Origin of the sequence: Sphaerisporangium corydalis, assembly GCF_025506355.1 — a bacterium.
Taxonomy (GTDB): domain Bacteria; phylum Actinomycetota; class Actinomycetes; order Streptosporangiales; family Streptosporangiaceae; genus Sphaerisporangium; species Sphaerisporangium corydalis.
In genome coordinates, this window is sequence record NZ_JANZYP010000017.1 from 56,984 (window position 1) to 112,262 (window position 55,279).

The 55,279-nt window shown below is 73.2% G+C and carries 51 protein-coding genes (2 of these 51 cut by a window edge); 17 read left to right on the plus strand and 34 right to left on the minus strand.

Translation table 11 applies throughout. The features are described 5' to 3' along the window. Together NYZ98_RS14695 and NYZ98_RS14700 are read right to left on the minus strand one after the other, a co-directional pair. Positions 1 to 56, minus strand: the beginning of a protein-coding gene (locus NYZ98_RS14695) for a carbohydrate ABC transporter permease (protein ID WP_262843392.1). The gene continues 826 nt to the left of window position 1, outside the view; only the first 56 of its 882 coding nucleotides appear in the window; the start codon lies at positions 54 to 56; the stop codon falls past the left edge of the window. A 2-nt stretch (positions 57 to 58) separates the two neighbouring features. Beyond that, complete coding sequence (locus tag NYZ98_RS14700; protein ID WP_262843316.1) at positions 59 to 1,375, minus strand: ABC transporter substrate-binding protein; 1,317 nt, start codon at positions 1,373 to 1,375, stop codon at positions 59 to 61. Between the two features lie 208 nt (positions 1,376 to 1,583). Between NYZ98_RS14700 and NYZ98_RS14705 the strand changes: the two genes are divergently transcribed. Together NYZ98_RS14705 and NYZ98_RS14710 are read left to right on the plus strand one after the other, a co-directional pair. Further along, a complete protein-coding gene (locus tag NYZ98_RS14705; RefSeq protein WP_262843317.1) occupies positions 1,584 to 3,614 on the plus strand; it encodes a beta-galactosidase in 2,031 nt (676 codons plus the stop codon). A gap of 81 nt (positions 3,615 to 3,695) precedes the next feature. After that, the gene (locus NYZ98_RS14710) at positions 3,696 to 4,793 is read left to right on the plus strand and encodes a glycoside hydrolase family 53 protein (RefSeq protein WP_262843318.1); all 1,098 of its coding nucleotides are present in this window, start codon (positions 3,696 to 3,698) and stop codon (positions 4,791 to 4,793) included. Between the two features lie 55 nt (positions 4,794 to 4,848). Here NYZ98_RS14710 and NYZ98_RS14715 read toward each other — a convergent pair whose 3' ends face one another. Genes NYZ98_RS14715 through metX form a run of 3 tightly spaced genes read right to left on the minus strand, consistent with a single transcriptional unit; the run spans position 4,849 to position 7,932 of the window. Beyond that, positions 4,849 to 5,331 (minus strand): CoA-binding protein, encoded by a 483-nt coding sequence (locus NYZ98_RS14715; RefSeq protein WP_262843319.1) that lies wholly within the window; start codon positions 5,329 to 5,331, stop codon positions 4,849 to 4,851. Between the two features lie 4 nt (positions 5,332 to 5,335). Beyond that, on the minus strand, positions 5,336 to 6,664 hold the full coding sequence (locus NYZ98_RS14720; RefSeq protein ID WP_262843320.1) for an O-acetylhomoserine aminocarboxypropyltransferase/cysteine synthase family protein: 1,329 nt from the start codon (positions 6,662 to 6,664) through the stop codon (positions 5,336 to 5,338). Positions 6,665 to 6,708: 44 nt separating this feature from the next. Then, entirely contained in the window at positions 6,709 to 7,932 is a 1,224-nt protein-coding gene (gene metX / locus NYZ98_RS14725; protein ID WP_262843321.1) for a homoserine O-acetyltransferase MetX, read from the minus strand. Between the two features lie 86 nt (positions 7,933 to 8,018). Here metX and NYZ98_RS14730 point away from each other — a divergent pair, with 86 nt between their 5' ends. Together NYZ98_RS14730 and NYZ98_RS14735 are read left to right on the plus strand one after the other, a co-directional pair. Further along, positions 8,019 to 8,567: an OsmC family protein gene (locus NYZ98_RS14730; RefSeq protein WP_262843322.1), complete on the plus strand. Its 549-nt coding sequence runs from the start codon at positions 8,019 to 8,021 to the stop codon at positions 8,565 to 8,567. Between the two features lie 37 nt (positions 8,568 to 8,604). Further along, a complete protein-coding gene (locus tag NYZ98_RS14735; protein WP_262843393.1) occupies positions 8,605 to 9,819 on the plus strand; it encodes an NAD(P)-binding domain-containing protein in 1,215 nt (404 codons plus the stop codon). 21 nt (positions 9,820 to 9,840) lie between these two features. Here NYZ98_RS14735 and NYZ98_RS14740 read toward each other — a convergent pair whose 3' ends face one another. The 10 genes from NYZ98_RS14740 to NYZ98_RS14785 form a co-directional block, all read right to left on the minus strand. Beyond that, entirely contained in the window at positions 9,841 to 10,968 is a 1,128-nt protein-coding gene (locus NYZ98_RS14740; RefSeq protein ID WP_262843323.1) for an FAD-dependent oxidoreductase, read from the minus strand. A gap of 134 nt (positions 10,969 to 11,102) precedes the next feature. Continuing rightward, positions 11,103 to 12,452 (minus strand): sensor histidine kinase, encoded by a 1,350-nt coding sequence (locus tag NYZ98_RS14745; protein ID WP_262843324.1) that lies wholly within the window; start codon positions 12,450 to 12,452, stop codon positions 11,103 to 11,105. Next, positions 12,449 to 13,120: a response regulator transcription factor gene (locus NYZ98_RS14750; protein ID WP_316249567.1), complete on the minus strand. Its 672-nt coding sequence runs from the start codon at positions 13,118 to 13,120 to the stop codon at positions 12,449 to 12,451. The genes NYZ98_RS14745 and NYZ98_RS14750 overlap by 4 nt, the downstream gene beginning before the upstream one ends. A gap of 52 nt (positions 13,121 to 13,172) precedes the next feature. Next, complete coding sequence (locus tag NYZ98_RS14755) at positions 13,173 to 13,760, minus strand: hypothetical protein (RefSeq protein WP_262843326.1); 588 nt, start codon at positions 13,758 to 13,760, stop codon at positions 13,173 to 13,175. A gap of 102 nt (positions 13,761 to 13,862) precedes the next feature. After that, complete coding sequence (locus NYZ98_RS14760; protein ID WP_262843327.1) at positions 13,863 to 14,456, minus strand: hypothetical protein; 594 nt, start codon at positions 14,454 to 14,456, stop codon at positions 13,863 to 13,865. A 218-nt stretch (positions 14,457 to 14,674) separates the two neighbouring features. Further along, positions 14,675 to 15,310 (minus strand): response regulator, encoded by a 636-nt coding sequence (locus NYZ98_RS14765; RefSeq protein WP_262843394.1) that lies wholly within the window; start codon positions 15,308 to 15,310, stop codon positions 14,675 to 14,677. 140 nt (positions 15,311 to 15,450) lie between these two features. Then, on the minus strand, positions 15,451 to 16,644 hold the full coding sequence (locus NYZ98_RS14770) for a sensor histidine kinase (protein ID WP_262843328.1): 1,194 nt from the start codon (positions 16,642 to 16,644) through the stop codon (positions 15,451 to 15,453). 16 nt (positions 16,645 to 16,660) lie between these two features. Then, complete coding sequence (locus NYZ98_RS14775) at positions 16,661 to 17,104, minus strand: response regulator (RefSeq protein ID WP_262843329.1); 444 nt, start codon at positions 17,102 to 17,104, stop codon at positions 16,661 to 16,663. Continuing rightward, on the minus strand, positions 17,101 to 18,747 hold the full coding sequence (locus NYZ98_RS14780; RefSeq protein WP_262843330.1) for a sensor histidine kinase: 1,647 nt from the start codon (positions 18,745 to 18,747) through the stop codon (positions 17,101 to 17,103). Before NYZ98_RS14780 ends, NYZ98_RS14775 begins: the two co-directional genes overlap by 4 nt. 162 nt (positions 18,748 to 18,909) lie before the next feature. Continuing rightward, a complete protein-coding gene (locus NYZ98_RS14785; RefSeq protein ID WP_262843331.1) occupies positions 18,910 to 19,083 on the minus strand; it encodes a hypothetical protein in 174 nt (57 codons plus the stop codon). 86 nt (positions 19,084 to 19,169) lie between these two features. On the opposite strand from NYZ98_RS14785, the gene NYZ98_RS14790 reads away from it, so the two are divergent. From NYZ98_RS14790 to NYZ98_RS14800, 3 genes are read left to right on the plus strand one after another with little or no spacing between them, the layout of a single operon-like run. Continuing rightward, on the plus strand, positions 19,170 to 19,931 hold the full coding sequence (locus NYZ98_RS14790; protein ID WP_262843332.1) for an ABC transporter ATP-binding protein: 762 nt from the start codon (positions 19,170 to 19,172) through the stop codon (positions 19,929 to 19,931). Beyond that, positions 19,928 to 21,499, plus strand: a complete 1,572-nt coding sequence (locus tag NYZ98_RS14795) for a DUF1349 domain-containing protein (RefSeq protein WP_262843333.1) — start codon at positions 19,928 to 19,930, stop codon at positions 21,497 to 21,499. The genes NYZ98_RS14790 and NYZ98_RS14795 overlap by 4 nt, the downstream gene beginning before the upstream one ends. Continuing rightward, entirely contained in the window at positions 21,496 to 22,278 is a 783-nt protein-coding gene (locus tag NYZ98_RS14800) for an ABC transporter permease (protein WP_262843334.1), read from the plus strand. The genes NYZ98_RS14795 and NYZ98_RS14800 overlap by 4 nt, the downstream gene beginning before the upstream one ends. 25 nt (positions 22,279 to 22,303) lie before the next feature. Here the strand turns inward: NYZ98_RS14800 and NYZ98_RS14805 are convergent, their stop codons facing one another. After that, a complete protein-coding gene (locus NYZ98_RS14805) occupies positions 22,304 to 23,362 on the minus strand; it encodes a sensor histidine kinase (protein ID WP_262843335.1) in 1,059 nt (352 codons plus the stop codon). Continuing rightward, the gene (locus NYZ98_RS14810) at positions 23,362 to 24,024 is read right to left on the minus strand and encodes a response regulator transcription factor (protein WP_262843336.1); all 663 of its coding nucleotides are present in this window, start codon (positions 24,022 to 24,024) and stop codon (positions 23,362 to 23,364) included. Before NYZ98_RS14810 ends, NYZ98_RS14805 begins: the two co-directional genes overlap by 1 nt. Positions 24,025 to 24,188: 164 nt before the next feature. On the opposite strand from NYZ98_RS14810, the gene NYZ98_RS14815 reads away from it, so the two are divergent. Then, a complete protein-coding gene (locus tag NYZ98_RS14815) occupies positions 24,189 to 24,662 on the plus strand; it encodes a hemerythrin domain-containing protein (RefSeq protein WP_262843337.1) in 474 nt (157 codons plus the stop codon). A 68-nt stretch (positions 24,663 to 24,730) separates the two neighbouring features. Here the strand turns inward: NYZ98_RS14815 and NYZ98_RS14820 are convergent, their stop codons facing one another. From NYZ98_RS14820 to NYZ98_RS14830, 3 genes are read right to left on the minus strand one after another with little or no spacing between them, the layout of a single operon-like run. Next, on the minus strand, positions 24,731 to 26,107 hold the full coding sequence (locus NYZ98_RS14820; RefSeq protein ID WP_262843338.1) for a purine-cytosine permease family protein: 1,377 nt from the start codon (positions 26,105 to 26,107) through the stop codon (positions 24,731 to 24,733). Beyond that, the gene (locus tag NYZ98_RS14825; RefSeq protein WP_262843339.1) at positions 26,104 to 27,060 is read right to left on the minus strand and encodes an isopenicillin N synthase family dioxygenase; all 957 of its coding nucleotides are present in this window, start codon (positions 27,058 to 27,060) and stop codon (positions 26,104 to 26,106) included. The genes NYZ98_RS14820 and NYZ98_RS14825 overlap by 4 nt, the downstream gene beginning before the upstream one ends. Further along, positions 27,057 to 27,518, minus strand: a complete 462-nt coding sequence (locus NYZ98_RS14830; RefSeq protein ID WP_262843340.1) for a nucleoside deaminase — start codon at positions 27,516 to 27,518, stop codon at positions 27,057 to 27,059. Before NYZ98_RS14830 ends, NYZ98_RS14825 begins: the two co-directional genes overlap by 4 nt. A gap of 92 nt (positions 27,519 to 27,610) precedes the next feature. On the opposite strand from NYZ98_RS14830, the gene NYZ98_RS14835 reads away from it, so the two are divergent. Further along, the gene (locus NYZ98_RS14835; RefSeq protein ID WP_262843341.1) at positions 27,611 to 29,116 is read left to right on the plus strand and encodes a PucR family transcriptional regulator; all 1,506 of its coding nucleotides are present in this window, start codon (positions 27,611 to 27,613) and stop codon (positions 29,114 to 29,116) included. Between the two features lies 1 nt (position 29,117). Here NYZ98_RS14835 and NYZ98_RS14840 read toward each other — a convergent pair whose 3' ends face one another. The 6 genes from NYZ98_RS14840 to NYZ98_RS14865 form a co-directional block, all read right to left on the minus strand. After that, positions 29,118 to 31,532: an RICIN domain-containing protein gene (locus NYZ98_RS14840; protein WP_262843342.1), complete on the minus strand. Its 2,415-nt coding sequence runs from the start codon at positions 31,530 to 31,532 to the stop codon at positions 29,118 to 29,120. Between the two features lie 306 nt (positions 31,533 to 31,838). Next, on the minus strand, positions 31,839 to 34,145 hold the full coding sequence (locus NYZ98_RS14845; RefSeq protein ID WP_262843343.1) for a hypothetical protein: 2,307 nt from the start codon (positions 34,143 to 34,145) through the stop codon (positions 31,839 to 31,841). Beyond that, positions 34,142 to 35,869: an ABC transporter permease subunit gene (locus NYZ98_RS14850; protein WP_262843344.1), complete on the minus strand. Its 1,728-nt coding sequence runs from the start codon at positions 35,867 to 35,869 to the stop codon at positions 34,142 to 34,144. Before NYZ98_RS14850 ends, NYZ98_RS14845 begins: the two co-directional genes overlap by 4 nt. Further along, positions 35,866 to 37,089 (minus strand): hypothetical protein, encoded by a 1,224-nt coding sequence (locus NYZ98_RS14855; protein ID WP_262843345.1) that lies wholly within the window; start codon positions 37,087 to 37,089, stop codon positions 35,866 to 35,868. Before NYZ98_RS14855 ends, NYZ98_RS14850 begins: the two co-directional genes overlap by 4 nt. Then, positions 37,079 to 37,723 carry an ATP-binding cassette domain-containing protein gene (locus NYZ98_RS14860; protein WP_262843346.1) on the minus strand — a complete coding sequence of 215 codons (645 nt, stop codon included), beginning with the start codon at positions 37,721 to 37,723 and terminating at the stop codon, positions 37,079 to 37,081. Before NYZ98_RS14860 ends, NYZ98_RS14855 begins: the two co-directional genes overlap by 11 nt. 192 nt (positions 37,724 to 37,915) lie before the next feature. After that, complete coding sequence (locus NYZ98_RS14865) at positions 37,916 to 38,551, minus strand: 3'-5' exonuclease (RefSeq protein ID WP_262843347.1); 636 nt, start codon at positions 38,549 to 38,551, stop codon at positions 37,916 to 37,918. Between the two features lie 327 nt (positions 38,552 to 38,878). On the opposite strand from NYZ98_RS14865, the gene NYZ98_RS14870 reads away from it, so the two are divergent. From NYZ98_RS14870 to NYZ98_RS14885, 4 genes are all read left to right on the plus strand, one after another. Then, positions 38,879 to 39,493 carry an ArsR/SmtB family transcription factor gene (locus NYZ98_RS14870; protein ID WP_262843348.1) on the plus strand — a complete coding sequence of 205 codons (615 nt, stop codon included), beginning with the start codon at positions 38,879 to 38,881 and terminating at the stop codon, positions 39,491 to 39,493. A gap of 5 nt (positions 39,494 to 39,498) precedes the next feature. Beyond that, the gene (locus NYZ98_RS14875) at positions 39,499 to 40,239 is read left to right on the plus strand and encodes an SRPBCC family protein (protein ID WP_262843349.1); all 741 of its coding nucleotides are present in this window, start codon (positions 39,499 to 39,501) and stop codon (positions 40,237 to 40,239) included. Between the two features lie 110 nt (positions 40,240 to 40,349). After that, complete coding sequence (locus tag NYZ98_RS14880; RefSeq protein WP_262843350.1) at positions 40,350 to 40,703, plus strand: hypothetical protein; 354 nt, start codon at positions 40,350 to 40,352, stop codon at positions 40,701 to 40,703. A gap of 401 nt (positions 40,704 to 41,104) precedes the next feature. After that, positions 41,105 to 41,302 (plus strand): hypothetical protein, encoded by a 198-nt coding sequence (locus NYZ98_RS14885; protein ID WP_262843351.1) that lies wholly within the window; start codon positions 41,105 to 41,107, stop codon positions 41,300 to 41,302. A 279-nt stretch (positions 41,303 to 41,581) separates the two neighbouring features. On the opposite strand, the gene NYZ98_RS14890 is transcribed toward NYZ98_RS14885, so the two are convergent. Beyond that, positions 41,582 to 41,746, minus strand: coding sequence for a hypothetical protein (locus NYZ98_RS14890; protein WP_262843352.1), 165 nt, complete (start codon positions 41,744 to 41,746; stop codon positions 41,582 to 41,584). Between the two features lie 289 nt (positions 41,747 to 42,035). On the opposite strand from NYZ98_RS14890, the gene NYZ98_RS14895 reads away from it, so the two are divergent. Beyond that, complete coding sequence (locus NYZ98_RS14895) at positions 42,036 to 42,842, plus strand: SAM-dependent methyltransferase (protein WP_262843353.1); 807 nt, start codon at positions 42,036 to 42,038, stop codon at positions 42,840 to 42,842. A gap of 22 nt (positions 42,843 to 42,864) precedes the next feature. On the opposite strand, the gene NYZ98_RS14900 is transcribed toward NYZ98_RS14895, so the two are convergent. Further along, positions 42,865 to 43,968, minus strand: a complete 1,104-nt coding sequence (locus NYZ98_RS14900; protein ID WP_262843354.1) for a WD40/YVTN/BNR-like repeat-containing protein — start codon at positions 43,966 to 43,968, stop codon at positions 42,865 to 42,867. A gap of 171 nt (positions 43,969 to 44,139) precedes the next feature. After that, positions 44,140 to 44,646, minus strand: coding sequence for a lytic polysaccharide monooxygenase auxiliary activity family 9 protein (locus NYZ98_RS14905; protein WP_262843355.1), 507 nt, complete (start codon positions 44,644 to 44,646; stop codon positions 44,140 to 44,142). Positions 44,647 to 44,988: 342 nt separating this feature from the next. Between NYZ98_RS14905 and kstD the strand changes: the two genes are divergently transcribed. Continuing rightward, on the plus strand, positions 44,989 to 46,803 hold the full coding sequence (kstD, locus tag NYZ98_RS14910; protein ID WP_262843356.1) for a 3-oxosteroid 1-dehydrogenase: 1,815 nt from the start codon (positions 44,989 to 44,991) through the stop codon (positions 46,801 to 46,803). 55 nt (positions 46,804 to 46,858) lie between these two features. Here kstD and NYZ98_RS14915 read toward each other — a convergent pair whose 3' ends face one another. After that, positions 46,859 to 48,574, minus strand: a complete 1,716-nt coding sequence (locus NYZ98_RS14915) for a dihydroxy-acid dehydratase (RefSeq protein WP_262843357.1) — start codon at positions 48,572 to 48,574, stop codon at positions 46,859 to 46,861. 166 nt (positions 48,575 to 48,740) lie between these two features. On the opposite strand from NYZ98_RS14915, the gene NYZ98_RS14920 reads away from it, so the two are divergent. Next, positions 48,741 to 49,748, plus strand: coding sequence for a zinc-dependent alcohol dehydrogenase (locus NYZ98_RS14920; protein ID WP_262843358.1), 1,008 nt, complete (start codon positions 48,741 to 48,743; stop codon positions 49,746 to 49,748). A 111-nt stretch (positions 49,749 to 49,859) separates the two neighbouring features. Here the strand turns inward: NYZ98_RS14920 and NYZ98_RS14925 are convergent, their stop codons facing one another. Next, positions 49,860 to 52,310, minus strand: coding sequence for a M14 family metallopeptidase (locus NYZ98_RS14925; protein WP_262843359.1), 2,451 nt, complete (start codon positions 52,308 to 52,310; stop codon positions 49,860 to 49,862). A 323-nt stretch (positions 52,311 to 52,633) separates the two neighbouring features. On the opposite strand from NYZ98_RS14925, the gene NYZ98_RS14930 reads away from it, so the two are divergent. Further along, a complete protein-coding gene (locus NYZ98_RS14930; protein WP_262843360.1) occupies positions 52,634 to 52,915 on the plus strand; it encodes a WhiB family transcriptional regulator in 282 nt (93 codons plus the stop codon). Positions 52,916 to 52,934: 19 nt separating this feature from the next. On the opposite strand, the gene NYZ98_RS14935 is transcribed toward NYZ98_RS14930, so the two are convergent. The 3 genes in view from NYZ98_RS14935 to ngcE are tightly spaced (at most 48 nt apart) and all read right to left on the minus strand, a layout consistent with a single transcriptional unit that may run on beyond the window. Further along, on the minus strand, positions 52,935 to 53,855 hold the full coding sequence (locus tag NYZ98_RS14935; protein WP_262843361.1) for a carbohydrate ABC transporter permease: 921 nt from the start codon (positions 53,853 to 53,855) through the stop codon (positions 52,935 to 52,937). 43 nt (positions 53,856 to 53,898) lie between these two features. After that, positions 53,899 to 54,855, minus strand: a complete 957-nt coding sequence (locus NYZ98_RS14940; protein WP_262843362.1) for a carbohydrate ABC transporter permease — start codon at positions 54,853 to 54,855, stop codon at positions 53,899 to 53,901. A gap of 48 nt (positions 54,856 to 54,903) precedes the next feature. Then, positions 54,904 to 55,279: the 3' portion of an N-acetylglucosamine/diacetylchitobiose ABC transporter substrate-binding protein gene (gene ngcE / locus NYZ98_RS14945; RefSeq protein ID WP_262843363.1), read on the minus strand. The gene runs 1,049 nt beyond the window's last position; 376 of the gene's 1,425 nt are visible here — the last part of the coding sequence; its start codon lies off the right edge, out of view; its stop codon occupies positions 54,904 to 54,906.

Genomic DNA, 55,279 nt, shown 5'->3' on the forward strand with positions numbered 1-55,279 from the left:
GCCGGGGCGAGGAACACGTAGGGCACGGCGCGGGGGCGGGAGACGCGTTCGGGCATGGTCACTGCGCCAGGGTGAAGCCGGACTTGCGCATGTCCGCGATCGTGACGTCCTGCATGGTCCGGACGGCGGCCGTGAAGTCGGACTTGGTGGCGACGGCCTTGTCGAACGCGTCCTTGTAGGCGTTGTAGGTCACGTTGACGTCCGGGCCGAAGGTGAAGCCCCGGGCGGTGGCGCCGATCGCGGCCGCCTGCTGCCAGAAGTCGGGCTGGTTGGCGAAGTAGTCGGGCGTGGTGGTGAGCAGCGCGCCGCCCTTGGTGGAGGCGGGGTAGATCGCGCCCTCCTTGATCAGCGCCGTGAGGGCCTCGGGGTCGGTGTTCAGCCAGTCGGCGAACTCGGCGGCGGCCGCCTTGTTCGGCGACTTCGCGGCGACGGCGGTGGAGGAGCCGCCCCAGAACCCGCTGAGACTCTCACCGGCGTTCCACTGCGGCAGTGGGGCGACGGCCCATTTGCCCTTGCCCTTCGGCGCGTTGCTGGACAGCACGCCCGGCCCCCACACGGCCGACGGCCAGGTGAGGAGCGTGCCGTCGTTGAGGGCCTTGTTCCACTCCGGGGTGAAGTACGGCATCGAGTCGATGACGCCCTCCTTCACCAGGCCGCCCCAGTAGCCGGCGACCTTGCCGGTGGCCGCGTCGTCGATGGCGACCTTCCAGGCGTCGCCGCTGATCGACCACCACTGGGCGCCCGCCTGCTGGGCGAGCCCGGTGAACCAGCCCGGGTCCTTGCTGGAGAACGTGCCGAGGAAGACCTTGGGGTCCTTCTTGCGCACGGTCCTGGCCGCCTGGGCGTACTCCTCCCAGGTCTTCGGGACCTCGATGCCGTACTTCTCGAACAGGTCCCGCCGGTAGTAGAGCATCATCGGCCCGCTGTCCTGGGGGACCGCGTAGACGGCGTCGGTGCCGAGGGTGACCAGTCCCCAGATCCCCTCGCCGAACTCGCCCTTGACCTTCGCCGTCTCCGCCTTGATGTCGGCCACGGCGTCGGCGGCGACGAAGGAGGGCAGCATCTGGTACTCGGCCTGGACCAGGTCCGGCGGGTTGCCCGCCTTGGCGGCGGTCAGGAACTTGGCCGCCGCGTCGTCGCCGCCCGCCTGCTTGCTCACCGTCACCTGGATGCCGGGATGGGCCTGGTTCCACACCGCGGCGATCTTGTCCATGTTCGGGACCCAGCTCCAGTACGTCAGCTTGACCGGCGCCGCGGGCGCCGCGCTGCTGCCGGCGGCGGGCGAGGACGGCTCGGCCGAGCCGCCCGAGCAGGCCGTGAGGAGTGTGGTGGCGAGGATCGCCGCAGCCGTCGCTGCTAACCGATTGGTGCGCATGTGTTCCTCCAGGCGGATGGCGAGGGGACGCCAGAGGCGGTGAGCTTCTGGGAACGCTCACAGAGTGGGAGAAGCGCCCAGTGGCGTCAATGACCGTTACGCGGTTGTTAACGTGCCGCATCCATCAGGGAAGCCATTCAGCACCTTCTCGGGCGGACGCCTGTGCGTTACTGTGCACGTTCACAGAAGTCTTTCCGAAGGGGGAGCTGTGCCCGGATACCCCGTCCTGCCCGAGGGTCTCGCGTACGGCGGGGACTACAACCCCGAGCAGTGGCCGGAGGAGGTGTGGCGGGAGGACGTCCGGCTGATGCGCGAGGCCGGCGTGAACCTGGTCACCGTCGGCGTCTTCAACTGGGGGCTGATCGAGCCGGCGGAGGGCGAGTACGACTTCTCCAGGCTCGACCGGATCCTCGACCTGCTCCACTCGGCGGGCGTGCGCGTCGACCTGGCCACCCCGACCTCCTCACCGCCCGTGTGGTTCCGGCACCGCTACCCCGCCGGCCGCCTGGTGGACCACGAGGGCCGCGTGCTCGGCGGGGGGTCACGCCACAGCTTCTGCCCCAGTTCGCCGGACTACGCCGTGGCGTCGGAGCGGATCGTCACGGCCCTGGCCGCCCGGTACGGCGGCCACCCCGCCCTGGCCATGTGGCACGTGCACAACGAGTACGGCTGGGCCAACGCGCACTGCTACTGCCCGGTCTCGGCGGCGGCGTTCCGCGCGTGGCTGGAGCACCGGTACGGCGGGATCGACGCGCTCAACACCGCCTGGGGCACCACCTTCTGGGGGCTGACCTACGGCTCGTTCGAGGAGATCGAGCCGCCCGCGACGGCGCCGCCCGGCCTGCTCAACGGGCTGCGGCTCGACTTCATGCGCTTCTCCGTCGACGCGCACATCGCCTGCTTCCGCAGGGAACGCGAGGTGATCCGGCGGCACGGCGACCTGCCCGTCACCACCAATTTCATGATCCCGAACTGCAAGCCGATGGACTACTGGCGCTGGGCGCCGGAGGTCGACGTGGTCGCCAACGACCACTACCTGGACTCCGAGCGGGCCGACCCGCACATCGGGCTGGCGCTGGCCGCCGACCTGACCCGCTCGGTCGCCGGAGGCCGCCCGTGGATGCTGATCGAGCACTCCACCGGCGCGGTCAACTGGCAGCCGCGCAACCTCGCCAAGCGGCCGGGGGAGATGCGCCGCAACAGCCTGGCCCACGTGGCGCGCGGGTCGGACTCGGTGCTGTTCTTCCAGTGGCGCGCCTCGCGCTACGGCGCCGAGAAGTTCCACTCCGCCATGGTCCCCCAGGCCGGCACCGACTCCCGGATCTGGCGGGAGGTCGTGGAGCTGGGCGCCGACCTGCGCAGGCTGGCGCCGGCCCGAGGGTCGCGGGTCGAGGCCGAGGTGGCCGTCGTGTGGGACTGGGAGTCGTACTGGGCGCTCGAACTGGAGTGGCGCCCCTCGGCCGACCTGCGGTTCCGTGAGCGGGTGGAGGCCTTCTACGAGGCGCTGTGGCGCGAGCACGTCACCGTCGACTTCGCGCATCCCTCGGCGGACCTGTCCCCGTACAAGCTGGTCGTCCTGCCCAGCGCCTACCTGCTCAGCGAGGCGTCGGCCAAGAACCTGCACCGCTACGTCCAGGCCGGCGGCCACCTGCTCGTGTCGTACTTCTCCGGCATCGTCGACGAGAACGACACCATCCACGCTGGCCCCTACCCCGGAGCGCTGCGCGAGGTGCTCGGCCTCTCGGTCGAGGAGTTCCACCCGCTGCGCGAGCACGAGACGGTCACCTTCCGCCCGCCGGGCACGCCCCCGGACCAGGCGCGGCCACGGCCCACCGGCCGCGTGTGGTCCGAGCGCGTACGTCTGGCGGGGGCACGGGCCCTGTACGACTTCGCCGACGGGCCCGACGCCGGGCACCCCGCGATCACCCGGCACGACCTCGGCGCGGGCACCGCGTGGTACGTCGCCACCGCCCTGGACCCGCGCGGCGAGGGCGCCGCGCACGCGCCCGGCCTGCGCGGGCTGGTCGCCCTGGCCCTGGACCACGCGGGCGTGTCCCGGCCCCGCGACCTGCCCGACACCCTGGAGGTCGTCCGGCGCGGCGACCACCTCTTCCTGATCAACCACGCGGACGAGCCGGCGACGGTCGGCGGGGTGACCGGCACGGGGGTGCTCGACGGCGCCGCCTACGCGGGGTCGGCGACGGTGCCCGCCGGAGGGGTCACCGTCATCCGCACATGAGCTCCCTCGGCGCCGCCGTCACGCGCGGCGCCGAGGGGAAACCGGGGGCCGTCCGCAACTCCTCTCCTGACCGGAGGAACCATGAAGAAGATCCTGGCGGCGCTTCTCCTGTGCGCCGCCGCGGTACTCCCCGCGGGACCGACGGCGCACGCCGCGTCCGCCGCATCGCTGACCATGCTGGGCGCCGACGTCTCCACGGCGCAGCGCGCCCTGGACCTGGGCGCCAGGTACTACGACGCGAGCGGCGCCCAGCGGGACCCGCTGGACATCCTCAAGGGCATCGGCGTCAACTACATCCGCCTGCGCGTCTGGAACAACCCGGCCAGCGGCTACAACAACCGGGCCAAGGTCCTGGCCTACGCGAGGACGGTGAAGGCCAAGGGCCTGAAGCTGCTGGTCGACTTCCACTACTCCGACACCTGGGCGGACCCCGGCAAGCAGTTCAAGCCGGCCGCCTGGTCCAGTCACGGCATCGGCCAGTTGCAGACCGACGTCTACAACTACACCTACGACGTGTGCTCCAGCCTAAAGGCGCAGGGCACCACGCCCGACAGCGTGCAGATCGGCAACGAGATCAACGTCGGCATGCTGTGGAACGACGGCAAGGTCGTCAACAACGACTTCACCAACCTGAGCCTGCTGCTCAAGGCCGGGTACAACGCCACCAAGGCCTGCAACGGCGGCACCCAGGTGATGATCCACACCGCCGACGCGGACAGCGACGCCAACGCCCGCTGGTTCTACGACGGCATCAGGGCCAAAGGCGTGTCCTGGGACATCACCGGCCTGTCGTACTACTGCATGTGGCACGGCACGCTGTCCAACCTGTCCAGCGTGATCGCCGACGTGCGGTCCCGCTACGGCAAGCCGGTCGTCCTCGCCGAGACGGCCTACCCGTTCACCTCCGCCAACGCCGACTCCACCGGCAACTCGATCACCACGGGCTGCTCGGGATACCCTCTCACCTGGCAGGGGCAGGGCGCGGAGTTCACCGCGGTGCAGAACACCGCGAGGAGCGCCGGGGCCGTCGGCGTCTTCTACTGGGAGCCCACCTGGTACGCGGTGCCCGGCAACGGCTGGGACCCCGCGAACATCGGCGGCAGCGGCGACGGCTGGGACAACATGGCCGTCTTCGACTGGACCGGCCATCTCAACCCCAACGTCAGATGGACCCCCTGACCCGGCGGTGATCCGGTGGCGGGGAGGCGCGACGCCTCCCCGCCACCGGCGGGCGTTACTGGAGCCCGGCGCGGACCGAGGTGATGCGCTGGGTGTTGAAGCCGAGCCAGTGCATGCGGCCCACGTAGCGCGCGTGCTCGACCTTGATGCAGCGGTCCATGATCACCGTCACGCCGCCGTCCTCCGCGATGCGCGCGCCCTCCTCGTTGATCACGCCGAACTGGCACCACAGGGCGCCGGCGCCGATCGCCACCGCGTCCCGCGCGATCCCCGGCAGCGCGTCCGGCGCGCGGAAGACGTTCACCACGTCCACCGGCACGGTCACGTCCAGCAGGCTCGCGTAGCTCGTCTCCCCGAGAATCCGCTCCTCGCGGGGGTTCACCGGGATCACGCGGTAGCCACGCCGCTTGAGGTAGTAGCCGACGAAGTGGCTGGCTCGCAGGTCGTTGCCCGACAGGCCCACGATCGCGACGGTCCGCGCGGTGTGGAGCACGCGCTGGATCGCCGACGGGTCCTGGTAGCGCCCGAGATCGGTCATGCCCTCACTCCCTCTTCCCCGCCGTCGCGGCGACGTGCGCGAAACCCTGCTCCAGGTCCCAGATCAGGTCCTCGACCGATTCGGTGCCGACCGACAGCCGCACCGTCCCGGGCGCGATGCCGGCCCCCCGCAGCTCGTCGTCGCCGAGCTGGCGGTGCGTCGTGCTGGCGGGGTGGATGATCAGGCTCTTGGCGTCGCCGACGTTCGCCAGGTGGGACCAGAGCGTCACGCCGCGGATGAGGTCCTGCCCGCCCGCCCGGCCGCCGGCGCAGTCGAACGAGAACACCGCGCCCGCGCCGAGCGGCAGGTACTTGTCCACCAGCGCCCGGTACTTGCTCCCCGGCAGGCCAGGGTGGGTGACGTTCGCCGCCAGCTCGTGGGACTCCAGGAACGCCGCGACGGCGCGCGCGTTGGCGACGTGCCGGTCCATCCGCAGCGACAGTGTCTCCAGCCCCTGCAGGAACAGGAACGCGTTGAGCGGGGCGAGCGCCGCGCCGAGATCGCGCAGGGTCTCGGCGCGCAGCTTCATCAGGTAGCCGTAGGTCCCGAACGTCTCGTGGAACTGCAGGCCGTGGTAGGCGGGCGACGGGTCAGCGATCACGGGGAACCGCCCGTTGGACCAGTTGAACGTGCCGGCCTCGACGACGACGCCGCCGATGCTCGTGCCGTGGCCGCCGATGAACTTGGTCGCCGAGTGGATCACGATGTCGGCGCCCCACTCGATCGGGCGGCACAGGTACGGCGTCGCGAAGGTGTTGTCCACGATCAGCGGCAGCTCGTGCTCGTGGGCGATGGCCGCCACGGTCTCGATGTCCAGCACGTTCCCGGCGGGGTTGCCGATCGTCTCGCCGAAGAAGGCCTTGGTCGTGGGGCGGACGGCCTGCCGCCACGCCTCGGGGTCGTCGGGGTCGACCCAGGTCAGCTCGACGCTCATCTTGCCCAGGAGGTGCTTGAGCTGGTTCACCGTCCCGCCGTACAGGGCCGAGGACGACACGATGTGGTCGCCGGGCCGCAGCAGCGTGAACAGCGCGGCCGCCTGCGCGGCGATCCCGCTGGCGAACGCCACCGCGCCGCAGCCGCCCTCCAGGTTCGCCACCCGCTCCTCGAACACCGCGACGGTCGGGTTCATGATGCGCGAGTAGGTGTTCCCGTACTCCTGCAGGTTGAAGTACGCCGCCGCCGACTCCGGGTCCTCGAACACGTAGCTGGTCGTCTGGAAGATCGGCACCGCGCGGGCGCCGGTGTTCGGGTCGGGCCGCTGCCCGGCGTGCAGCTGCCGGGTCTCGAACCCGAACGCGCGGGCCTCCTCGGCGCGGGGGAACTGGTCGCTCACCACAGTCTCTTCCTCGTCACGGTCACCCGGGTCGTTCCTCGGCATCACCCGCCGGCCCCGCCCTCGGCCAGGAACCGGCGGATGATGGGCGTCTGGCGCGCTTCCTCGAGCAGGAAGCAGTCATGGCCGTACGGTGCCTCGATCACCTGGAACTCTACCGGCTTGCCGAGGGCGCGAAGCGCGTCCTCGACCTCCTTGGACGCCGACGGCGGGTACAGCCAGTCGGAGCTGAACGCGATCAGCAGCGTCCGCGCCGCGACCCCTTCCAGCGCCCGTTCGAGCGATCCGCCGCCGTGCTGCCGCGCGAGATCGAAGTAGGTCAGCGCCCGGGAGGTGAACAGGTAGGTGTTGGGGTCGAAGCGCTTGACGAAGGAGTCGGCCTGGTGGCGCAGGTAGCTCTCGATCTCGAACTCGGGTTCGGTGATCGTGTACCGGACGTCGTCGGCGAACTGCAGCCTGCGGCCGAACCTGTCGTCCAGCGCCGGCGCGGACAGGTAGGTGACGTGGCCGACCATCCGCGCCACGCCCATGCCGGCGAGGGGCGCGCGGCCCGTGCCGTAGTAGTCGCCGCCCTGCCAGGCGGGATCGTCCATGATCGCGTTGCGCGCGATCGCGTTCCAGGCCACGCCCTGCGGGTGCAGGGCGTGCGTGCTGGCGATCACCACGATGGAGTCGACCTGGTCGGGGAACAGCACCGCCCACTGCAACGCCTGCATCCCGCCGAGCGAGCCGCCGGCCACCGCCGCGAGCCGCTCGATGCCGAGGACGGAAAGGAACGCCCGCTCGGTGCGCACCATGTCGGCGACGGTGATGACGGGGAAGTCCGACCCGTACGGCTCGCCGGTCGCCGGGTCGGTGGACGAGGGCCCGGTGGTCCCGCGGCAGCCGCCCAGCAGGTTGGTGGAGACGACGAAGAACCGGTCGGTGTCGAACGCTTTGCCGGGGCCGATCATCCCGTCCCACCAGCCGAGCCCCTTGCCGGCCGTGCCGTCGCGGTCCTCGGCCCCGAACCCGTCGCGCGTGCTGTCCGGGACCGGCGCCGTGGAGAGGCCGGCCGCGTGGGCGTCGCCGCTGAGCGCGTGGCACACCAGGATGACGTTGTCGCGCGCGGGGGACAGGGTGCCGTAGGTCTCGTACGCCACGCGGACAGGGTGCAGCGTCCGTCCGCAGTCGAGCCGTACGGGTCCGGGCAGGTCGAGGTACCGCGTCTCGACCCTGCCGACCGAACCGGCCCGGGGCGTCGAGGGCGGCACCTTAGGCGTAATCACGCCTAGTCATAATCCTCCTGGCCACGATATTGTCAAGAATTCCGATGGGAAATATGGGAATCAGGGCGAAAGGGGCATCACACGACATGACCACGATCGACAACGGAGTCAACGTCCAGGCACTGCTCGACGCGCGCGAGGTGCTCAAGGGCGCGCCCGAGGCGGCCAAGTTCACCTGGCGGGCGTCCTCCAAGTGGCAGAACGGCGTCCACAGCACGACGTCGATCCAGAACTTCTTCGGCCTCGGCCAGGAGCAGAGCCACAAGAGCGAGACGGTGTTCACCGCCGACCACCCCGAGGTCTTCGCGGCGGAGGACAACGGGATCACGCCGATCGAGTACCTCCTGGTCGGCCTGGCGAGCTGCCTGACGGCGGGCGTGGCCTCCGTCGCGCAGAACCGCGGCATCCAGCTCCGCTCGGTGGAGTCGACGGTCGAGGGCAACCACGACATCCGGGGCATCCTCGGCGCCGACAGCGACGTGCGCAACGGCTTCAACGACATCAAGGTCACGTTCACCATCGACGCGGACGCCTCCAAGGAGGACATCGAGGCGCTGGTGGCCCAGTCCCAGAAGCGCTCCGCCGTGTTCGACGCCCTCACCAACCCCACGAACGTCACCGTCGACGTCGCCTGAGGGACGCCGAGCCATCGAACACGCCACCACCGTCGTCATCGGCGCGGGGCACGCCGGCCTCGCCGCCAGCCACTTCCTGCGCGACCGGTCGATCGACCACGTCGTGCTCGAACGCGGTGAGGTGGCGAACTCCTGGCGGCGCGAACGCTGGGACTCCCTGCGGCTGCTCACCCCCAACTGGCAGAGCCGCCTGCCCGGCCACCACTACCAGGGCCCGGACCCCGACGGGTACATGACGATGGGCGAAGTGGTCGAGTTCATCGAGCGCTTCGCCACCGTCTCGGGCGCCCCCGTGCGGACCGGTACGAACGTCACCTCGGTGCGGCGCGCCGGCGACGGGTACCAGGTGACGACGAGCAGCGGCGCGATCTCCTGCCGTTCGGTGGTGATCGCGAGCGGCGCCTGCAACCGGCCGGTGGTGCCGCCGTTCGCCGGCGCGGTGCCGTCGTCGGTCACGCAGATCACGCCCTTCGACTACCGAGGCCCCGACCGGCTCCCCGAGGGCGGCGTGCTCGTCGTCGGAGCCTCGGCGACCGGTGTGCAGCTGGCGGCCGAGCTGCGGCGGTCGGGACGGCCGGTGATCCTCTCGGTGGGGGAGCACGTGCGGCTGCCGCGCCTGTACCGAGGGCGCGACGTGCTGTGGTGGATGGACGCGTCGGGGGTGTGGGACCAGCGCCACGACGAGGTCGACGACCTGGCGCGGGCCCGGCGGCTCCCCTCGCCGCAACTGGCCGGGACCCCCGGGCGCGGGACTCTCGACCTCAACGTGCTCGCCGCGATGGGCGTCGAGCTCGTAGGCCGCTGGGCGGCGGTGAGCGACGGCCGCGCGCTGTTCTCCGGCGGTCTGCGCAACGTGTTCTCGCTCGCGGACCTCAAGATGGGGCGCCTGCTGGACACGTTCGACGAATGGGCACGGGCCCACGGGCGCGACGCCGACGTCGGCCCTCCCGAGCGTTTCGCGCCGACGCGGGTGCCCGAGCCGGCGCGGTGGCGGCTCGACCTGTCGAGCGGCGAGATCCGCACGATCGTGTGGGCGACGGGATTCCGGCCCGACTACGGGTGGCTGGAGGTGCCCGTGGTCGACGAGAAGGGCCGGCTGCGCCACGAGGGCGGTGTGGTGGGCGGCCCGGGGCTGTATGCGCTGGGGCTGCCGGTGCTGCGGCGGCGCAAGTCCACGTTCATCCACGGCGTCGAGGACGACGCGCGCGAGGTGGTCGGCCACCTCGCCCGGCACCTGCCCGTCCGCCGGTAGATCCTTTCCGCCGCCCACCGGTCAGGCCACGACGGGCGGGCGGTCCAGCGCGAAGCGCGCGTCGGGCCGCTCACCGGTGAGGGCGAGGCCCGCGAGGATCCGCCCGACCGCCGGGACGAACTTGAACCCGTGCCCGGAGAAGCCCGCCGCCACCACGACGGGGCCGACCCGGTCCAGGACGAAGTCCGAGGTCGGGGTCGTGGTGTAGGTGCAGCTGATCGGGGTGAAGGCGTCCGCGTCGACGCCGGGCAGCCACGCGCGGGCGTACTCTCGCAAGGCGCGCCCTTGGGCCGGCTCCGGCAGGAAGTCGCGCTCGTCGGGGTCGACCACCGGGCCCGTGCCGTGGAACCCCGCCTTGACCCCCTCGCCGGGCGTCCCGAGGCCGTAGACGCCGCTCGGGTACCCCGCGGCCGCCAGCGACGCGTCGTCGAGATGGTGCACGAAGCTGGGCCACGCCGCCTCGCCCAGCGGGGCGAAGTACGCCGGCTGCTCCTGGGTGACGCGCAGCGGCGGCAGCGGCACCAGCCCGCCGAGCAGCTTGCCCGCCCACGCCCCGGCCGCGACCACGACCCGTTTCGCGTGGTAGACGTCCTCCCCGGCCCGCACCTCCACGGCGTCGTCACCCCGCACCACGATCGCGGTGACCGGTGTCCGGTGCCGGACGACGGCGCCCAGCCGGGCCGCCTGGGCCTGGAGCGCCGACACGGCGTCGTCGGCGTGCAGCCGCCCGCCCGCCGGGTGGAAGAGCACCCTGCCGTCGTACCGCAGGCCGGGCCAGCGCTCGGCGGCCTCCTCGGGGGCCAGCCACTCACCGGGCGCGCCCGCCGCCTCGACCGCCTCGGCCAGCAGGCCGAGGTCCGCCGTCCGCCCGTGGTCGACCCCGCCGGTGACGGTGAGCAGGGAGACGCCCGAGGCGTCCTCCAGCTCCCGCCACGACCGCTCCGCCTCCTGGGCGAGCCCGATGTAGACGGGCTCGGTGTAGGAGACGCGGAAGATCCGGGACGCCCCGTGCGAGGCTCCGCGCACGTGCCCCTCCTCGAACCGCTCCAGCAGCACCACCTCGGCCCCGCCACCGGCCAGCCGCCACGCCGCCGCCGACCCCATCCCCCCGCCGCCCACGACGACGACGTCCACCTCGTGCCTGGCCATCCACGACCCCTTCCGGTTTCCCGCCGCGCCCCCGGCCGGCTCCGGCTCCTGCCGCGCACGGGCGAGGACACCAGACAAGGTACGCGGCGTCCCGGAGGCGCCGGCGGGAGGGGCGGCGGCCGAGGAGGGCCGCGCTAGAGATCGGCGAGGTCGGCGCACGCCGGCAGTACCAGCCGCAGGTGCGCGCCCGTGCTGCGCGGCACGGCCTCGGCCGTGCCGCCGTGGGCCTCGGCGACCTGCCGGACGATGGCCAGGCCCAGGCCGGAGCCGGGGTGCGCGCGGGCCGCGGGGGATCGGTAGAAGCGGTCGAAGACGAAGGCGAGGTCGCCGTCGGGGATGCCGGGGCCGGTGTCCGCGACGTCCAGGGTGCCCCCCTCGACGCCGATGTGGATCCGGCCGCCGGGCGGGCTCCACTTCACGGCGTTGTCGACGAGGTTGGCGACGGCGCGTTCCAGGGCGTCGGGGTCGCCGTGCACCAGGGTGGGGGCGCACGTCAGCTCGAACCCGATCAGCGGCGCCCGGCGGGCCGCGCGGGCCGCGACGCGCTCGGCGACCAGGTCGAGGCGGACGTCCTCGGTGTGGAACGCGGCCTCGCCGTAGCGGGCCAGGTCGACCAGGTCGTTGACCAGTGTCCTGAGCTCCCCGGCCTGGCCGAGCGCCTCCTCGGCCAGAAGCGGGGCCTGGGCGTCGGCCGGGTTCTCCGCCAGCAGTTCGAGGTTCACCGTCAGGCTGGTCAGCGGGGTGCGCAGCTCGTGCGAGGCGTCGGCCACCAGGCGGCGCTGGGCGCCGACCGACCCGTCCAGGGCGGCGGTCATCGCGGCGAACGCCGAGCCGAGCCGGCCGATCTCGTCCCGGCCGTCGGCGGGGATCGGGATGGCCAGGTCACCGGTCCTGCGGATCAGTTCGACGGTCTCGGTGAGCCGGTGCACCGGGCGCAGGACCCGGCGCGCCGCAAGGCGGGAGGCCAGCGCCGCCAGGAGCCCGGCGGCCACCGTCGAGCCGGCGAGCAGCCAGGCGAGCCCGGCCAGCGTGGGCGCGGGGTCGGATCGCGGGATGGCCGTGCGCACGAGCGCGCCCGGTGACCCGGGGAACTGGGCGGTGTAGACGCGGTAGGCGACGCCGCCGTAGTCCGCGTCACGGAAGTAGGAGCCCTCGGTGCCCTCCGCCACGGCGACGTCGCGGGGGGTGAGGTCGACGAACTCCGGCGACGGCCCGATCCGGACCGGGTCCGGCACGATCTGCAACTGGGTGTTGCCGATCGCCAGCGGGACGGCCGGGAAGTCCGGCTTCGCGCCGGCCTCCATGTACTTGGTCTTGATCGCCGCGGCCACGGTGGGCGCCCGGCCGGCGGCCACGACCAGGGCGCCGTCCATCTGGCCGCGGAGGTTGGCGTCCACGGCCGGGTACAGGACCGCCGACACCAGCACCAGGGCGCCCGCGACCACCGAGCCACCGGCGATGGCCAGCCGGGTGCGCAGGTTCACGGCTCCTCGCGAAGGACGTAGCCGAGGCCGCGCACCGTCTGGATCAGCCGGTCGCCGCCGCCGGCCTCGAGCTTGCCCCGCAGGTAGCTGACGTAGACCCACAGCGCGTTCGACTCCGGGCCGAAGTCGTACCCCCAGACGGACTCGAAGATCTGGGTCCGGCTCAGCACCCGGCGGGGGTTGCGCAGGAACAGCTCCAGCAGCGACAGCTCGGTCTTGGTCAGTTCCAGGCGCCGGCCGGCCCGCCCGGCCCTGCGGCCGCTCAGGTCCAGCTCGACGTCGGCGAAGCGCAGCACCTCGGCCCCCGCTCCGCTGCGCCGGAGCAGGGCCCGCAACCGGGCACGCAGCTCGTCCAGGGCGAAGGGCTTGGCCAGGTAGTCGTCGGCCCCCGCGTCGAGCCCGGCGACCCGGTCGGTGACCAGGTCGCGGGCCGTGAGCATCAGGATCGGCGTGTCGTGCCCGCCCGAACGCAGCGTCCGGCACACCTCGAGCCCGTTCGGCTCGGGCATGAGGACGTCCAGGACCACCGCGTCCGGGCGGAACACGCCGTGCTCGGTGAGGGCGGACACGCCGTCGGGTGCCGACGACACGTCGTAGCCGTCCCGTCGCAACGCGTGTTCCAGGGACCGCCGCACGGCCGGGTCGTCGTCCACCACAAGTATCCGCATGCCCGCCATCCTCACCTCCGGACCGGAAAGCCGCCGTTAAGCGCTACCGCCGTCAGCCCTTGCCGGCCGGCGGCCCCACCGGGGCATCCTCGCCGGTCGGCGCACTGCGCGGGCCGTCGGTGCCGTCCTCGCCGGGCGGTGCGCTCGGCGGGCCTTCGGTGCTTCCGCCGTCCTTGCCGGCCGGTGAGCACTGCGGGCCGTCCGCGCCCTCACCGCCCCGCAGGACCTCGTTCCGCTTCCGCTCGATGTCCCTTTTCACCTTCTCGTCGCCGGCCGGGCCGGGCCTGCCGATCAGCGGTCCCATGGCCTTCTGGACCTGCGGGGCCGGTAGCCCCAGCTCGGCCGCGATGGCCGCGACGACGGCGTCCGGCCTGACGTCGTCCGAGCCGGCCAGCGACGTCTTGGCCGCGACGATGGCGGCGGTGAGCCGGTCGAGCGTCACCCCGAGCTTCGCGGCGGCCTCGGCCAGGCCGGCGTCCGCGGACTCCTTGGGCTTCCCGTCCACCTTGACCGTCACGGAGTCGGGCTTCACAGGCCCGGGCTGCGGCGTCGGGCCGGACGCCGCCGCCGCCGTCGTACCGGTCGCGGCCAGCGCGGCGAGCGTCGCGGTGGCCACGACCAGCCGTGTGCGTTTCCTCATCGTGATGCCTTTCGTCCTGGAGTGCACCGGACGAGCCGGCGCCGTGAGGACGATACGACCATCGTGGCCTCTGGCCTGGTTTCAGCGTCCTTTAGAGGTTCCTTAGAGCGGCTTCGCGGCCGGAGAGTCTTCGGGCGGCTTCCCGGCCGGGGGGTCCTCGGGCGGGCGCTCGCGTTTCGGGAACAGGGTGTACGACAGGGGCCAGAGCACCGCGACCAGCGGGACCTTGGCCAGGCCGCCCATGAAGGCGCCCAGCTCGCCGGTCCGGGAGGGGTCGCCCACGAGGGCGATCAGGCCGAACAGCAGGGCGCAGCAGATGCCGTACGCGAGGACGATCCGCAGCCAGACCTTCCACTCGTACCTGGCCCTGGCCCGGCCGCCGGACGGGGGACGCCACGGCGGAGGGCCGCCCGCGAACCGGTGGGCGAACCGGGCGTCCGCCCAGGCGACCGTGCCACGGCCGAAGACGACCGAGTAGGCGAGGTAGGCGGCGGCGAGCCCGTGCTGCGTGGTCGCCACCGCGCCGCCGCGCATGTCGGCCACCGATGCGGCCAGCAGGACCACGTCCAGCAGCGGGACGGCCGCCAGCAGCGCCATACCGAGCCGCCGGCGTCCCAGCAGGTAGCGCGTGGTGAACCCGAGGGCCAGCAGGACCCAGAACCCGATCTCGCAGCCGATGATGATCGCCAGAACCATGGGCTCCAGCGTCGCCGAGCACGGCGTCCGACACATCGTCGGCGGTGACGAACCCGCCTACATCCTTGTATGTACGCGCCGCCCCGGTACCGGCCCGTCCATCGCCCGGTGAGGGGTCACACCGAGGTCCCTCCGCCGCCCGGCCGAGGGTCTGCCGAGGCCCATTCGCTTGCCCGGCGGAGGGTAACGCGAGGCCTGCCAGGGTCCGGCACCGGAGGTCAGGGGTCGTGCGGGAGCCGCTGGGCGAGGATGGCGGCCTGGACGCGGCTGCGCAGCCCGAGCTTGTTCAAAAGCCGGCTGACGTGGGTCTTCGTCGTGGCCTCTGCCATGTCCAGCGCGACGGCGATCTCCGCGTTCGACATGCCCTGCCCGATGCGGGCGAGCACCTCACGCTCGCGCGGGGTCAGGTCGGCCACGTGCCGGGGGCCGTGAGGCGGCGCGGTCGCGCCGAAGGCCGAGATCAGCCGCCGGGTCACCTCGGGCGCGATGAGCCCGTCGCCGCGCGCCACCACGCGCAGCGCGCCGACCAGCGTCGCGGCGTCGGCGCTCTTGAGCAGGAACCCGGCCGCCCCGGCGCGCAGCGCCCCGAAGACGTACTCGTCGAGGTCGAACGTGGTGAGGATCAGCACGTCCGTGATCTTGCTGAGGTCGCGGGTCGCGGAGATCCCGTCGAGCCTCGGCATCCGGATGTCCATCAGCACCACGTCCGGGAGCAGGTCACGGGCCATCGCGACGGCCTGCTCCCCGTCGGCGGCCTGGCCGACGACCTCGAGGTCCTCCTGGCCGTCCAGGATGAGGACGATCCCGGCACGGACCGCCGCGTGGTCGTCGGCGACCAGCACCCGGATGGTCACCGCCCCGCCCCGGCCGTCACCATACGTCCCGTCCGTCACCAGGTCGCTCTGGCCGTCATCAGGCCTTCCTCGGTCGTCGACCAGGTCGCCCCGGTCGTCATCAGGCGCTCTTCGGCCGTCAACCAGGTCTTCCTCGGTCGTCACACGGCCTCCTTGGTGGGCAGCTCGGCGCGGACGCGCCAGCCGTCCTCGTAGGGCCCCGCCTCGAAGGCGCCGCCGACCAGGGCCGCGCGCTCCCGCATGCCGATGAGCCCGGTCCCCGCGCCGGGCAGCCCCGGGTGCCGCTCGTCGGTCCCCGGGCCGGTGATCCCGTGGCCGGTGCCGGTGTGTCCGGGATGCCGGGCTTCCCCTCCGCCGAGGGGGTTGTCCACGGTGACGCGGAGCGACCCCGGCCGGTAGCCGATCTCCACCCGCGCCTCCTCGCCGCCGTGCTTGAGCGCGTTGGTCAGCGACTCCTGCACGATGCGGTACCCGGCCAGGTCCACCGAGGCCGGCAGGTCACGCGCCTCGCCGTCCACCCGCAGCCGTACCCGCAGCCCCGCCTCCCGCGCCCGCTCGGCCAGATCGCCGATCTCGGCGACCCGCCGCCGGATCGCCTCCGGCTCGTCGCCGTCCTGCCGGAGTAACCCGATCATGGCCCGCATCTCGCTCATGCCGTCCACGCTGTTCTCCCTGATCGACTCCAGCACGGTGCGGACCACCCGCGCGTCCAGGTCGTCCCGTGACAGGACGGCGGTGGACTGGACGGCGATCGCGCTGAAGTGGTTGGCGATCATGTCGTGCAGTTCCCGCGCCATCCGGCTCCGCTCGGCCTGCACCGCGGCCGCCCGGTCGAGCTCGGCCAGCCGTGCCACCTGCTCGGCCCGTGCGCGTTCCGACGACGCCTGGTCCTCAAGCTGCCGCATGAACAGGGCGGTGAGCACGGGGGTGACCCCGACCAGCCCGGCCTGGACCATGAGCGGGGCCGTGGCCGTGACGTGCCCGGCGACGGCGCCCACGACGCCCGCCAGGACCGCGCCGGCCGAGGTGACGACGAGCATCCACCGGCCCAGGGCCCGCGGCCCGTACCGCACGCCCGCGTAGATGTTGTCCGTGACGACCAGGACGGTGCCCAGCGACGGCCCCATGGCGAAGTCGCCGGCCAGGGCCACGGCCCCGAGCCCGAGGGAGAGCAACGGCCGGCTCCGCCGCACCGCGACGCCCGCGCACGACACCAGCAGCGGCCCGGCGAACAACGGCGCCCCGGCCCACCGATGCTGATAGGCCCCCGCCGCGAGCAGCAGGCCCCCCACACCCAGGCACGCCACGGCCCACAGCGCGTCGTCCCGCCTCATGGGAGCGGCCGGGTCGTCAGCGTCTGCGGGGGAGTTTGACGACGGTGATGAAGAAGTCGTCGATCTGGCGGATGGCGGCGATGAACTGTTCCAGGTCGACGGGCTTGGTGACGTAGGCGTTGGCGTGCAGTTTGTAGCTGCGCAGGATGTCCTCCTCTGCGGCCGAGGTGGTGAGGACCACGACGGGGATGGTGTCGAGGTCGGGGTCGGACTTGATGCGCTCCAGGACCTGGCGGCCGTCGTACTTGGGCAGGTTCAGGTCCAGCAGGATCAGGTCCGGGCGCGGGGCTTCGGTGTGCTCGCCGCGCCGGTAGAGGAAGTCCAGCGCCTCCAGGCCGTCGCGGACGACATGGAGGTTGTTGCCGATCTTGTTGTCCGCGAACGCCTCGCGGGTGATCAGCTCGTCGCCGGGATCGTCCTCGACGAGCAGGACTTCGGCGGGCTGGACGGAGGCGCTCATACTGATGATCCTTCCGGGAGGGCGATCTCGCCTGGTTCGGTGCCGCCGGCCTCGGTCAGGGCGGGCAGGGTGAAGTGGAAGCGCGTGCCGCCGGTGTGGCCGGGGTCGAGCCAGATGCGCCCGCCGTGATGCTCGACGATCTTCTTGCACAGGGCCAGGCCGATGCCCGTGCCGGTGTAGGCCTCGCGGGTGTGCAGCCGCTGGAAGATGACGAAGATCTTGTCGCTGAACTCCGGGAGGATGCCGATGCCGTTGTCGGTGACGCTCAGGCACCACATGTCGCCGTCCTCCGCGCGCCGGCAGCCGACGTGGATCAGCGGGGCCCGGTCGGGGTGCCGGAACTTGACGGCGTTGCCGAGCAGGTTCTGCCACAGCATCACCAGCAACGTCGGATCCCCCATGACCACGGGCAGGTCCTCGGGCAGCTCGACGCGGGCGTCCGCCTCCTCGATGGCCGAGCCCAGGTTGGTGATCGCCTTGTCCGCGGCCTGCCGCAGGGAGAACGGCTTGCTGGTGTCGTAGAGCCGGCCCACCCGCGAGAACGTCAGCAGGTCGTTGATGAGGACCTGCATGCGCTTGGCGCCGTCGACGGCGAAGGTGATGTACTTGACCCCCCGGTCGTCGAGCTGGTCACCGTAGCGCTTCTCGATGAGCTGGCAGAACGTGGCGATCTTCCGCAGCGGCTCCTGCAGGTCATGGGAGGCCACGTAGGCGAACTGTTCCAGCTCGGAGTTGGAGCGGCGCAGCTCGATGGTCTGCGCGTCCAGGTCGGCGGTCTGGCGGCGCAGGATGTCCTGCTGCCGCCGCGCGGCCTGCAGGTCGGCGACGATGCGCCGCCGCATGGTCTCCACGTCGCGCGCCACCTCGCTGATGTCGGCCGGGCCGCGGGCGGGGATCTGCAGATCGTGGTTCCCCGACGCCACCGCGCGCGAGGCCGCGCGCAGGGCGTTCAACGGCCGGGTGACGGCACGCCGCAGCATCAGCGCCACCGCGATGCCGCTGACCAGCAGCAGTGCCAGCATCGCGCCGAAGGTCGCGTCGCGCGTGGCCTGCACGCGGCTCAGCTCGGCGCGGGCCCGCTCCCTGGCCGAGCTGAAGTGGTCGTTCTCGATGGTGAACAGCGCGCGGATGTGGTCGAAGGCCTGCTTGCCCGCCGCCACCCGATCCTCGGTCACGGGCGTTCCGGCCTTGGTGGCGGCGATGAGCGGCTCGGCGTACAGGCGCCGCCACTGGTCGCCCGCCGCGCGCACCGCGGCCAGGTCGGCGACCAGTTGCGCCTGGTCGCCCACCAGGGCGGTGACCCGCCCGGCCCGGGTACGCTCCTCCGCCAGCCCGTCGGTGTACGGCTGCAGGAACTGCGGGTTCTTGGTCAGCAGGTAGCCGCGGACGCCGGTCTCCTGGTTGACCAGGGCGGCTTGGACGTAGGCCGCCTCCAGCCGGGCCGGCGAGACGCGGTCGGCCAGGTGGTCGGTCAGCGTCGTGGTGCGGTGCAGGAGCGAGGCGCCGACCATCGCGCAGACGATCACCAGGACCGCGATCACCGATAGCAGCAGCACGAACCACGCCTGCACCGTCAGCCGGTACCAGCCTCCGGGGGATCCCTCGGAAGCGGCGGGACCGGGCACCGGGGCGGGGGTGGTCATCGTTCCTCATTCCACGCTGGCACGCTCGACGGGCCGCTCCCCGGCGCGGGCGACGGGGGCGGTAGAAGGATAGTCCTCATCGCCACCCCTGATGGCGCGGTGGACCTCTGGCCGCCCTGACGTGCCGCCCGGACGGGCGCTCGTGGCGCGGGACCGGCGCCGTTACGGCGATCCGGTGGGCGCCGGTGACGCCCCCGGCGGGTACCCGGCACGCTGGTTCACGCCCCCGGTGGAGAGCGCGGCGGCCAGGAGGAGCGCGACCGCCCCGGCGATCACGAGGGCGGCGATCAGGAGGGTCCGGTGCTTGCCGGCGGGGGGCCGGTCGGAGTGGGTCATGGGGGGAGTGTCGCCGCCGCCGGGTGCCGGCGCGGTGCCGGTCGCCGACACCGTGCCGACACCCGGCGCGGGATAGAACGATCCGCATGACCGACGCGTGTGTTGTAGTCAACGGCCTGCGGAAACGCTTCGGGCCGACCATCGCCCTGGACGGGATGTCGTTCGGCGTCCGGCCGGGGCTGGTCACGGGGTTCGCCGGCCCCAACGGTGCCGGCAAGTCGACCACGATGCGGGTGATCCTCGGCCTCGACGCCGCGGACGAGGGCACCGCGCTGATCGGCGGACGCCCCTACCGGGACCTGCGCCGCCCGCTGTGCCAGGTCGGGTCGCTGCTGGACGCCTCCGCGCTCCAGCCGGGCCGCACCGCCCGCGACCACCTGATGTGGCTGGCCCGCTCCCAGGGCCTGGGCGCCCGCCGCGTCGACGCGGTGATCGAGCAGGTGGGGTTGCGTACGGCGGCCCGGCGCCGGGCCGGTGGCCTGTCCCTGGGCATGCGGCAGCGGCTGGGGATCGCCGCCGCCCTGCTGGGCGACCCGCCGGTGCTGATCATGGACGAGCCGTTCAACGGCATGGACCCCGAGGGCATCATCTGGATCCGCGCGCTGCTGCGGTCGCTGGCGGCCGAGGGCCGCGCCGTGCTGGTGTCCAGCCACCTGATGAGCGAGTTGCAGGACACCGCCGACCACGTCGTGGTGGCCGGCCGCGGCAGGGTCATCGCCGACGCGAGCGTGGCACGGCTGCTCGAAACCGCGTCCGGCCGCCGGGCGACGCTGGAGGAGGCGTACCTGGAGCTCACCCGCGACGCGGCCGGGTTCCGCGCCGCCGGGGCGCCGGAGGCGGCGCTGTGACGGTGACGGCCCCGTACCGCCCCGATCCTCCGGCCGGGCGTGACGGCTTCGTGCCCGTGCTGCGCGCGGAGTGGACCAAGTTCCGGACGGTACGCGGCTGGGTGGCGGGCGTCGTCGTCGCGGCGATGGTGACGGTGCTGTTCGGGATCCTGGTCGCCTCGGGCGTCCACTGCGCGAGCGGGCCGTTCCCCGGGCGGCCGGTCGAACTGCCCTGCTCCGCGCCGCTGGGCCCGGGCGGCGAGGCGGTCGACGACCGCTTCTTCTTCGTGCACCGGCCGCTCGACGGCGACGGCAGCGTCACCGCCCGCCTGACCTCGCTGACCGGCATCACCACCTTCCCCCCGCCTGATCACCACCCGGTCGTCCCCCGCGTCGTGCCGTGGGCGAAGGCAGGGGTGATCATCAAGGCGGGCACGGAACGGGGTTCGGCCTACACCGCGATGATGATCACCGGTTCCCACGGCGCGCGGATGCAGTCCGGCTTCACCTCGGACGTGGCCGGCCCCCCGGGCGGTGTCTCCGCGGCGTCCCCGCGCTGGGTGCGGCTGACCCGCTCCGGCGGCACGATCACCGGGTACGAGTCGGCCGACGGCACGCGATGGACCGAGGTCGGCACGGCCCGGCTGGCCGGACCGGCGCGGGCCGGCCTGTTCGTCGCCTCTCCCTGTGATCTCTCGGTGTACCAGGGCACGTTCGGCGGCGTCGGCGCCGCCTGCAGGTTCACCCAGGCCACCGCCGTGTTCGACCAGGTCACCGTGCGCGGCGCGCCGCCCGGCGGGTGGGGGCGCACCAGGGTCGGGGACACCGGGCAACGGACCGACTGGGAGCTGTACCACCGTCCGGCGGGCGTCCAGGAGTCCGCGGGCACGTTCACGGTGACCGGCTCGGGCGACATGGCGCCGCTCAGGGCGGGCGAGCACGTCACCGTCGAGTGGGCCCTCGCCGGCGTGCCGATCGGGCTGGTCGTGATCGCCGTCGTTGCGGTGGGGTTCATCAGCGCCGAGTACCGGCGCGGCCTGATCCGCACCACCCTGCTCGCCACCCCGCGACGCGGCCGGACGCTCGCCGCCAAGGCCGTCGTCGCCGGCACGGTCACCTTCGCCGCGGGCCTGGCCGCCACCGGCGTGGCGATCCCGATCGGCACGCGGATCCTGCGCGCCGGCGGCGCCGTCGTCCTGCCGGTCGGCGCCCTCACCGAGGTGCGCGTCGCCGTCGGCACGGCGGCGCTGATGGCGGTCGTCGCCGTTCTCGCGCTCGGCCTTGGCGCTCTGCTGCGGCGCGGCGGCGCGGCGGTCGCCGTCGTGATCGCGACGGTGGTGCTGCCCGAAGTCCTGGCGAAGGCCTCCATCCTGCCGGACGGCATGGCGCGATGGCTGCTGCGGGTCACGCCCGCCGCCGGGTTCGCCATCCGGCAGAGCGTTCCGGAGTACCCGCAGGTGATCGGCTACTACGCGCCGGTGCTGGGCTACTACCCGCTGGCGCCGTGGGCGGGCTTCGCCGTCCTCTGCGGCTACGCGGCGCTGGTCCTCGGCCTGGCCACCGCCCGGTTGCGCCGTAGGGACGCGTGAGACGGCACCTGCGCGCGGAATGGACCAAGTCGCGCACGGTCCCGAGCACCGTCCCGCTGTTGCTCGGCGTCGTCGCGCTGACCGTCGCCGGCGGCGCCATGGCGAGCGCGGCGACCACGGCGCCGGCCTGCGCCGCGTCGGGGTGCACCTTCGATCTCACCAAGCTCAGCCTGACCGGGGTCCTGCTCGGTCAGGCGGTCGTCGTGGTCTTGGCCGTCCTGGCGATGAGCGGCGAGTACGGCACCGGCATGGTGCGGACCACCTTCACGGCGATGCCGCGCCGGTCCGCCGTCCTGGCCGCCAAGGCCGCCGTCCTCACCGGCCTGACGCTGGTCGCGGCGGTGATCGGGGTCCTGGCGTCGGTGCTGGCGGCGCGGCTCATCCTGCCCGGCAACGGCTTCACCCCGGCGCACGGCTACCCGGCCCTGTCCCTGGCCGACGGGCCGACGCTCCGCGCCGCGGCCGGCTCGGTGCTCTGCCTGGTGCTGGTCGCCCTGCTCGGCCTCGGCGTGGCCGCCGCCGTGCGCGACCCCGCGACGGCGATCGGGGTCGTGCTCGGGTTGCTGTACCTCTTCCCGCTCCTCATCTTCGTGATCTCCGACCAGGCCTGGCAGCGGCTCCTGTGGCAGGTCTCGCCGCTGAACGCCGGGCTCGCCGTCCAGTCCACCACCGACGCGGGCCTGCCGCTCGGCCCGGGGGCGGGCCTGGTGGTGCTCGCCGCGTGGGCCGCCTTGGCGCTGCTGGCCGGTGGCCTGCGGGTGCGGCTCCGCGATGCGTGACCCCGGGCCATTGCGGGCGTGCCCGTCAGGAGAAGGCCACTTCGACGTCGAGGCCGCCTCCTGGCCGGGCGCGCGCGACGAGCGTGGCGCCGTGCGCCCTGGCGATGGCGCGGACGATGGCCAGGCCGAGCCCGTGCCCGCCGGTGCCGCCGGCGCGGTGCCCGCCGAGCCGCTGGAAGGGTTCGAACAGCCGGTCGACCTGGTCGGGCGGGACCAGCGGCCCGGTGTTGCCCACCGTGACGCGGGCCCGCCCCCCGGCCGCCGACGTCGCGATCTCGACCCGGCCGCCGGCCGTGTTGTGCCGGAGGGCGTTGCCCACCAGGTTGGTCACCAGGCTCTCGATCAGCCGGGGATCCCCGGACGCCGGGGCGGCGGCCAGCGCCGCGTGGACGTGGACGCCCCGGCGCGCGGCCTCCTGCTCGCGGGCCGCGACCACGTCCCCGGCGACGCGGGCGAGATCGACCGGTTCCCGCCGTTCGATCCCCTGCTCGCTGCCGGCCAGGGCCAGCAGGGAGTCGATGAGGTGTTCCTGCGCCTCGCCCAGCGCCAGCACCTCCTGGCACATGGCCCGCAACGTGCCGGTGGTCGCCGCCGGGTCGGCCAGCGCCACCTGGATCAGGGCCCGTTCGGCGGTCAGCGGGGTCCGCAGCTCGTGCGAGGCGTTGGCGACGAAGCGGCGCTGGGAGGCGAACGACGCCTCCAGCCGCTCGAACAGGTCGTCCAGGGTGCGGGCGAGGTCGGTGAACTCGTCGTCGCGGCCGGTCCAGTCGAGCCGGCGGTGCAGGTTGCTGGCCGAGATGTCGCGCGCGGTCGCCGTGATCGTCCGCAGCGGGTGCAGGAACCGGCCGGCGACGACCCAGCCGAGCGCGACCGAGGCCACGACCATGACGGCGAGACCGGCCGCGGAGGCGGCGAACACGGGGGAGAGGTCGAGGCCGGCCGGGGCCGAGGGGCCGCCGCGGCCCCCGGCGGGGACGGTGTGGCTCGCCTGCACGATCGGGACGGCGAGCAGGACGGCGCCCGAGAGGAGGAACGGCCCGGCGTACAGCAGGGTGAGGCGCGTGCGCAGCGTGGACCGGGCCATCACAGCCCGCCGATCCGGTATCCGGCCTCACGGACCGTGTCGATGACCGGCGGGTCGCCGAGCTTGGCGCGCAGGCGGCGGACCGTCGTCTTCACCGCCGTGGTGAACGGGTCGGCCGCCTCGTCCCAGACCCGTTCGAGCAGTTCCTCGGCGGAGACCACCCGGCCGGCCGCGCCGAGCAGGCACTCCAGCACGCCGAACTCCTTCGGGCTCAGCTCCAGGCGGCGGCCGGCGCGCGAGGCGACCCGGCGGCCGGGGTCCAGGGTCAGGTCGCCGCCGTCCAGGATCGGGGGCACCGCCGTGACGCTGCGGCGCCCGAGCGCCCGGACGCGGGCCACGAGCTCGGCGAAGTCGAACGGCTTGGGCAGGTAGTCGTCGGCGCCCAGACCGAGGCCGTCGACCCGCTGCCTCACGGTGCCGGCGGCGGTCAGCATCAGCACCCGGCTCGTGGAGTGCGCGGCCACGATGCGCCGGCAGACCTCGTCGCCGTGCACCCCCGGCAGGTCCCGGTCCAGCACCACGACGTCGTAGCGGTTCACCGCCAGGTTCTCCAGGGCGTGTTCCCCGTCGAGGACCACGTCGACGGCCATGCCCTCGCGGCGCAACCCGGTCCCGATCGTCCGCGCCAGGACCTCGAAGTCTTCAACGACCAGCACTCGCATGCTCCCACGATGCCAGCCCGCCGGTGGCGGCACGGTGTCGGCGGCGGCCAGGCGGCGGCACGACCGGGTACGGGACGAGCCGATCAGCCCCATCGCGTTTCACGGCGCGGGCGGGGGTAAGGGCAGTGTCCCACCGATCGGCCCCGCGACTGAGAGGACCCACCATGGACGCCATCGTGTTGCTGAAGGACGACCACAAGACCGTCGAGAAGCTGTTCAAGCAGTTCGAGGAGGCCGGCGAGACGGCGTACAAGAAGAAGCAGGAGATCGTCGCCAGGGTGATCGAGGAGCTGACCACCCACACCTACATCGAGGAGCGGATCTTCTACCCCGCCGCCCGTGAGGGCGCCCCCGACACCACCGGCCACGTGCTGGAGAGCGTCGAGGAGCACCACGTCGTCGTCTGGATGCTGTCGGAGCTCAAGGACCTGGACCCCAAGGACGAGCGGTACACCGCGAAGATGACCGTCCTGATGGAGAACGTCCGCCATCACGTCGAGGAGGAGGAGAAGGAGTGGTTCCCGCAGGTGCGTGAGGCCATGGGACGCAAGCGGCTGCAGGAGCTCGGCGAGGAGATGGCCAAGGCCAAGGCCGAGGCGCCCTCCGACCCCCTGAAGATCCCCAGCGCCGCCGAGTAGCGGCGGCCGGCGGCATCGACCACCCTGAGCATCGTGGCCGATGACGCCGTTCCGGGTCCTGCGGCGGGTCAGCGGCGGAGCGGCCGGAGGACGAGGTACACGACCGCCGAGATGAGGAACCCGACCTCGAACGCGATGTCGCCGACCGCCGGCACCCGCTGGGGGACCAGCCCCACGTACTGCTGCTGGTTGGAGAACAGCCACACCGACAGCACGACGCCGGCGACCATGGCGATCGGACCGGCCCAGTTGGTGTGCCGCCTGTCGAACAGCAGGGCCTCCTCGACCCGGCCGCGGCGAAGGTACCAGTCGGTCAGCACGACGGCCAGCCACGGGCCGATCCAGTAGGAGATGACCAGCAGGAACGACTCGTACTTGTGCCCGGCGTCCTCCAGCCCCGACAGCGCGACCAGGAACCCGACCACGCCGCACGCCACCGCCGTCAGCGCCCTGCGGAGCGTCAGCGGCAGCCGCACGCCCATCGTCAGCAGGGACATCGCCCCCGAGTACACGTTCACCGCGTTGGCCGAGATCGCGCCGAGAGCGATCGCCAGCAGGGTCAGCCCGGCCACGAAACCGGGCAGGTGCCCGGTGAACGCGCTGGTCGGCTGGCCGAGGGCGTCGCCGCCGATGGTCACCGACGCTGCGCCGACGACCTCCAGGACCACGCAGGGGACGAACACCCCGAGCCCGGCGAACAGCCCGACGGCCCGCCTGCTCACGTCCGGCGGGAGGTAGCGGGTGTAGTCGGCCGCGTAGGGGTTCCAGCCGGCCGCGTAGCCGAACGTCGCGCCGACGGTCAGCAGGAAGCCGCCGAGCCCTCCGCCAGCGCCCGCGAAGCCCGGCCGCGCCTTGGACAGGATGATCACCGAGGCCACCACGAAGATCACCGCGAGGACCGGGAACGCGTACTTCTCGAAGGCCTGCACGAGGTTGTGCCCGAAGAACCCCAGGGCCACCATGATCGTGACCACGACCACCAGGCACAGCCAGGCCGGCAGGCCGGTGAGCGTGTTGAGCGCCAGCGCGCCGCTGACGCTGTTGACGGCGAACCAGCCGACCCCGGCGGCCACCGAGTTGAACGCGGAGGGGATCAGGTTGCCCCAGTACCCGAAGGAGAGCCGCCCGAGGACCATCTGCGGCACCCCGGCCGACGGCCCCCGCGCCGACAGCACGCCGTGCGAGATCGCGCCGAGGCCGGTGCCGACCAGGACGCCCAGGGCCGCCTGCCAGAAGCTCAGGCCGAACGCGGCCACCGCCAGCACGCCGAGGAAGATCGTGGCGAATTCCAGGTTGGGCGACATCCAGGTCCACAGGAGCTGCCGGGGGACGCCGTGGCGGTCGGACAGGGGGATGAACTCGACGCCACCGGGCTCGACCGCGGTGACCTTCGCGCCGTACTCGCCTTCGCGTACCGCGACGCCGGGGGGTTGCATGACCTTCATACGGTGATCGCCTTCAGCTTCTCGAGGAGGTAGTCGGACGCGACGACGGGCGGGTGGGCGACCCTGCCGACGGGCGGGGCGAGCGACTCCACCACGGTCAGCGGGTCGCACTCGTAGAAGTAGATGAGCGACACGAGCTCCTCGTCCGGGGCCGAGGCGTCGGGCGGGAGCACCCGGTGCCGCGTGGACAGCCAGCGGTCGCCCGTCCAGCGGGCCAGCAGGTCGCCGATGTTGATCGTGAACGAGTCCGGCACGAAGGGGGCGTCGATCCACTCCCCGTCCAGGGTGAACACCTGCAGCCCGCCGACGCCCGGCTGCCGCTCCAGGATCGTGACGGTCCCGAAGTCGGTGTGCGGGCCGATGCGGAACTGGCCCGGCTCCGGCTCGCCCACCTGGCGCAGCGGCGGGTAGCGGTTGATGTTCATGGTGTACGACGGGTGCCCGGCCCGTGAGGTGAAGAAGTCCTCCGCGACGCCGAGCGCGGCGGCGCACACCGCCAGCAGCTCGCCGGCCAGCGCCCGCATGCGGGCGAGGTAGGCGGTGACCAGCGCTTCCAGCTCGGGGACCTCGGCCGGCCACACGTTGGGGAGGAACCACTCCGCGTCGATCGCGGGAACGCCGATCGGCAGGTCGGCGCCGGTCGCGAAGGTCTCCTTCAGGTCGGGCGGTGTGGGCGTGCCCTCGGCGTACCCGTTGGCCTCCACGCCCGGCGGCAGCCACCCCCGCTCGCCGACCGTGGCGGCGTACCGGGCCTTGGCCCCGGCCGGCAGGGCGAAGAAGCGTTTGGCCGCCGCGCGGACCTCGGCCCGCAGCTCCGCCGGGACGCCGTGCCCGGTGACGAGCAGGAAGCCGATCTCCCGCAGCGCCGTGTCGACCTGGGCGGCCACCCCGGCCCGGTCGGCGGGGCCGCCGCCGAACCACGGGGCCAGGTCCACGACCGGGACCGTCCTCACGCGTCCTCCCCGATGTCCTCGTACCACAGGGCCGGATGGGCGGCGATGAACGCGGTCATCAGTTCGACGCACTCCTCGTCGTCCAGGACGGTCACCGCCACGCCGTTGGCGGCGAGCCATTCGTGCTGGCCGGTGAAGGTGCGGCTCTCGCCGACGACCAGGCCGGTGATGCCGAACTGGCGGATCAGGCCGCTGCAGTACCAGCACGGCGACAGGGTCGTCACCATGGTGGTGCCCCGGTAGGTGCGCTGGCGGCCCGCGTCGCGGAACGCCGCCGTCTCGCCGTGCACGGAGGGGTCGCCGTCCTGGACGCGGCGGTTGCGTCCCCGGCCGAGCAGCCGCCCGTCGGCCGCGAACAGCGCGGCCCCGATCGGGACGCCGCCCTCGGCGTACCCCTTCCTGGCCTCCTCCAGCGCCACGCCGAGCATGGCGGCAGGGCTGGCAACGTAGCTGGTCATGAGCCCACTATCCCCCGGGGAAGGGACTTCGAGAACGGACAGATCGTCCGTACTATGGCTACCTTCGACGGACATTACGTAAAGGCCGATCAATGGCGCTGACCCTGCGCGACCTGCTCTCCCTCGACACCCTGCGCGAGGCCCGGCCCGAGGTCCTCGCGGGGGAGGCGTCGCTGGACCGCGTGGTGCGCTGGGTCCACTCCAGCGAGATCTACGAGATCGGCCCGCTGCTCACCGGCGGCGAGCTGCTGCTGACGACCGGCCTCGGCCTCGCGGGCGCCGACGCGGGCACCCGGCGGCACTACATGCGGGAGATCGCCGGGCGCGGCGTCGCCGGCGTGGCGCTGGAGCTCGGCCGCACCTTCCCCGAGATGCCCCGCGAGCTGGTCCAGGAGGCGCGCAGGCAGGACCTCCCGTTCGTCGCCCTGCACGCGGTGGTGCCGTTCATCCGCATCACCGAGCAGGCCAACACGCTGATCGTCGACGCCGCGAGCAGGCGGCTCCGGCTCGGCGACTCCGCCACCCGCGCGCTCAACGACGCCCTCATCGCCGGGGCGGGCGTCGCCGGGGTGCTGGCCACCGGCGCCCAGGTGATCGGCACCCCGCTGATGCTGGTCTCCGCCAGCGGCGCGCTGGTGGCCGCGCACGGCGTGGCCGGCGACCGGGAGGCCTGGCGTGCCGTCGAGGACGCCGCCTGCGAGGCGCCGGTCGCCCTGCACGGGCAGCCGTGGGGGCGGCTGGTCGCCGGGCCGGGCTCGGCCCTGCCCGCCGAGGACCTGGCGACCGCCCTGGAACGGACGGCCGTGGCGCTGGTGCTGGCCATGCTGCGCACCGGCAGCCCGCCGAGCGAGCGGGACCGCCAGGCCTCCGCGCTGCTGCGCGACCTGATCGAGGGCACCGCCGAGGCAGACTCCGGCGTGCGGGCGATGATGGCCGGCTTCCACCCGGCGCCCGACCACGTGCTCGTCGGGGTCGCGGCCGACTCGCTGGAGACGGCGGCGGCACCGGCCGTGATCGACCGGGCCGCCCACATCCTGCACACCCCCGCGCTGCGGGGCAGGGTCTCCCGGCTGGTGCTCGGCGCGCTGTCGGTGCCGCGCGCGGTGACCGACGCCGTCGGCGCGGTGTCCCAGGCGCTCGACGAGGCCCTGCGGCGGCTGAGCGCCCCGCAGCTCCAGGTCGCGGTGGGGCACCCGGCCGCCGACCTCGCCGAGCTGGGCCCGTCCCTGCGCGACGCGCGGGCGGCGCTCGGCCTGCGCCCGGCGGCGCGGCTGGTCACCACCCGCGCCCTGGCCCTGGACCTGGAGCTGACCCGGCACGGGGACGCCGGGCACGCCGCCGACCTGGTCCGCCGCACGATCTCGCCGCTGGTGGACTGGGACGAGGCGCACCGCACCCGGCTCGTCGGGACACTGGAGGTGTTCCTGTTGCACGGGTGCAGCGCGACCCGGGCGGCCGCCGTCCTGCACCTCGGCCGCCAGACGTTCTACCAGCGGCTCCAGCGCATCGAGGCCCTGCTCGGCTACACCGTCACCGACCCCGACGTCCACGCCGCGCTGCTGCTGGCGACGGCGGCCCACCGGGTCGCCGACCGGTGAGCTAGCTGCGCGTCCACCTCTGGTGGGCGCCGCCGGTGCAGTTCCACAGTTGGACCGGGGTGCCGTTGGCGGTCGCCTCGCCGGTGACGTCCAGGCACAGGCCCGACTGGACGCCGGTGACCGAGCCGTCGGCGTTGAGGTTCCACTGCTGGTTGGTCCCGCTCGTGCAGTCCCAGATGATCGCCTTGGTGCCGGGCGCCGTGCCGCCCGCGTCGGCGTCCAGGCACTTGTTCCCGTACACCTGGAGCTGCTTGCCGGAGGTGAGGATCCACTGCTGGTTGGCGCCGCCGTTGCAGTCCCAGATGGCCACCTGCGTGCCGTTGGTGTGGCTCTGCGCGGGGACGTCCAGGCACCTGCCCGACGCCGCGCTGCGCAGCACGGTGGAGGAGCCGGCCGGGCCGGGCGTGACCGACAGGTTGTCGAACTGCGCCGTCTCGGTCGCGCCGGTGCCGAGGCCGACCTGGCCGGCGCCCCAGGTGAAGTCGGTGACCGTGCCGACGGTCACGCCGTCGATCTTCCCGGTGATCGTGCCGCCGGAGAAGCCGAGCGACAGCGAGTGCCACCGGCCGGTGCCGAGCGCCGCCACCGTGCCGCTGCTCAGCGTCGTCACGACGTTGTCGAAGGTGTTGCGCTGGATCGCCCAGGCGCCGGTGTCGGTCACCCGCAGGTAGTACGCGTTCTGCCCGGCGGGCCCGTAGTGCTGGGTGCCGCCCCTGCCGATGAGCTTGACGTACCCGGCCTGTTCCAGCAGGACGTCGGAGGAGACGGTGTAGTTGCTCCAGCCGACGTCGCCGAGCAGCGCGTACGGGTCGTAGTCCCCGTCCCAGGTGATCGGCATGCGCGGCGCCATCTGCCGCACGCACCGGCCGGCCCGCCCGGCGCCGCAGGCGGTCACCTCGAAGGCCCCCTGCTGGTCCATCAGGTACTTGGCCTCCTTGCCCACCGCGTAGCCGTCGTAGGTGTCGGAGTACGGCAGGGCCAGCGAGCCGGACGCTGGGCTGGTGGCGGTGCCCTTGCCCTGGCCGGTGGTGGTGGTGATGGTGTAGACGCGTCCGGGCTGGACGGTCAGCGAGTAGGTGCCGCCCGAGGGCGTGATGTCGCTCGCGCGCGCCAGGTAGGCCGACGTGCTGGCCGAGTTGAGGTCGGTGGACCACACGCGCACGGTCCCGGTGGACAGGCCGCCGGTGACGGTGAGGTTCAGCGTCTGGGCGGCGCTCGCGTCCACCGTCTCGATGATCGTGCTGTAGTCGGTGCCGGTGGGCGACCGCAGGGACACGTAGCTGCCGTTGGCCCGCACGCCGCCGATGTAGCCGCTGGAGGCGTCCAGGTAGCGCCAGCCGGGCGCGGTGAACTGCGTGGTCTGTGCCATCGTCCAGGCGTTCTTGCCGATCGAGTAGAAGCCCGACCACGGCTGGGGGGCCGTCGCGACGCCCATCGTGGGCCAGGGAATGTTCGGGGTGATGGCCGCGACGATGGGCCAGTTGAGGTAGGCGGTCATCTTGCCGTCGATGTAGTCGCGGTTGATGCCGCGCGCGAGCGCCTTGGCGCCGTCGTTGTAGTCGTCGGAGCCGTTCTCGCTGGCCCACAACTGCTTGCCGGAGTTGACGGCGTTGGTGGAGCTCGGGCAGTTGGTCTGCGCGCTGCGGTACCCGCACACATAGTGCGACCCGAAGATGTCGACGGCGTTGCGGAAGGCCGTGTTGCTCACCGCGTCGTCGGCCGCGCCCCAGCTCGTGTCGTCGGCCACGATCTTGACGTTGCCGAAGCCGCCGGCGTCCAGGGCGGCGTTCAGGTTGACGTACCAGTTCACGTCCCGGCCGCGCTCGTTCCAGCCGCCGATGTAGTCGATGGTCAGCCCGTGGTCGTTCTTGGCGCACTTCAGCCAGTCGACCAGGTAGTTGATCATGTCCTGCGACCAGAAGTTGCGGTTCCCGATCCAGCCGGGCGCGCCCCAGGACAGGGCGGCGAGCTTGATGTTCGGGTTGCGCGCCTTGGCCTGTTCCATCAGCCACCATTCGTACCCCCGGCCGCAGTCCAGGTCGGCGGAGGTGTGCTTGTGGCTCGGCTCGGCGCCGCTGGTGGAGTTGGTGTCCCCGCCGATCTCCACCTTGAGGATCTGCACCGCCGCGCCGTAGGCGGGCTTGAACATGTAGTCGAGGATCTGCCCGCGCTGGGGTTCGGGGTAGTCGACCAGCAGGCGGCTGTTGCCGCCGCCGCCGCTGATCGCGCCGACGCCGTCCAGCGTCCGGCCCGCCGAGCCGCCGTTGATGGTGATCGCCGTCGCCGCGCGGGCGGGCGTCTGGACCGCGAGGACCGTGAGGACCGACGCCAGGGTGAGCAGGGCCAGCAGCGCGCTCCTGAGCCTTCCTGGACCGCGGACCCGCAGGCCCGGCCGGGGTGTGCACCCGTGGATCATGGGGGGGAGTCCCTTCAGAAGGACCACGTTCTCCGCCGTGGGGTCACATAAAACCCCAGATTCAAACGCGATCGAACACTGGGATCTTCACTGAACAGCGGGTCAAGTGCGCGGTCAAGACCTGTCTCACGGCCCGTCGCCCAGATTCCGGAAAACGACGATCCGCGGCGTCCTCGGCGGAAGCGGTCGGCCGGGGTCGCGGAGTTGCGGCCTGGGTCGCATGGAGTGGCCGGTCGGGGTCGCGTGGAACGGCCGGTCGGGGTCGCGCGGGAGTGGCCGGCCGGGTCGCGTGGAACGGCTCGGCGCTCAGCCGGGCGGGTCGCCGAGGTCGCGCAGCCGCCGCCGGATCTCGGTCACCTGCATCGGCTCGGCGATCCCGTCCCAGGGGGCGAGCGCCGCCAGCCCCTTCTCCCGCTGGGCGCGCAGGCTCCGCGGCTCGGCCACCGCCAGGTGGAGACGGGCGAGCGCCGTGCTCACGCCCGTCGCCGGCAGCCGCCGCAGCGCCGAGCGCAGCAGCCGCGCGGCCTCGCGGTGCCTGGCCGCCGGCAGCGCCGCCGCCTGGTGCACCTGGCAGCGGGCCCGCCCGATGGTGTCCCCGGCCTCCTCGTACCCCCGCACGGCCGCGTCGTGGTTGGCCATCGCGTCGTGCGCGCGGCCGAGGTACCAGTGCACGATCGCCAGGAGCTCGTGGGCGTGGGCCTCGGCGTTCGCGTCCCCCGCCTGCCGGGCGAACTCCAGGGCACGCACCAGGGTGGCCAGCGCGTCGGCGTACAGGCGGTCCGCCTCGTCGGTGCGGTCCTCGAAGCCGCTCGCCTGGCCCCGGCGGATCTGCAGCACCGCCATGTTGATCCACCGCGTGGCCTGCCCCGTGGCGTCCCCGCCCGCCAGGGCCTGGCCGTACTGGACGAGCGACGCCTCCACGGCCGCGAACTCGTCGCCGGTCGCCAGCAGCGTCGCCGCCCGGGCCAGGTGGATCTGGGCCGGCCAGGACTCCACGCCCGGCTGGAGGCCCGCGGCGCCGTCGAGATGCTCCTGGGCCACGCCCGGCTCGCCCAGCACCAGGGCGATCAGGCACAGCCGCAGCTCGGCGGTCGCCCGGACGTCGGCGTCGCCGAGGACCCGCGCCGCGTGCGCCAGGGCGCGGGCCGTCTCGCGCCGCTCCTTGTGCCGCTGCTCCAGCAGGAACCACACCTCCAGGGCGTCCGCGATCCGCCACAGCGGCCCCGCCGCCCACGCGGCCGGCCGGCGCGTCCGCAGGATCGCCAGCAGCGCCTTGTCCTCGATGCCGAACCAGCCGCGCGCCTCGGCCGAGGGCAGCCGCTCGGCGAAGAAGTCGGCCCGGTCGGCGAACCGCTCCACCAGCCGCCGCCACGCCGCCTCCCAGTCGTCGGGCGGCGGCACGATCGCCCGTGCCGCGTCGACCACGCGGACCCGCGACTCCCGCACCCGCTCCACCAGCCCGTGCTGGCTCAGCTCCTCCATCGCCTGGTCGACCTCGCGTTCGGCCCCGCCGGCCAGCGCGGCGGCCGCGTCCCCGCCGAGCTCGGCCAGCGGCGCCCGCGCGAGCAGGGTGAGCAGCCGCCGCGCCGCCGGGCGCACCCGGCGCAGCTGCGCGGCCAGCAGCACCTGCAGGGTGAGGTCGTGCGGCCCGCGCTCCAGGTCGGCGACCAGCGTCGCGATCGGGACCCTCGGGTTCTCCGCCAGCCAGCGGGCGATGCCGGCCGCCATCGCGGGCCTGCGCAGGAACAGCTCCGCCAGCCTGCCGGTGGCGGCCGGGTCGGCCTCGACCCGCGCCCTCGGCACCCGCGAGCTCAGCAGCGCCATGCCGTCCGCCGCCGTCAGCGGGCCGACCTGGACGACGGCCACGTCCGAGGGGACCGCGTCGCCGTCGCCGGACTTGACGTCCCCGGCGACGACCACCCGGCCGCCCTGCACGTGCCGGGGGAGCCAGGCCACCTGGCTCCATCGCTCGACGTTGTCCAGCAGCAGCACCCGGCCGGTGCCGCGCAGCGCGGCCAGGACCTCCTGCGCCGCCCCCTCGGCGCCCTCGATGGACCCGAGCGGCCGGCCGAGGGCGCGCAGCACCCGCTCGACCACGCTCGCCGTGTCCTCGGGCTCGTCGCGGTCCTGCCCGCGCAGGTCCACGTAGTGCTGCCGCTCGGGTTCGGGCGCCAGCCGCCACCCGGCCTCGACGGCCAGCGCGGAGGTCCCGATGCCGGGCACGCCGCGCACCACGACCAGCCCCCGGTCCAGGGCGCGCGACGTCACCTCCTCGGCCGCCGCGTCCCGGCCGACCAGCGGCCCGGCCCGGCGGGGGAGCCGCTCGGGGGTCAGCGGGGGTGGCGGCGGTGGCCGGTCGCGCGTGCGCAGCCACCGGGTGGACACCAGGAACAGCGCCGTGCCGACGGCGAGCCCGGCCGGGATCAGCGGCAGCAGGCGGTCGAACGCCATGTCCGCCAGGATGGCCACGCCCAGCGACGGCCCGAAGGTGGCGGCGACGGCCAGCAGCTCCGCGCGGTTCCTCGGCAGCAGCACGCGCAGCCCGGACGGCCACCCGGCCTTCGGCCCGGCCGGCCACCGGCGCCTCCCCCGCCGCTGGTCGCCGGCCTTCACCGGCGGACCCCCCGCGTGAGGCCCTGGACCAGCCACCTGCCGGTCGCCAGGAGCAGCAGCACCGGCACCGCGGTCAGCACCACCGCCTGGGCGGCCAGCACGCCCGCCGAGGTGGTGAACTCGCGTGCCTGCTGCAGCAGGACCAGCGGCGCCTGGTCGGCGGCCGGCCAGTTGAGCAGCAGGCCCATCACCAGGTCGTTCCACGTGGTGACGAACGCCAGCACCGCCACCGTCACCACGGCGGGCCCGCTCTCGACCGTCATCTGGAACAGCGCCGACCGCCCCTGGGCGAGCGGGCGCAGCACCACCGGGCGGGGCACCGACATGAACGCGTTGCGCAGCAGCAGCACCCCGAGCGGCAGCACCAGCGCCGCGTGCACGAAGCTCAGGATGACGGTGCCGCCCAGCCACGCGCCCAGCACGTCCCCGAGGGGCACGGCCAGCACCTGCGGCGGCAGCACCGCCAGCACGACCGCCACCGCCGCGACCACCCGCCGGGTGCGCGGCGGGAGCTGGTCGGGGGTCAGCGCGTACGCGGCGGGCACGGCCGGCAGGACGACCAGGACCGCGACCAGCACCCCCCGCTGCGCGGTGGCGCCGAGCGCGGCGGCGAACGCCCCGCCGTCGAACGCCTCGCCGTACGACCCGGGGCCGTAGCCTCCGGCCCACCAGCCGGACGTGGCCGCCGCCACCGGGTCGCGGAGCGAGGTGAGCAGCAGGACGGCGAACGGGACGGCCCACACCACCGCCACCGCGACGGTCACGACCCGGACGGCCCGCCGGGGACGCGCGGGCGCGGGCGCCGCGGGGTCGCCGGGGCGGTGCCGCGCCCGTGGCCAGTCGCGGCGCAGCCGCCACAGCACGACCACGACCACGGCCGAGGCCATCGCCGCCAGCAGGATCGCCATCGCCGACGCCCGGCCGTCCCCGAGGTCGTCGCGGTGGCGCCACCAGAACAGCCCCATCACGTCGACCCCGGCCTGGACCGACCCCGGGGCGCCGATCAGGACCAGGTCGAACACGCGGACGGCGGCGGTCAGCACGACCAGCATCGCCACCGCCGAGGTCGGGAACAGCGCGGGGATGACCACCGTACGCAGCCGCCCGAACCGCCCGGCGCCGAAGATGCGGGTGACGCGCAGCAGGTCGGCGGGCACGTTGGCGAGGCCCACGTGGAAGACCACGAAGGCGAGCCCGGTCCACTGCCACACGAAGGCCAGGCCGAGGACCAGCCAGATCCAGCCAGGCCCGAGCAGGAGCGGCCCGCCGCGCAGCAGCGCGCTCACGGTGCCGCGCTCGGGGTCGGCGTCGAAGATCAGCCGGAAGGCCACCCCGGCGGTCAGCGGCGAGGTCACGGCGGGCGTCGCCAGCGCTATGAGCAGCAGCATCCGCGAGCGCGGCCCGGCGTCCCCGGCCAGCCAGGCGATGGCCAGGCCGAGCCCGCAGGCCACCAGGGCGAGCGCCAGCCACACGGCGCTGTGGAACAGCGCCGGCCAGATGTCCTGGTCGGTCACCACGCCGGCGTAGGCGGCCGGCCCCTCGGCGCCGGTGACGCTCATCACGACGGTCGCGGCCAGCGGCGCGAGCAGGACGACCACCGCCAGCACGACGGCGGGCAGCAGGTGGGCCCAGGCGCCCCACCGGCCCTGGCCGCGGTGCCTGGCGGGCGCCCGCAGGTCGTGGTGCGGCGTCACGTCGAACAGGAAGGAGCCCTCGCGCGTCATGACGGGGCCGCCTCGCTGAGCCTCTTCAGTGCGGCCACCGCTGTACCGGCGGCCTGGTCGGCGCGCGTCCGGTCCACGGTGACCGCGACGAACATATCGGTCAGCACCTGCCACAGTCCCTGCCCGTCGCCGCCGGCCAGGGCGCCGGTCAGCCGGTCGGACAGGTCGAACTCGATCTCCCCGGCCAGCTCGGCCGCGAGGCCGCGCATCGCCGGCGGGTAGTGGGTGACCGCGCCGTTGAGCGAGAGGAAGCCGCCCGCCGCGGCCCAGCTCTCCAGCCCGGCGATGCCGCCCGCCCCGGTGAGCTGCTCGACGAACGCCACCCCGCGCTCCCCGCCCGAGTCGAGCGCCACCACCGCGTCCCCGCCGGCCACCACGGGCGGCCGTGGGGCGCCCCGGGGGCCGGGGAAGGGGAACCGCCACGCCGCCCGGCCGGGCGAGCGGTACCGGTCGATGACCGGCCAGGCGAAGTCGGGCGCGGCCAGCATGTCCGCCCGGCCGTACCGGAACACGTCGAGGACGGAGTCGTGGAACTGGGTGACCAGCGCCCGCCGGCCCCCGCCGGGGAGGAGGTTCTCGATCGACCAGAGCCGGGCCAGCCGGGTGAGCGCCTCCCTGACCGGCGCGGACGCCCAGTCGCCGTCCTTCTCGTGCAGCGTGCGGTAGGCGGCGCGGTCGATCCCGACGAGCACGTTCTCGAACCAGTCGGTCAGCACCCAGCCGTCGGCGGCGCCGATGGCCAGCGGCGGGCTCGTCAGGGCACGGCGGCGGCACATCTCCAGCCACTGCTCGAAGTCCTCAGGCGGCAGCGGCACCGCCTCGGGCCGGTACCAGACCAGCGACTTGTGGGCGACCTTGAACCAGACCCCGCGCACCGAGTCGTCCGGCCCGCAGCGGAGCAGGTCCCGCCAGTAGGCGGGGTCGCCGGAGCGTACGGGCCGCAGCCGGGCGCAGATGGCGGGGTCCTCCACCAGGCCGGGCCGGGGCACGATCGCCACGTCGGGGGTCGCGGCGGGCGCCACCGGGTTGCGGAGCAGGGCCGCGATGTTGTCGCCCGCCGAGTACACGACGGCCTCCCGCCCGCCGAGCACGTCGCGGAAGCGGGCCAGCTCCCACCCGCTCCACACCACCGCGACGCGCAGCGGCGGCTCCCCGCCGCAGCCGGTCACCCCCGCGGCCGCGACGGCCGACAGCACGGCCAGCGCCCTCCTACGATCCATCGCCGTCCACCACCTCCCAGGAGCCGCCGGGCGAGCGGAGCGTCTCGACGCGGTGCCGGTCGTCGCTCACCACCAGGACGGGCAGGTCGACGTAGGTCTTCAGGCACTCGCTGACCGCGGCGTGGCAGGGGGTGTGCCCGGCGCGGTCCTCGATGAGCACGGCCTTGGCCGCGTGCCAGCGGCACATCGCGCGGGCGAGCGCCACCCGGAGCCGCTCGTCGGGCGACAGCTCGTACGGCCGCCAGCCGAGGAGCCCCTGGAGGCCCAGCCGCCCGGCCACGTAGTGGACGTGCTTCCTGCGGTGGTCGGCACGGTAGCGCCGCTCCACCCCGAAGGCGATGTTCTGCTCGGCGGTCAGGTGGGGGAGCAGCCCGCCGCCGGGCGGGACGAAGGCGATGCCGCGCTCCTCGGTCGGCAGCGAGGTGATCTCGTTGCCCGAGATCCGGATCGTGCCCTGGTCGGGCCAGGTCTGCCCGAGGACCACGTCGATGAAGGCCTCGGCGTCGGCGGCGTCGGCCGCCAGCACGACCGAGGTCGTGCCGCCCTCGGCGAGCAGGTGGCCGGGTTTCAGCGACCGCCGGCCTCCGTCGTGCTCCCAGGAGATGCCGTCGAGCTGAAGCTGTAGCCCGGCCACGGATTCACCAGCTCCGACCAATGGGGGGACGCGCGCCCTTTGCCGGACGCGCCGATCGGGGTCTCGAATTCCCGTTCCCGAATCCTAGCGGAATCGGCCCGTCCCCCCGGGGGGCGAAGCGACGCAGGCGCGACCCCGGCATTCTTTCCGGGTGCCGGCGCCGCGCCGGCACGGGTTCCGGATGGCACGGTTCTAAAGGGAGGGCGGCAGCATTAGGGAGGGCGGCAGCGTTCTCTGGCCGGGAACGTCCGGCCAGGTTATTCGCGCGACCGCCTCGAAAAGGTACCGCCAGGGGAGGTCGGGGCCGGCGCTCTCGATGTAATGGCGCAGCAGCCCGGCCGCGGCGCGCGCGTCGGACATGGCCTCGTGCGCGCCGTCCAGCGGCACCCCGGCCACGGCGCAGCAGTCGGCCAGGCTGCGGGGGTCGCCGGGCAGGAAGTGCGCGGCCCAGTTCATCGTGCAGACCCCGAGCCGGTGGTCCACCGGCCAGTTCACGTCGAGGCGGCGGAACTCGTGGGCGACGAACCGGGCGTCGAACGGGAGGTTGTGCGCGGCCATGATCCGGCCGCGCAGCAGGGCGGCGACGCCACCGGCGATCTCCTGGAACGCCGGCGCCCGGCTGACGTCGGCCTCGGTGATGCCGTGGACGTGCTCGGGGCCGAGGTCGCGTCCGGGGTTGACCAAAGTGGTCCACTCGCCGGTGACATCGCCCGTCGCGTCTAAATGGACAAGGCCGATTTCTATGATTCGGTCATCCTCTGAGGTTCGGAGGCCGGTCGTCTCCACATCGACGACTACATAGCCGGGAGAACGCGGCTTCCGCTTCATGGGCGGACTTTACGATAAACACCGATTCGGCGATACCCGATATGTTGCGGGGAAATGCCCGGCGGGCGGTGGAGTTCGCCGCACGGGTCGCCGGCGGGGGGCGACCGTGTCCGGGCGCCGGTGCGCGACAGCGATATTCCTTCCGCGTTTCCGGTGTTTTTGCGGAGTGCCGCAGCCGTTCGCGCGGCCGGCGATCGAGGTCGTCCCGGCCCGTCTCACCCCGCTTGACCTGCGCGTCCGCAGAACGGTGGCCGCACCACCGCACGGGCTCGCACCGACAAATTCGGTAGTCTTGACAATTCTGCTTGTCGGTGAGACCGTGGAGACATGTTGGAAGTGGCGGTGATCGAGGACCCGGCGGCGGCCGAGGTCTCGCTGGATCCGGTGCGGTCGCGCCTGCTGGCCGAGCTGGTCCGGCCCGCGTCGGCCGCGACGCTGGCCGCGAAGGTTGGTCTGCCCCGGCAGAAGGTGAACTACCACCTGAGGGCGCTCGAACGGCACGGGCTGATCGAGCTGATGGAGGAACGCCGCAAGGGCAACATGACCGAGCGCGTGATGGCCGCGACCGCGGCCTCCTACGTGATCTCGCCGGTGGCCCTGGCCGCGGTCGCGCCCGACCCGGCCCGTTCCCCCGACCAGCTCTCGGCGAGGTGGCTGCTCGCCCTCGCCGCACGGCTGGTGCGCGACGTCGGCGAACTGGTCACCGGCGCGACCAAGGCGCGAAGACGGGTCGCGACGTTCGCCGTCGACGGCCGGGTGCGCTTCGCGTCGGCCGCCGACCGCGCGGCCTTCGCCGAACGGCTCGCGGAGGCCGTCACGGCCCTCGCCGGGGAGTACCACGACGAGACCGCCGAGGGCGGGCGCGAGCACCGCGTCATCGTCGCGCTGCACCCGCAGGTGAAGACCGAGACATCAGATATATCCGATTTCAGGGAGTCGTGAACGGGATGACGCACCCATTCGAGTTGCGCAAGGAAATCGAGCTGCGGGCGGCTGCGGAGCAGGTGTGGGAAGCGGTGGCGACGGGTCCGGGCCTCGACTCGTGGTACATGGGGCGCAACGAGGTCGAACCGGGTGAGGGCGGCAAGGCACGCCAGTTCTTCGGGGACTTCCCGGTGGAGGCGACCGTGACCGCCTGGGAACCGGGCCGCCGCTTCGCCTACCGGGGCGAAGGCGAAGACGGCCTTTACATGGCTCTGCAGTTCGTCATCGAGCCGCGGGGGAGTGGGTCGCTGGTGCGCCTCGTGCAGACCGGAGTGCTGGGCGAGGGCTGGGAGGAGGAGTTGGAGGCCTTGCACAAGGGGTGGGACATGTACCTGCACACGCTCGACCAGTACCTATCGCACTTTCCCGGCAGGTTCGCGCTGGTGGTGTTCGGAGCGCGCATGGCCACGGGCGTCGTCCCCGGCGGAGTCTGGCCGGTGGTCATGGCGGGGCTGGGCGTCACTGAAGAAGTCGTGCAGGGCGACCGGGTGCGGCTGACCCCGGTCGGGCTCCGGCCGATCGAAGGGATCGCCGACTACGTGACCTCCGGCTTCCTCGGGGTGCGCACCGGCGACGGGCTGTACCGGTTCATCGAGGGCCTCAACGACACCGTGGTCGTGGGTCACCACCTGTTCTCCGAAGAGGTGGACGTGCGGGAGACCGAGCAGGCCTGGCAGCACTGGCTGGAAGGCCTGTTCTCCTGAGCCGCGGCACGCCCGCGGGCTGACCACCACGTCACCCCACCGGACGGTACGGCGGTCAGCCGACCGTCCGGAGTCAACCGCGACACGCCGCCACCGAGGTCAACATGGCAATGGATGAGAGCACCAACCCCCCACACGTCGAGCCGGGAGACCCGGCCGGCGACGACTCCCAGGCGGCCGAGCCGCGCGGCCGCCTGGGCCGGACCCCCGACCGGCACCCCGCCGGCGAAAGCGGCCACGAAGAAGGGCGGAAGGCCGCCGCGGACGACGATCCCCCCGGGGAGAGGAAGTCCGGCGGTCACGACGGCGAGGACGCCGACGTGGAGAGCCACGAGTTCGGCGAGGAGAACGGCTCCGCCGACAAGGAGCCGGACGAGGAGAAACCGTCCGGCGAGGAGGAGACCGACGAGGACGGGCACGGCTCCAGCCGGTCGTTCCTCCTGGGTCTCGCCTGGTGGCCGTGACCCCGTCCCGCCACCACGTCCCGTCCCGCCTCTGAACGGCCGGCATGGACGCGCCGCCCCCCGCGGACGCGTCCGCACCGGGACCGGTGACGCCGGCCGGTGACCGGCGCACGACCCCGGCGAGCGGGTGCCCACCGCATGGTGCGGTGTCGGTGGGCACCGGCTCGCCGGCCTTTTCCCCGGTACCCCCGGCCCCTGGGCCCGCTATCGAGGGGGATGCCCGCCCGGCGGGAAACCGGTCCCCGGCGGAGATCGAAAAGCGCTCACGCCCAGTTGAAAGCGCTATTGGTGGATCAGAAGCGTACCGATAACGACCAGATAGCGACCCCTAATACCTTCGTTATTGCGAGCAGGGAAACGGCAGAAACAGAGCCGCCGCCACAAAACGAGGGGTCAGTAAAATGAGCGACAACATCAAGTCCATCGCCGCCCGGATCACCATTCTCACCGTCATCGGCCTCGGTGGCGTCGCCGTCGCCGGCACCATGGCCTCGGCCGAGAGCGGGCCCGCCGACCAGGCCTCCACCTCGACCGTCACCCCGTCGCCCACCCCGACCCCGACCCCGCCGCTCCCGGACTCCAACACCCCCTGGGGCTGATCGGCCCTCCGCGCAGCGGCCTCGAAAAACGGCAGGAGCCTTCTGGCTCCGGCCGTTTTCGCGTTTTACGGCGATTTCCTTCGGCCCATTTTCTCCGCGACACGCCCGCGCTCGCCTCCGGCCCATTTCCGGGCGAGGTGCCCGCCGTTCGTGAAACGAGGACCGGCCGGGAATTCCACGGCGCCCGCGGCGGTCTCCCCGCGAAGATCGTCCCAGGCGGACGGGCGGACGGGCGGACGGGCGGACGGGCGGACGGGCGGACGGGCGGACGGGCGGCGCTCAGGCGCCGGCCGCGGCCAGGATGCCGGCGGAGGAGTCCCAGGTGGTGCCCGCGGCGACGGCCACCCCGCCCCGGCCGCCACACGCCATCGCCGCCGAGAGGTCCGCGGCGGACGTCCTGGTGGCGAGGGTGTGTCGCACAGAGGTGATGGTCGCGTTCACCATTCGCTCTTCCTTCTCCTGGAACCGGCGGATACCGACTTCCCCCACCGGCCCGGGTGAATCTTCGGCGCCGCACGCCCGCACTCTCGGAGAAGCACGAGGCGCCCGCCGTGTCAGGTGCCGCCGGTCAGGTGCCCCGCGACCCGGGGCCCGCCACCTGCGGTCCGGCGGGGCGGCGGGTCAGGTAATGGAAAGATCGTGACATTCGGTATTATCTTTGTCCCTCCTGAGCTGATATCTCAGTACCTACTGTCGGGATCACCCATGGGGTGCGGACCAGTAGAGGACATCGATGAACCCGGCTTCGAACGGGGGAGTTTTCGACCCGAGCACTCCCAACGCCGCGCGGATGTACGACTACTTCCTTGGCGGGAAGGACAACCTCCCCGTCGACCGGGCGGCGGCCGAGCAGGTGCTGAAGCTCGTGCCGGAGATCCCCGTCGGCATCCGGGAGAACCGCGCCTTCCTGTGCCGGGCCGTGCGCTTCCTCGCCGAGCAGGGCGTGCGCCAGTTCCTCGACATCGGCGCCGGCCTGCCGACCCAGCGGAACGTGCACCAGGTGGCCGCCGAGTACGCGCCCGGCTCCCGCACGGTGTACGTGGACAACGATCCGCAGGTGCTCACGCACGCGCGCGCCCTGCTGCAGGACAGCCCGCAGGTGCTGGTGGCCGAGGGGGACCTGCGGCGGCCCGAGGAGATCCTGCACGACCACGAGGTGCGCGCGCACCTGGACTTCGACCGGCCGATCGCCGTCCTGCTGCTGGCGATCGTCCACTTCATCCCGGACGCCGAGGACCCGCGCGGCATCGTCGCCCGGCTCCGCGACGGGCTGGCCCCCGGGAGCCACCTCGCCCTCTCGCACGTGGCGGTGGACGAGCGCCCGCAGGCCGCGCCCGCCGTGGAACGCGTCTACAACCGGGCCTCGGCGCAGTTCGTGGCGAGGATGTCCGGCGAGATAGCCCCCTTCTTCGACGGGCTCGATCTGGCCGAACCCGGAATGGTCAACCTGCACGAATGGCGGCCGGACATTCCCGTCGTCGCGCCGGTACTGGAGACGGTCGGGTCCTATTTCCTGTGCGGCGTCGGCCGGGTCCGCTGAACCCGGAGACCGCCCGCGCGGGTCAGCGCAGGCGGAGCGTGAGCCGGGCGACCCGGCCCTGCTCGCCGGACGCCCAGCAGCTCAGGTCGGGAGCGCAGGCCACGGTGTCGAAGGACCCCGTGTCGAACTTCCGCCAGCGCTCGCCGGACGTCAGCGTCACGTCGCTGCCGGACGGCCCGACCGCGATGGCGGCGAACGGCAGGTGGGGCAGCCAGGCGACGCCCGACCGGTAGGCCTCGGGCGGGGCCGCCGCGCGCGTCCAGGTCGCGCCCCCGTCCCGGGTCAGCGCGGCGGCGTCGGGGGAGGGCAGGTCCGGCTGGAAGTCGCCGCCCACCGCGATGCCGTGCCGGGGGTCGCGGAACGCCAGCGCGAACACGCCCCGCGCGGGGTCGCCGGCCGGGATCGGGGTGTCGGCCACGGTCCAGGTGAGGCCGCGGTCGCGGGAGTGGAACACGCGCGAGCGGGCGCCCCCGCCGGCGGCGAGCCACACGTCGCGGTCGCCCGCCGTCACCAGGCACTGGCCGGACGCGGCGAAGCCCGCCTCGCCGGGCAGGGCGTCCGGCATCCCGGTGGCGGGGAGCACCTTCCAGGTGCGTCCTCCGTCGCCGGTGGACAGGATACGGAACCTGCCGTCCACGGGGTCGCTCATCGCCAGGCCGTGCCTGCGGTCGAAGAAGGCCATGCAGTCGTAGAAGGCCCTCGGCTCGTCGTTGCGATAGGTCTCCGCCCAGCTCCGCCCGCCGTCCTCGGTGCGGTACACGCGGGAGGCGTCGCCCTCGCCGATCGACAGGATCAGCGCGGTGCGGGCGTCGAAGGCCTCGATGTCGCGGAACTGCAGGTCGGCGGTGTCAGGCGGGGAGACGTTCGTCCAGGTCCTGCCGCCGTCCCCGGTCCGGAGCACGGTGCCGAGGCTGCCGGACGCCCACGCCGTGTCGCGGCTCACCGGGGACAGCCCGCGAAGGCGGGACGCGGTCCCGGTCGGCCTGAGCTCCCAGGCCAGGGCCGGCACGGCCGCCTCCCCGGCCGCCGGGGCCGGGTCGGCGGGAGCGGCGTCCGCCGAGGCGGGGGTCGTCGCCATGAGCGCGCCCGCTGCCATGATCATGCTGAGTACAGCTCTGCCCATCATGGTGGCAAGGTAGTCAAACTGATCGAATTCGTCCACGATGCCGCCGGAAGGCCCGTTCACCCGCCCAGGCGGGCCTTCCGGCGGCGACGTCCGCACGAGCCCCGAGGGGCCCGCCTCAGTCCCCGGGCGGCGGCCCGGGGGAGCCGGGCCGCCGCAGGAGACCGCCGGTCGTCATCGCTGCAGGTCGACGCAGGAGTAGAAGGCGTTCGCCGTGTCGGCGATGTTCCAGATCGCCAGGACCTTCTGCCGCCCGGTCCTGCCGCCCAGGCTCACGGTGTGGGACACCGTGGCGCCGGGCTGCTTGCCGCCGTCGTTGAACACGGCGATCCGGGTGTTGCCGATGTAGTACTCCCACGTGCTGGTCGCGTGGCGCGCGGTCAGCACCCAGTTGAAGGTGACGGTGTTCCCGACGCTGGTGGCCGGCCAGCCCTTGCTCTCGTCGCTGAGCTGGGCGAACCTGGCGTTCCCGCCGTGACAGCTCCGCAGGCCCTTGGGCCCTTCCACGCTCTGCGGCTCGTAGATGATGTCGCCGCAGTTCGCCACGCGGCCCTGGGCGCACATGGCCTGGCGGCTCGGCGGCGAGGAGATGTAGCCGTGGGCCATGGCCGGGGAGGCGATGAACACCGTGGCCCCGATGGCGAGCACCGCGGTCGCGAGGAAGGTGAGCGTTCTTCGCATGTCCTGCTCCTTTGCTGGGGGGTGACCTCAATTGTGTAAGAAAGTTTCCTAAGAGTAAATCCCGTCATGACAGGATTTTCTAGGCTCAGTCAGAGCGGTGGAGGGTCGCGGAGGGCTCGCGGGCCCCTCGGTGGCGGGTCGCGAGGCACCTCGCGGGCATGAAGGTGATTGACAGGCTTTGCCAAACAAGCGCATGCTCGGTCAGTGACCGGGGTCACAGTGCCCCACGCTCTTCCGTAGCAGCGCACCCAGGCGCGAGGTGCCATCGCGGTGTCCCGCCGGACGCCTCCTCACCGAGGCTCGCCGGCCCGTCGCAGCGCTCGTACGCCGAAGGGATCCACCATGGCCGTCCCCCCAGGGCCTTCCCCCCGCCTGCCCTCCGAGAGCAGTCCTCCGCCGGCCGCCGCCGGTCCCAGCCGCCGCGCCGTGCTGCGCGGCGCCGCCGTCGCCGGCGCGGTCCTGGTGACCGGCGGCGCCCTCGACCGGGGCGGCGTCCCCGCCCACGCCGACGCCGAGTACGACGTCGTCGTCGTCGGCTGCGGCGCCTCGGGGATGACCGCCGCGCTGACGGCCGCCAAGCGGGGGCTGAGCGTCGTCGTGGTGGAGAAGGCGCCCACGTTCGGCGGCTCGGCCGCCCGCTCGGGCGCGGGGATCTGGGTGCCCTGCAACGAGGTGATCCTGGCCGCCGGGGTGCCCGACACCCCGGCCAAGGCCGCCGCCTACCTCGCCCGCGTCGTCGGGACCGGCGTGCCCGCCGACCGGCAGGCGGCCTACCTCGCCAACGGGCCCGCCATGATCTCCTTCGTGATCCGGAACAGCCCGCTGCGGTTCCGCTGGATGGAGGGCTACTCCGACTACTATCCGGAGTTCCCCGGAGGGATGCCGAACGGGCGCTCCATCGAGCCCGACCAGCTCGACGGGCACATCCTCGGCGCCGAGCTGGCCAACCTCAACCCCTCCTACATCCCCACCCCGGACGGGCTGGTCGTCTTCAGCGCCGACTACAAGTGGCTCACGCTCAGCGCGGTCAACCCCCAGGGGCTGGCGGTCTCCGCCCAGTGCGTCCAGCGGGGCGTCGAGGCGGCGCTGCGCGGGGAGAAGCCGCTCACCATGGGCCAGGCCCTGGCCGGCGGGCTGCGGGCGGGGCTCCAGTCGGCCGGCGTCCCGGTGTGGCTGAACACCCCGCTGGCCGACCTGCGCGTGGAGTCCGGCCGCGTCACCGGGGCGGTGGTGACCAGGAACGGCGCGCAGACGCTGGTCAGGGCCAGGCGCGCCGTGGTCGTCGGCTCCGGCGGCTTCGAGCACAGCCCCACCATGCGCAGGGAGTTCCAGCGCCAGCCCATCGGGACCGACTGGACCGTGGGCGCCAAGGAGAACACCGGCGACGGCATCGAGGCCGGCGAGCGGGCCGGGGCCGCGCTGGACCTCATGGACGACGCCTGGTGGGGCCCGGCCATCCCGCTGCCGGACCAGCCGTACTTCTGCCTGGCTGAGCGCACCCTGCCCGGCTGCCTGCTGGTCAACGGCAAGGGCGTGCGGTTCGTCAACGAGGGCGCGCCCTACAGCGACGTGGTGCACGTCATGTACGACCGCGACACCCCGTCCTCCCGGCACATCCCGGCCTGGCTGATCACCGACCAGCAGTACCGCGACCGCTACCTGTTCAAGGACGTGCCCCCGCTGCTGCCGCTCCCCGAGGAGTGGTACCAGAGCGGCGCCGCGTTCAAGGCCGTGACGCTGGATCAGCTCGCCGGGAAGATCGGCGTGCCGGCGGCGGCGCTGCGCTCCACGGTGGCCCGGTTCAACGGGTTCGCGTTCACCGGCAGGGACCTGGACTTCCACCGGGGCGACAGCGTGTACGACCGCTACTACGCCGACCCCTACGTCCGGCCCAACCCGTGCCTGGCCCCGCTGTGGCTGCCGCCGTTCTACGCCTTCAAGATCGTCCCTGGTGACCTCGGCACCAAGGGCGGCATGCGGACCGACGCGCGGGCGCGGGTGCTGCGGGCCGACGGCACGCCGATCCCCGGCCTGTACGCGGCCGGGAACGCCAGCGGCGCCGTCATGGGGCACAGCTACGCCGGAGCGGGGTCGACCATCGGGCCGGCCATGACCTTCGGCTACATCGCCGCGAACGACATCGCCGCCAACCCCTGACCCCCGCCGGCTCCCGCGCGGCCCTGAAGCCCGCGCGGGGGCCGTACGGCGGTGCTCAGTGCGACTCGCGGGCCACCTTGTGGCCGCTGGACCCGAGCAGGAAGTCCAGGTCGGCCCCGGTGTCGGCCTGCGTCACGTGGTCGACGTACAGCCGTTCCCAGCCCCGTGACGGGTTGGCGTACGCCTTGGCGGCGGCGGGTGAGGGGCTGCGCGCGGCCAGCTCGCCGGGGGGCAGGTCGACGTCCAGCCGCCGGGCCGCGACGTCGAGCACGATGGGGTCGCCGGTGCGGACCAGGCCGAGCGGCCCGCCCGCCGCCGCCTCCGGGGCCACGTGCAGGACGACGGTCCCGTACGCGGTGCCGCTCATCCGCCCGTCGCAGACGCGCACCATGTCCCGCACGCCCCGGGCGAGCAGCTTCTGCGGGAGCGGCAGGTTGGCCACCTCCGGCATGCCCGGGTAGCCGCGCGGGCCGCACCCGCGCAGGACCAGCACGGAGGTCTCGTCCACGTCCAGCGCGGGGTCGTTCAGCCGCGCCCTGGCGTCCTCGACGCTGTCGAACACGATGGCGCGCCCCCGGTGCCGCAGCAGCTCGGGGGAGGCGGCGGCCGGCTTGATCACCGCGCCGTGCGGGGCCAGGTCGCCCCGCAGGACGGCGATGCCGGCGTCCTCGAGCAGCGGCCGGGAGCGGGGGCGGATGACGTCCTCGTCGAAGATCCGCGCGCCGTCCAGGTGGCCGGCCAGCGGGGTGCCGTCCACGGTGATCGCCTCGGGGTCGAGCAGGTCGGCGACCTCGCGGAGCACCGCGTGCAGGCCGCCGGCCCGGTACAGGTCGTCCATCAGGTGCCGGCCGGCCGGCAGCAGGTCCACCAGCAGCGGCACCCCCGACCCGGTGCGGTCGAAGTCGTCCAGGGTGAGCTCGACGCCGAGGCGGCCGGCCAGGGCCAGCAGGTGCACGACGGCGTTGGTCGAGCCGCCGATCGCGGCCAGCGTGACGATCGCGTTGAGGAACGAGCCGCGCGTCATGATGTCGCTCGGGCGGCGCCCCTTGGCGATCATGTCGATCACCAGGCGGCCGGTGGCGTGGGAGAGCTCCAGGAGCCGGCTGTCGGGGGCCGGGGTCCCGGCGATGCCGGGCAGGGACATGCCGAGCGCCTCGGTCACCAGGGCCATGGTCGAGGCGGTGCCCATGGTGTTGCAGTGCCCCTTGCTGCGGATCATCGACGACTCCGAGGCCGTGAAGTCCCGCTGCGTGAGCGTGCCGGCCCGCATCTCCTCGCTGAGCCGCCACACGTCGGTCCCGCAGCCGAGCGGGACGCCGTGGAAGGTCCCGGTGAGCATGGGGCCGCCGGGGACCACGACGGCGGGCAGGTCCACCGACGCGGCGGCCATCAGCAGCGACGGGATCGTCTTGTCGCAGCCGCCGAGCAGCACCACCCCGTCGATCGGGTTGGCCCGCAGCATCTCCTCGGTGGCCATGGCGGCCATGTTGCGCCACAGCATCGCGGTCGGGCGGACCTGGGTCTCGCCGAGGGAGACCACGGGCAGGTTGAGCGGGACGCCGCCCGCCTCCCAGATCCCGTTCTCCACGCTGCGGGCGACCTCGTCGAGGTGGGCGTTGCAGGGGGTCAGCGCGGAGGCGGTGTTGGCGATGGCGACGTGCGGGCGCCCGTCGAAGGCGTGGCCGGGCAGTCCCCGGCGCATCCAGGCCCGGTGGATGTAGGCGTTGCGGTCGCCACCCGCGTACCACTCCTGGCTTCGCTGTCCACTCATGGGGTGATCTTCCCCTAATTGGAGCGTATGTCTACATTGATGAGGTGTCGCGACTGTATAGCGGCAGGAGCCGCATGTCATCGCCGAGGCGGCCCGTGCCGGGCGGAGGGGGTCACATGCGCCTTGTCATCACCGGGGGACCGGGGTCGACCACGGCGGTCCCGCGATGAGGGCGGTCGTCCTGCGCGGCCCCGGGCGGGCCGGCGTCGAGGAGGTGGCCGACCCCGCGCCGGAGGCGGGACAGGCCGTCGTGGACGTCCACCGCGTCGGGATCTGCGGCACCGACCACGAGCTGTTCACCGGGACGATGGCCTACTACGCGCAGGGCAAGGCGTCCTTCCCCCTGCGCCCCGGCCACGAGTGGGCCGGGGTGGTCGCGGCCGTGGGCGCCGGCGTCGCCGGGGACTGGATCGGCGCCCGGGTCACCGGGGACACCATGCTCGGGTGCGGCCGGTGCCCGCGCTGCCTCGGCGGGCACGGCCACGTGTGCGCCTTCCGGTCCGAGGTCGGCATCCTCGGCGGCTGGCCGGGCGCGCTGGCGGAGAAGGTGTGCGTGCCCGTCACCAGCCTGCACCGCCTCCCGGACTCCGTGGACGACCAGGCCGGGGCCCTGGTCGAGCCCGGCGGCAACGCCTGGCGGGCCGCCTCGGCCGCCGGCGCCCGCCCCGGGGTCCGCGTCCTGGTCTGCGGGCCGGGGACCATCGGGCTGCTGACCGCCGCCTTCGCGCGGGCGGCGGGCGCGGAGGTCCACGTGCTGGGGCTCGACCGGCGCAACCAGGAACTCGCCGAGAAGCTCGGCGCCGACCGGTTCTGGACCCTGGACGAGCCGCCCGGCGGCACCTTCGAGGCCGTCGTCGACTGCACCGACGACCCCGGGACCCCGCCCGCCGCCCTGGAGCTGGTCGAGCCGGCCGGGCGGGTGGTGCACATCGGCCTGGCCGGCACGCCCAGCGTGATCGACACCCGGGCCCTGGTGCTCAAGGACGTGACCGCCGTCGGCATCCTGGGCGGCTCCCCGGGCCTGGCCCCGGCGATCGGCCACTACGCCGAGGGCCGGGTGACGCCGGGGCCGCTGGTCGCGGCCACGATGGGGCTCGAAGGGGCGGTGGACGCGCTGGCCGGCGTTCGGGACGGCGCGCCCGGAACCAAGATCCACATCGACCCCCGGCTCTGACACCGCCTCCGCGCGGTCCGCGCCCCCGGCGAGGCGTGGCTCGAGGTCCGTCCGGGTCCCCGTCCGGGGGCGGCGAGGGGCGGCCGGGCGACCGCCCCGGATCGGTCGTGACTAGGGCTTCTTGCCGACCTCCACCCGCTCCTTGCGGTAGCCGCCACCGCCGCCGTCCGGACGGTAGCCGCGCTCGACGTTGCCGGCGATGTCGACGGAGAACCAGCGCACCTCGGTGGTCGCGTTCACCGTGATCCGCTGGGTGCCCTCGCGCGCCCCCGAGGACGTCAGCTTCGTGGAGTGCAGCGTCGGGCGGCTGCCGTCCAGCGTGTAGTAGAGGTTCGCCGGCTCGTCGATCGAGAAGGTGAACGTGGCCGAGGCGGGGGTGCGGCCGGTCACCTGGAGCCGGGACTCGGGACGGTCCTTGTCCTTGGAGAAGGCCCGCGCGACCTCCAGGATGGCGATCTGGCCGCCGGCGAACTCCATCGCCTCCTCGTGGCCCTCGGCGAACGACGGCTGGAACCCGACCGCCTGGAACTGCTTGGTCGCCGGGTCGTACAGGTCCGCGCCGACCTCGAAGTCCCAGCCGATGATGCCCCGGTTGAACCAGTGCTCGTCGGCGCTGTTGCCGGCCGCCGAGTACAGGACGTCCGGCACCGGGCCGGTCCGCCCGGGCCAGATGGCCGTCCCGCGCCAGGCCTGCACGGCGGACAGGATGTGGCCCGAGGCGTCCCAGAAGTAGTTCTCGGTGCCGAAGTCGGCCCGGGGGAGCAGCTCACGGCCGGGGAGCTTGTACGCCCCCGGGGGCCACATGAAGTAGCCGCCGTAGGAGTGCGTGTTCATCGCGAACTTGATGTTGGGGTACCGGTTCGTCAGCCAGACCTCGTCGCGCGACTCCGGCTCCGACAGCTCCGCGGGGCCGGCGAACGTGGCGCTGGTGCAGGTCGAGGAGGCGCCGCTGTACCCGTCGAACAGGGAGCCGACCGAGAAGTTGCGGTTGAGGTCCACTCCCCAGTTGTTGCGCGCCGCCGGGTCGCCCGCGGTGGCCGCGCAGTGGTTCGTCATGTTCTTGCGCTGCATGTTGAAGTCGTAGAACGAGTAGTGCGCCCCGTCGGGGTTGGCCGAGGGCAGCACGAAGATGTCGAGGCCGTCGACCAGCTTCTTGGTCCGGGGGTCGTGGGAGTAGTTGCGCAGCAGCCTTTCCGCGGCCTCCACGCAGACCAGCGGGGTCACCCACTCGCGGGCGTGCTCCTGGCAGTACAGGAACACGCCGGTCTTCGAGCCGTCCCTGGCCTTGCCGATGCGCAGCGCCTTCATCTGGAACGGCTGGCGCGACACCGACGCCGGGGCGTTGAGGCCGTCGGTGAGCCTGGTCGCCGCCGCGGCCGCGACCAGGCCGCCGCCCGGGTCGCCCCGGTAGGTGCTCGCGGTCAGCAGGGCCGACGCCGCCGCGTCGGCGTTGAGCGCGTCGGCCACCTGGCGGGCGGTGCTGGAGATCGCCCCGGCCGCGTCGGTGGCCAGGGTGACCACGACGGCCTGCCCGGAGACCGCCACCGCGAGCGGCGCCGAGGGGGTCTCCGGCTTCACCAGGGCCACGCTGAGGTCGTTGCCGCCCTCGGAGCCGTACTTCTTGGAGGTCACGTAGAACGTGCTCGCCGCGACGGCGCCGAACTGCGCCTGGGCGGCCCGGCGGTAGCCGTTGGTCTTGTACGGCAGGTCGACGATCTGGGTGAGCCTCGGGAACTCCTTGGCCAGGGCGGTGATCCGCGTGGTGACCTCGGTGGGGTCCATGTAGTGGTCGACGAAGTCCGCCACGTAGTGCGAGCCGGGCGGTTTGCGCCGCTCGCCCAGCCACTTGGTCACCGGGACCGTGACGGTGCCGCCCCTGCTGCTGGTCACGGTCACCTTCGCGGGGGTGGCGGTCACCGACAGCGGGGCGTTGAACCGGTGGTACATGTACTGCCCGGCGTCGGTGAAGCGCGACATCGTCGTGGTGCCGCCGGAGCCGGGCTCGGTCCCCCTGCCGCTGTCCCAGGTGGCGGTGAGCACCGTCTCGGCGTCGGTCGCGCTCGACTTCACCTCCACCGCCAGGAAGCGCTGATCGTCCAGGCTGGTGAACCACTCGGCGCGCAGCGGGGTCAGCGTGTCGGTCTCGGCGGCGTCGGCGGCGTCGGCCGACCTGATCGCGGAGTCGCGCTCGGACCGGTTGGCGGCGGCGTCGGCCCGGTCGGAGATGGCGCCGCGCACGTCGAATCCCTGGGCGCGCAGCTCCTGGGCCTCCAGGGGGCTGAGCACGGCGTGCACCTCGATGCCGTCGTTCACGGGCTTCTTGTACTCGGCCAGGTCGACGCCGAGGGAGTTGAGCCGGTCCAGGGCGGCGTCGTCGGGGACCACGATGCGGAGCAGGGCGACGCCGTCCGCCGAGGTGCCCGGTTGCCGGTCGGGCGCGACGGGTACCGGGGTGGGGGAGGGCGCTGCCAGCACGGGGAGGGCGCTGAGCCCGAGGGCGAGGGGGAGGGTGAGCCCGGCGATCAGGGCCGCTGCCCTCCTGCCGGTGACGGAACTCCTCATGAGAGATGCCTCCAGTCGGCGTGCCGGTCCGGGCAGGGGGCGTCCCGGGCCGTCGCACGCGCGTGCAGTGAGTCTTGGCGTTGTAAGGATCTTCGTCAAGACCCAAAGGCCCACATACCCCATGATCGACTGGTGTAGTCGATCATCTCAGGGTAGGGACGCAGTACGCCGTGCGCCGAGGTCAGGGGCAGGCAGTTTTGCCCGAAATAGGGGAAACGGCCCGGCAAATTAATTCCGCAAAGATGTGTCAACCACCTCAGAGCGGGCACGCGACTCCTCGGCGAAGCCGTACGCCGTCCATCACTCACCTGCATGGGAACGTCATGGTCATCCAGGACACCGTCATACCCGCCGTCTCGTGGCTGCGCCGCGCGGCCTGCCGCAGCGAGGATCCGGAGCTGTTCTTCCCGATCTCGGCGAAGGGCCCCGGGCACGCGCAGCACGAGCGCGCCAAGTCGGTCTGCCGCCGGTGCCCCGTACGGCCGGCCTGTCTTGACTACGCGTTGACCAGCCGCCAGGAGCACGGGATCTGGGGCGGGACCGACCCCGACGAGCGCAGGGCCACCGCGGCCCGGCACCGGAACTGGCACGTCCGCACGGGATAGCGGGTGGCGGCGTGCGCGCCTACTTGAACGAGCCCGTGGTCAGGCCCGCCTGGATCTGCCGCTGGAAGATCGTGTAGACGATCAGCATGGGCAGGATGGCCATGCTGAGGGCGGCGAACAGGGCGGACCAGTCGGCGTCGTACCCGGCGGCCGTGGAGATGTCCGCGATTCCCTGGGTGAGGACCCATTTATCCTTTGCCTGGCCGCTGAGCAGGACCAGCGGGATCTGGTACTGGTTCCACTGGCCCAGGATGTTGAAGATCGTGATGCTCACGACGCCGGGCCGGGCCATCGGCAGCATGATCTGGAAGAACACCCGGCTGTGCGACGCCCCGTCCACGAAGGCCGCCTCCGCGACCGCCTGGGGCAGCGTGCGGAAGAACGCCGACAGGAAGAACACCGTGAACGGCAGCGAGTAGGCGATGTAGACCAGCACCAGGCCGCCGCGGGTGTCCAGGCCGATGAGCGGGCCGACCAGCGGGAGGGCGCCGAGGTTGCGCACCACGAAGAACAGCGGGGTCAGCGCCAGGTAGACCGGGAACGCCAGCCCGGAGACGAACAGCAGGTAGATCGCCCGGTTGCCCCGGAACCGGTAGCGCGCGAGCACGTAGGCCGCCATGGAGCCGAGCAGCATGGTGCCGAAGGTGCCCAGCGCCACGACGACCACGCTGTTGAGCATGTACAGCCCGACGTGCGCGCCGGCCCAGGCGCGCGCCCAGTTGTCCCAGCGCAGGGTGGCCGGGAGCGACCAGGCGCTGCCGAAGATCTCGTCCTCGCTCTTCACCGAGGCCAGGAACGTCCACACGATCGGCACCACGACCAGCACGGTCCACACGATCAGCGCCACGTGCGACAGCCCCGACAGCGGCCCGAGCCTGGCCCTGCGCCGCTCGCGCGCCGCGCTCCGGCTCAGCGTCACCCTCTCCGCCCGCGAAACCATGGTCAGCCCCCCTCGCCCGCCCGCGCGGCCGTGCCCCGGCCCATCAGAACTCGATCCGCTCGCGGCGCGACAGGCGCAGGGCCAGCACCGCGAAGGCGACCGTGAAGAAGAACAGCACCACGCCCATGGCCGAGGCGTAGCCGAACTTGAAGTACTGGAAGGCGTTGCGGTAGACCTCGGCGGCCATCACGGTCGTGGAATGGTCGGGCCCGCCGTGCTCGGCCGTCATCACCCACACCAGGGCGAACACGTCCAGCGCCGCGATGCCGAGGTAGATCCACCCGACCTGCACGGTCTCCCACAGCAGGGGGAGGGTCACCCGGGCGAAGAGCTGCACCCGCCCCGCACCGTCGATGCGCGCCGCCTCGAACATCTCCCGGGGGATGGAGGCCATGCCCGCCGAGAACAGCACCACGTAGAAGCCCACCGCCTGCCAGACCAGCACCGCCAGGATGGACCAGAACGCGACCCCCGGATCGGACAGGAACCCCACCGGCTCCAGGCCGAGGGCGATCAGCGGCCCGTTGAGCATGCCGCTCCCGTCCGGCCGGAACACCTGCTGGAACAGCACGGCCACGATCGCCACGGCCAGCACCTGGGGGAAGAAGAACACCACGCGGTAGAACCCCGACCCCCACACGCCCGCGACCCCGCCTCCCTGCCCGCCCGCGTTGAGCAGGAAGGCGAAGAACAGGGCGATCGCCAGGGTGAGCAGCGGCAGCAGGACCAGCAGCAGCGCGTTGTGGCCGACCGCCCGCCAGAAGACGCCGTCGCCGAGCAGCCTGCCGAAGTTCGCGAGCCCTACGAACCGGGGAGCGGCGCTCACGCCCCGCCAGTCGGTCATCGCGATGGAGAACGCCTGCGCGTAGGGGGAGATCACGTAGACCAGGTAGAGCAGCACGGGGGCGGCCAGGAACCCCGTGATGAACCGCGCCCTGACGAAGCCCTCCCTGCCGGCCCGGCCCGGCCGGCGCGGCCTGCCGTCCGCCACCTCGCTCACCGCCTCTCACCCCGGTGGCCCGCGCCCCCGGGAACGCCGCCCGCGGACTCAGCGGGTGAACTTCTTGACCGAGGTGTCGCTCTTGACCTCGTCGGACTTGCGCTGGATCCGGTCGGCCCACTCGCCGACCTTCAGCCGCCCCGCCATGAGCTGGCCGGTGGCGGCGGCCACCTCGTCGTGCAGCTCCTGGTACCACTGGCGGAACCGGAAGTAGGTGACGTGCTCGCCGGCCGTCTTCAGGGCCGCCGCCGCGCTCTGCAGGCCGGGCTTGAGGGTGCGCCCCTCGGCGGCGCCGTTCACGATGGTCAGCGTACTGACCAGTTCGGTGAACCGGCCGGCGCCGTCCTTGGAGAGCATGGCCCGCATGTACTCCATGCCGGCGCGCGGGTTGGCCGACCGGGCGGCCACGAAGGACTCCTCACCG

What these genes read in the sequence shown, in the direction of transcription:
- NYZ98_RS14700 (WP_262843316.1), bottom strand. Translation starts at nt 1,375, where the DNA reads ATGCGCACCAATCGGTTAGCAGCGACGGCTGCGGCGATCCTCGCCACC.
- NYZ98_RS14710 (WP_262843318.1), top strand. Translation starts at nt 3,696, where the DNA reads ATGAAGAAGATCCTGGCGGCGCTTCTCCTGTGCGCCGCCGCGGTACTC.
- NYZ98_RS14715 (WP_262843319.1), bottom strand. Translation starts at nt 5,331, where the DNA reads ATGACCGATCTCGGGCGCTACCAGGACCCGTCGGCGATCCAGCGCGTG.
- NYZ98_RS14730 (WP_262843322.1), top strand. Translation starts at nt 8,019, where the DNA reads ATGACCACGATCGACAACGGAGTCAACGTCCAGGCACTGCTCGACGCG.
- NYZ98_RS14740 (WP_262843323.1), bottom strand. Translation starts at nt 10,968, where the DNA reads ATGGCCAGGCACGAGGTGGACGTCGTCGTCGTGGGCGGCGGGGGGATG.
- NYZ98_RS14750 (WP_316249567.1), bottom strand. Translation starts at nt 13,120, where the DNA reads ATGCGGATACTTGTGGTGGACGACGACCCGGCCGTGCGGCGGTCCCTG.
- NYZ98_RS14755 (WP_262843326.1), bottom strand. Translation starts at nt 13,760, where the DNA reads ATGAGGAAACGCACACGGCTGGTCGTGGCCACCGCGACGCTCGCCGCG.
- NYZ98_RS14760 (WP_262843327.1), bottom strand. Translation starts at nt 14,456, where the DNA reads ATGGTTCTGGCGATCATCATCGGCTGCGAGATCGGGTTCTGGGTCCTG.
- NYZ98_RS14770 (WP_262843328.1), bottom strand. Translation starts at nt 16,644, where the DNA reads ATGAGGCGGGACGACGCGCTGTGGGCCGTGGCGTGCCTGGGTGTGGGG.
- NYZ98_RS14775 (WP_262843329.1), bottom strand. Translation starts at nt 17,104, where the DNA reads ATGAGCGCCTCCGTCCAGCCCGCCGAAGTCCTGCTCGTCGAGGACGAT.
- NYZ98_RS14780 (WP_262843330.1), bottom strand. Translation starts at nt 18,747, where the DNA reads ATGACCACCCCCGCCCCGGTGCCCGGTCCCGCCGCTTCCGAGGGATCC.
- NYZ98_RS14785 (WP_262843331.1), bottom strand. Translation starts at nt 19,083, where the DNA reads ATGACCCACTCCGACCGGCCCCCCGCCGGCAAGCACCGGACCCTCCTG.
- NYZ98_RS14790 (WP_262843332.1), top strand. Translation starts at nt 19,170, where the DNA reads ATGACCGACGCGTGTGTTGTAGTCAACGGCCTGCGGAAACGCTTCGGG.
- NYZ98_RS14805 (WP_262843335.1), bottom strand. Translation starts at nt 23,362, where the DNA reads ATGGCCCGGTCCACGCTGCGCACGCGCCTCACCCTGCTGTACGCCGGG.
- NYZ98_RS14810 (WP_262843336.1), bottom strand. Translation starts at nt 24,024, where the DNA reads ATGCGAGTGCTGGTCGTTGAAGACTTCGAGGTCCTGGCGCGGACGATC.
- NYZ98_RS14815 (WP_262843337.1), top strand. Translation starts at nt 24,189, where the DNA reads ATGGACGCCATCGTGTTGCTGAAGGACGACCACAAGACCGTCGAGAAG.
- NYZ98_RS14820 (WP_262843338.1), bottom strand. Translation starts at nt 26,107, where the DNA reads ATGAAGGTCATGCAACCCCCCGGCGTCGCGGTACGCGAAGGCGAGTAC.
- NYZ98_RS14830 (WP_262843340.1), bottom strand. Translation starts at nt 27,518, where the DNA reads ATGACCAGCTACGTTGCCAGCCCTGCCGCCATGCTCGGCGTGGCGCTG.
- NYZ98_RS14835 (WP_262843341.1), top strand. Translation starts at nt 27,611, where the DNA reads ATGGCGCTGACCCTGCGCGACCTGCTCTCCCTCGACACCCTGCGCGAG.
- NYZ98_RS14840 (WP_262843342.1), bottom strand. Translation starts at nt 31,532, where the DNA reads ATGATCCACGGGTGCACACCCCGGCCGGGCCTGCGGGTCCGCGGTCCA.
- NYZ98_RS14850 (WP_262843344.1), bottom strand. Translation starts at nt 35,869, where the DNA reads ATGACGCGCGAGGGCTCCTTCCTGTTCGACGTGACGCCGCACCACGAC.
- NYZ98_RS14855 (WP_262843345.1), bottom strand. Translation starts at nt 37,089, where the DNA reads ATGGATCGTAGGAGGGCGCTGGCCGTGCTGTCGGCCGTCGCGGCCGCG.
- NYZ98_RS14865 (WP_262843347.1), bottom strand. Translation starts at nt 38,551, where the DNA reads ATGAAGCGGAAGCCGCGTTCTCCCGGCTATGTAGTCGTCGATGTGGAG.
- NYZ98_RS14870 (WP_262843348.1), top strand. Translation starts at nt 38,879, where the DNA reads ATGTTGGAAGTGGCGGTGATCGAGGACCCGGCGGCGGCCGAGGTCTCG.
- NYZ98_RS14875 (WP_262843349.1), top strand. Translation starts at nt 39,499, where the DNA reads ATGACGCACCCATTCGAGTTGCGCAAGGAAATCGAGCTGCGGGCGGCT.
- NYZ98_RS14880 (WP_262843350.1), top strand. Translation starts at nt 40,350, where the DNA reads ATGGATGAGAGCACCAACCCCCCACACGTCGAGCCGGGAGACCCGGCC.
- NYZ98_RS14885 (WP_262843351.1), top strand. Translation starts at nt 41,105, where the DNA reads ATGAGCGACAACATCAAGTCCATCGCCGCCCGGATCACCATTCTCACC.
- NYZ98_RS14890 (WP_262843352.1), bottom strand. Translation starts at nt 41,746, where the DNA reads ATGGTGAACGCGACCATCACCTCTGTGCGACACACCCTCGCCACCAGG.
- NYZ98_RS14895 (WP_262843353.1), top strand. Translation starts at nt 42,036, where the DNA reads ATGAACCCGGCTTCGAACGGGGGAGTTTTCGACCCGAGCACTCCCAAC.
- NYZ98_RS14900 (WP_262843354.1), bottom strand. Translation starts at nt 43,968, where the DNA reads ATGATGGGCAGAGCTGTACTCAGCATGATCATGGCAGCGGGCGCGCTC.
- NYZ98_RS14905 (WP_262843355.1), bottom strand. Translation starts at nt 44,646, where the DNA reads ATGCGAAGAACGCTCACCTTCCTCGCGACCGCGGTGCTCGCCATCGGG.
- kstD (WP_262843356.1), top strand. Translation starts at nt 44,989, where the DNA reads ATGGCCGTCCCCCCAGGGCCTTCCCCCCGCCTGCCCTCCGAGAGCAGT.
- NYZ98_RS14915 (WP_262843357.1), bottom strand. Translation starts at nt 48,574, where the DNA reads ATGAGTGGACAGCGAAGCCAGGAGTGGTACGCGGGTGGCGACCGCAAC.
- NYZ98_RS14920 (WP_262843358.1), top strand. Translation starts at nt 48,741, where the DNA reads ATGAGGGCGGTCGTCCTGCGCGGCCCCGGGCGGGCCGGCGTCGAGGAG.
- NYZ98_RS14925 (WP_262843359.1), bottom strand. Translation starts at nt 52,310, where the DNA reads ATGAGGAGTTCCGTCACCGGCAGGAGGGCAGCGGCCCTGATCGCCGGG.
- NYZ98_RS14930 (WP_262843360.1), top strand. Translation starts at nt 52,634, where the DNA reads ATGGTCATCCAGGACACCGTCATACCCGCCGTCTCGTGGCTGCGCCGC.
- NYZ98_RS14935 (WP_262843361.1), bottom strand. Translation starts at nt 53,855, where the DNA reads ATGGTTTCGCGGGCGGAGAGGGTGACGCTGAGCCGGAGCGCGGCGCGC.